This is a genomic window from Rossellomorea aquimaris (assembly GCF_003315075.1).
Classification (GTDB): Bacteria; Bacillota; Bacilli; order Bacillales; family Bacillaceae_B; genus Rossellomorea; species Rossellomorea aquimaris_C.
In genome coordinates this window covers 171,983-229,653 of record NZ_QNRJ01000005.1, presented here as the reverse complement: position 1 = coordinate 229,653, position 57,671 = coordinate 171,983, and the positions used below count along the sequence as shown (strand labels likewise).

Sequence of the window (57,671 nt, the reverse complement as noted above, 5' to 3'; positions counted from 1 at the left end):
AATAAAGCAGGATATTGAAAGGGTCATAAGAAATTCCATTAAGAAGCTGCCGATCTTCAATAAGAAAGACGAAGTGGATATTAAGCTTAATAAAGAAGTTCTCCTCAGCGACGAGTTTAATCAACTATGGAACCAGATAAAATACAAAACGACTTATTCGGTAGATCTGGATTCCGATTTACTCAAGAGCCGCTGTATAGATGCGATACAAAAGCTGGATGCATTTAAAGCCAGGAAAATCAAACGAGAAAATGCCTTATTGAAAGTGGATCAATCAGGGGTGTCTGGTGAAGGGCAGACTATGCGTGTATATGAAGCGCTGGAAGAGAAACGGCGTCTGCCAGACATTCTCCGTTATTTACAGGAACAGACCAACCTTAAAAGACGTACACTTGTTGACATCTTAATTGGCTCCAAACGCTTGAAAGACTTTGAAAAAAATCCACAAGCATTCATGGAAACTGTGATGAAGATCATTAACAGAGAAAAGAAGAAGTTAATTGTTGATGGCATTAAATATGAGCGTATAGGTGACCATGCATTTTATCAACAATCTTTATTCGAGCATCAAGAGCTTGTCGGTTACATGAAGGCTAATGCAGTCGAAGTGTCCAATGATAAGTCAGTCTATAACTATATCCGTTATGATTCCAGTGTAGAGCGGGCATTTGCAGAAAAGCTTAACAATGATGAAGACGTTAAGTTATTTGTTAAGCTCCCATCATCATTTGTAATAGATACACCGCTGGGGAACTACAACCCTGACTGGGCAGTAATGGTTGAAAAAGAGGGCGTAGAAACGCTATTCTTCGTAGTTGAAACAAAGGGGAGTACTGACCAGGAGGATCTTCGTATGAAAGAAGATGGGAAGACCACATGTGGTCGGAAGCACTTTGCTGCATTGGAGAACGGGGTCACATACATGCTCGCTAACAGCTATGAAAAATTCAAAACGGGAATATAGACCTGTATTTTACCCTTGCATTATCAGTGCCTAATGGTTCTACTCAAATTAACAGACGGGATAAACACAATACACTCTGTTTGTAATTTGACTAAAAGGTGCGGATAATATGAAGAGCAATTTATGCCATGGTTTCATGTATGAAACAGAAGAAGAACTCCGAGCGCTAGTGGGTATAGAGGAATACCTGGACATGGAGTTCGATAAAGGGAATGGCGACTGGGAACCAGATTGGGATGATGACAGCGATACTTACGAGTTGCCGTCATCATTAGCAATGGACGTCTTTTGTAAACGGAAAGCCGAAGGGCTCACACAAAGAGAGCTGTCTCGGAAACTAGGAATAGGTTTAGAAACCTTATCAAAAATTGAGAACGGACATGAGAACCTTCGAACAAAAGTAAAAATGAAAATCGACGAATATTTGAATGAAGATTGATGTTTGAAATTAACTACTTCAGAAGAGCAGCCAATGAATAGCAATATTTAGGCTGCTCTTTTATTTATTATGAAGTCAAAGTAACGAAGGGAGAAAAGAATGAGCACTAGAACAAAAGAAGAAGTTGAAAATTACGTGGAGGGACAATGTAAATGCAATGTTATTCATTCTAAGCCAGAACAATCATACAATGATTTAGGCTTTGAAGTCACCGTGTGGAATGTCAAAACAGATGAAGACGGATCTTGGTGGGTGGTTGAAGGCGAAGGTTTACCAATGAATTTATATCCTCAAGACCATGCATATTATTTTTCAACGGATGAAGCTTACTCCTTTCACTTGGGTTTAATGACTAGATTATTAAATGATGACAGAAAAGAGCCATCGAAAAAAATACAAGAAATCGAAAAAGGAATAGAAATATCAATTGCAGTAAGAAGAAAGCTCACACAAGCCGCAGCAGTTTTGAATAATGCCATTGAAACGGAAGAGATACAATCAGTAGGGATGATTTGTAGAGAGGCATTGATCGTGCTTGGTCATAACATATTTTCTGAAGAATTCTTAGAAGACGGAGAAGAAGAACCCAAAAGAAGTGACTTTAAAAACAGGAGTAGGATAGCAATCGGGGGCCTGCTGCCAGATGGGGATAACTCAGAATTGAGAGACCATTTAAGGAAGATTTCTAATGCAGCCTGGGATTTTGCAAACAAAATTACTCATTCAGATACTAGGACCATATATGAAGCGTCTATATGTTTAACTTTGTGTACCGCAGTAGCATCATCTTTTGAAAATCTTTTAGCTAAGAAGGAAGATCCATTTGGAAATCACCGATGTAAGAAGTGTGGGAGTAGAAACTTTGAAATATATAGTCCTGATGGAGAACAAAGAGATAAGGAGGAATTGTTAATTGTTTGTGAGGTTTGTAGGTATGGTCAATTAGTTTCAGTAGACTAGGATGATAAATATTAAAGAGGTGCTTTTATGGTAAGGAAATATCCTGAGCGTATTGCTGCACGAATGACACGAATAATTAATCAAGATGAAGTTCTACTCATTCGTCAAAATACAAAGATTAAGTTCGGTTCGTCTGATGCCATCATAGGTACTGTTTTTATGACTAATCCTGGTTCATTTGATTTTAAGCACACTAAGGGTTGGGCAGATTTCAAAAGTGGAAAAGGTCTCCTGAATGTGTTAGAGACTGAAGATTATGCAGACCTTACAATGCAGAATCTCATTGAAGTTATTCGGGAGGGCTACAAACATGCTAATCTAGGATCTCCAGATGGAATTGTTCAGATCTTTAACATATCAAACGTTGTCCAAAGCAAAGGTGAAGAAGCAGAAGATTACCACAAAAAAGTAAGAGTTATTATAGAGAAAAGTGATGTTCAAAAATTAGCGCTTATACAAGACATTGTGGCAGTAACTGAACAAGAGTTCTTAAAAGCATGTGTGTCGTCTAGGTTTGTTATTATGGGCTTTGTAAATAATGTATTTACTGAAAACGTGTCGAACTTAATAAAATGGTCCCGAGCTTTAGAGGATAGATTAGTAGTGGCTAAAGATGAAAAAAGTCGTTATTCACACCCAAGGCGTTGGAGGACAGAAAAAAACCTAAAAGAACTAGCAATTAATGAAATGTGTAGGGCACTTAACAAAAATTATTAATACCCTTAAGCAATTTTTAAAATATGGAATATCGTTGAAGGGGCAGATATTTTGGAGGTCTGATAAACGTGAATGAAAAAATACTACAAAGGATAAGTAAAATAATTATTGAATATGCAACGAAACAGCAGGTCGTAGAGTACAACAAAATTAGCAATGAACTAGGTGGAATAATCTCTCCAATTCGTTTAAATGAACCATTAGGGGAGATTTCCAAGCGTTGTATACAATATGGTTTTCCCCCTCTTTCAGCAATTGTGGTAAATCAAAATACAAGGCTTCCAGGGGAAGGTTTTTTTACCTGGGTAGCAGCACAAATGGGATTTCCTAACTTACCACATTCTAAATGGGAAGAATTTTATGAAGAACAAGAAGGGAAAGTATTCAACTGTAACGACTGGGATTCCTTTTTAATTAGAGGCTTTTCCGATAACTTTTCCGATAATACAAGCAGTGGATTTGCCAGCCTTCAAAATTCAAATTTAGTTGATCTCCTCAATACTAAAGAATATTTAAAGGGGCAACAAACGAAATATTACATATTGACTGTGAAAGATTTTGTTGAAACACAACAACAGGGTCCCTACCGATATCATGTGCTTGTAACGGAGAATGAAAAGCTTATTAAGCAAAGTATGGTGGAGCACAAAATAAAAAAGCAGCTGTTAACATCCGCTAAACGAAAAGGCATCCAATTACTTCTTGAAATCGATATGCAGATAGAAAATGATAGTGTTACAATGGCGCACTATAAACCAGATAGACAAACTACTGAGCTGTGGGAAAAAGAAAAGAGTACTAACTTAGAATCACTTATTAAGGAAGAACGTTTCCAATTACTAACTAATATTGTCCAAAAAGATATTGAAATCGAGGCCGCACAAGAAGACTATTATTATAGAGATGGAAAAAATATAGAATATTATGGTACTAGATATGAACGTAATCCTATAAATAGAGCTAAAGCTATTGAAATACACGGAATTACTTGTAAAGCCTGTGGATTTGACTTTAAAGAAATTTATGGAGAACGTGGAAGCGGTTTTATAGAAGTTCATCACATTAACCCCCTATTTTCCATGGGGAAAGAAACAGATATTAATCCAGAGACTGATTTGGTTCCTCTCTGTTCAAACTGTCATAGAATGATTCACCGTAAGAAGAATTCTATTCTAACCGTAGAAGAACTAAAAATGTTATTAAAGAAGAAACTAACGTTAGCTTCTAATTAATAGAATAAGAAATACATATGGATTTTAATGGTAGAAGAGTTTAAAATTGTTTTATCAATTAGTTTTTGGGGGAATACTATGATTGATAAAACAGGAAAGTTAATTAAATTCTTTGAATATATGAATCCAAATGTACATATAAGTGTTTACAGAAGCTCTCATGATCCTGGAGTAGGTTCTTTGTTATCTTTTTTTGGAGCAGAGGGCGCAGCATCACTGAACCTTGATACAGGAGCAGTAGATATTTCAATTAACGACGATGTTTTTAGGAAAGCCATGATTTATGAAGAGTTGGGACATGCATTGCAATATCATAGGGATGGACATGTTGATGTGGGGTCTATTGATTACTATAGGCGAGAAATTGAAGTAGCGGAGTGTTTAATCGAAAGGGCATCCAATTATAGAATAAAATTATCAGCAGCTGAATTAAAGCAGACTGAAATTAATTTAAAAGCTTATCAAGAAAAACTTAGAAATCTGGAGGGATAGTAATGGCTAACCGAATAGCAGGTTATGTAGATAATTCAAAGAAACTATCCCCTGGAGAATACATAGTAACAGGTTCTTGGATTCAGTCTAGAGTACTAAGCGGGCAAGAGTATACTATTCACCAGTATAGAAATGAAATGTTAATAAGTTCTTGGAAGATCACATCAGTAATAAATTTTGCAACTACTAATGGATCTAAAGTTGGACTGAAGCTTTCCTCAGTAAGTAAGGAAGCATCTTTGGAAATAGGAGATATAGTGGTTGATGCAGAGCTAAAGGTAGATTTTTTCAACGTGAGAATGTCTGATGAATATGAAGGAAGAAGTCTTGTTGGGCAAATAAGAAATACTGATGTAAGTGCCGTGATATACACTAGTCTAAGTGGTCTAACACTGGCTGCTGTTTCAGAATCTAGTACAAGATTACTGCTAAGTGATATTACAATTAGGAGTAAAGATGGCTTATTTGGAGTCGAAGTTTTTGGTGAGAATATTACAGTAGATGGTGAAAACCCTCTTGAAATAAGGGTTGATACAAATCCAAATGTATTACTAAATGAACTTTTAAACACAATGAATCCATTAAGAGCATTCATTGTTGGTGTTAGCAAGGAGTATAATAGTATTGATAAAAGGAAGAAGCAACTTTTATCTGAACCAACAGTATACTTAAAAGCTGGAAGTATTCGTATAATGCTATCTCCAAATAACGAAGGTCAGCTAAGCTTATTTGATACCCCTCCGAGTCTACCGTATTTATTATTATATAAGGTGCTGGCAACAGCAGAAGCAGGAGATGTTCATTCAGTTGTTCAAATGATGAGTAGTAATTTAATTAATGCACGGAAACATATGTATAACTTGTTATCTATGGTAAGACCTTACTATAAAAAAGGCACTATAGAAATTTCTCTTGCTGGTTATAAAAAGCTTGAATTAAATGAAAGAACTTTCCTGACAATTAAAGAGGCAATAAGACAAATTTCTACAAGAGAAGTTAAAATTGTCGGCAAGATATATGCAATTGATACGATAAGAAGATGGTTTAAAATTATTGATACCGAATCTGATATAGACTGGAAGATAGTATATTCGAAGCAATTTGAAGATCAATTTGATTTAAGTATTATTGAAAATGTCACTATAAGCGTAATTGCATCAACCTATACTATGCCTGATGCTAAAAAGGGCATTGCAGAATATATTAATCATACATTCAAGGGAGCCCAATAGCTCCCTTATTTAATCAATTGTTTACCCTATCCAATGTTACGGTGAACCGTACCATAAGTAAATGAGGTAGTTAGCCAAATGCCTCTCCTAAATGTTGGGGAGGCAAAAAGGGCAAATAGAAAGTAAAAGGAAGGAATGATTGAGGTGCTAAAAATAGATTGACAATTAAGAAAAATATTTTAGACTTAAAGTAGTTCTTCCCTCAAATTTTTCTTATCTACCCCTTGATTCTTTATTTGCTTTTTAATCTCTCTTTTCAGTTGAACCACATTAAACCTCTTTTTCCCTCTAGATTTTACACACATTCATTTTAAAAAACTCTCAGAAAATCCAAATAAAGAAATAATGGAGATGATTCATTCTTGGCATCGATTATGTATGCTATTAAATGCCCCGGTTGTGAACGTTCTGCTTTTGTAGATGATTATTACAAAACTCATGAGAAGTACATCTTTTGTATGGTGTGCGGTTATTATTACACCAAAACAATAGAAAAATATACCGAAAACTCTATTAAGTACAAGGAAGAGGAATGTGAAGGACACGGTATGTTTGTATTGGTAAATAAAGATGGAAGTTGCGAAAAGGTGATGTTGAACGATAGTCTAACAGTTGCGCAGGTGGAAGAGTTAAAGGCATCACTTATGGAGAAGAATGTTAATCAGGAGAAAAGTTACTTAATTTCCTTCGAAAACGGAGTATTTACCATCCTATTTGGCAACCCACCGGAACATTTTCACTTAACATTTGAAGAGTATCGGAGAAAGATGAGTGCCAAGTATGGAGTTCCTGAATATGATTTTATGGTTCCGATTGAGGGGTAGATAAGTATAAGAAATTGAGGAAAGAACAGTTTTCACATTCATTTTGTTTAACGAATCTTTTTTTTTGATAAATAGGTTAAAAATTATTGAGGGGGATTGCTGTGGGATTTAAAGAAGAGTACCAGGCTTTTATGACTGCTCACTCTCAGGAAAGAAAAGGTGAACGGTTGAGGCGTTTACAAGAAGGTCACAATCAGGCTGAAAAGTTGTTTTTGAAGCAAGTTTGGTGGCCTTCGTTTTATCAGTTTCAGTATCTTCATCCAGAGTATGAAATCGATGATTTTAAAGACGGAAAACGGTATTTAGATTTTGCTTATATTCGTCCGGCTATCCGGATTTGTTTTGAGGTCGACGGGTATGGCCCTCACTTAAAGAATATAAGCAGATGGCAATTTTCCGACAGTCTGGAGCGCCAAAACCAGTTGGTGATGGATGGGTGGACTGTCATCCGCTTTTCTTATGATCAAGTGAAAGAAAAACCTCGACGATGTCAGCAAGTTGTTCAACAGGTAATTGGACGGTGGTTAGGTGATGAGCTGGACCAGACCACTCTATCCTATGCCGAGAAAGAAGTGCTTCGGCTAGCAATTCAAAAAGGAAATACGATATCCCCTATAGAAGTTGAGAAGTATATGAAGATAAGTGACAAGACGGTAAAAAAGTTACTTTCTCAATTAGTTGAGAAAAAGATGTTGATTCCCTCATCTGGAATCAAAAGGATCCGTTCCTATCGCTTGGGGGATCAGGTTAAGCACTCAATCTGAAGAATAGACGGAAAAATTCCGCTTAATTAGTAAATCGAATGGAAAATAGCTTAAATAACCGGAAAAATTCCGCCTATTGATTCAAAAAACGTGAAAATGGGGAATTGAATTTTGTATAACCGGAAAAACTCCGCTTAAATACCCTCAAAACGAACTTCAACCTGTATATAACCGGAAAAACTCCGCTTAATTTACATCCGCTTGTTAACTAAATGGTGGGCATGAACCCTTATTTATATAGAAGTGAGAAATAGGTTTTTTAATACTTTGATAAATCCTAGGGAACTTCATTTTGAGGAGCTCTGACCGTCCTCGTGTTCGATTTGGCCAGCCATACCCTCGATATTCTCCATTTTCTAATCGGACCAATTCAAGAAGCAAACGGTTTTGCTTCAAATCAAGGAAAAGATTCGATTTTCTACATTTGGAGACGACCCCGTCACATTACATTGACGACAGTTGAAGGAAAAGAGCAATGGAGTTTTGAACGGCCGCTTCATGTCCATCAGCCACTTGTAGATACAATTGTGGAAGAGCTGACCGGAAGTAGTGTATCGTGTCCCAGTACTGGAGACTCTGGCACACGGACCAACTGGGTGATGGACAGGATTGCAGGGAAGTGTTGCTATAATACGTCGTATGGCATCCCGGCCATTCAAAAAGAGAGAAGAGCATTATGTTAGCTCTTCTCTCTTTTTTCCTACTTTTATTTACTTAGACACAGAAAAGCCTTCCTCTTCTTTCACTCTATCAGCGTACTCATCAAGCAGAGCACGAACTTCATCAGTGGATTCTGATTCCATCAGACGATTTCTCAGCTCACTCGCTCCCCGGAACCCGCGGACGTAAATCTTAAAGAAGCGGCGAAGCGGTTTGAATTGGCGCGGCTCGAGTTCTTCTGAGTATTTATCATGAAGATCTAGCTGCAGTCGCAGGAGATCGAGCAGTTCTTGACTGGTATGCTCTTTCTTCTCCGTTTCGAAAGCGAAAGGATTGTGGAAGATCCCCCTTCCAATCATAATGCCGTCCACGCCGTATTTCTCCGCGAGTTCGAGTCCCTTCTGACGGTCAGGAATGTCTCCGTTGATGGTCAGAAGCGTATGAGGAGCTATTTCGTCACGTAGTTTCATAATCTCAGGAATCAGCTCCCAGTGAGCATCGACATCGCTCATTTCCTTTTTGGTGCGAAGATGGATGGAAAGGTTGACAATGTCCTGTTCCAATAAATGCTTCAGCCAGTCGTGCCACTCCTCCACCTTGGTATAACCTAGACGGGTCTTCACACTGACGGGAAGTCCTCCCGCTTTGGCTGCCTGAATGATTTCCGCCGCGACATCCGGTCGGCGGATCAGGCCGGATCCTTTCCCGTTCGCTGCGACATTGTGCACAGGGCAGCCCATATTGATATCGATTCCGCGAAAGCCCATTTTAGCTACACCTATACTTGTTTCACGGAAGTATTCGGGCTTATCCCCCCAAATGTGAGCGACGATCGGCTGTTCATCTTCCGTGAACGTCAGACGCCCGCGGACGCTGTCTTTTCCTTTCGGATGACAGTAGCTTTCCGTATTCGTAAACTCTGTAAAGAACACGTCTGGACGAGCCGCTTCACTCACGACATGACGAAAAACGACATCGGTCACGGCTTCCATCGGTGCCAGAACAAAAAACGGCCGTGGCAACTCATGCCAAAAATTATTTTTCATAGTATATTTAAACCCTTTCCTTTAGGGAAACCTGTTCCCAAAATTAAAAAGTAAATTGAATTAGTCTTATCCATTCCCAGTTAGGCAGGATTTCAACCAGTATATACTTTAATAGTAATAAACAAAAAGTGCAAGGGGGCGAGTCGCCTTGTTTTCTCTTCAATAAAGGAAAAACGATAAAAGAGAAAGTGCAAATGGTCGGTCTGCAAGTAATCCAACGCTATGAACACAGGGGAATGGGCCTTTTCGCTTGAAAAACCATAATAAAAAAATGAACTTTTCACTCCATAATAGTAAACAAAATCTGTAAAAAATTGCTATAATGATTCTAAAGGTAGCAGGGTGAAACCTGCCTATAGAAAGAAAGTAAAGGGGAGCGGCTAATGTCTGAGTTGAATGAAAACCCGTTAATGAAAAGCGATGAAAAGAAACCAAAGATCAAGGTGGAACGAAAAGAAGGGGAACCGACTGCCGCTTTTAAAGGGGCGAGCTGGGCAGCATTGGTACTAGGTGTTTCTGCTTATCTGATTGGCCTGTTCAATGCAGGAATGGAACTGAATGAGAAAGGCTATTACTTTGCTGTATTGATATTCGGGTTGTATGCAGCTGTGTCCCTGCAAAAAGCGGTAAGGGACAAGGAAGAAGATATCCCCGTTTCGGGCATCTATTACGGACTCAGTTGGTTTGCAGTGATTGTAGCCATTTCCTTGATGGCGATCGGACTTTATAATGCCGGTAGTATTATCTTAAGTGAAAAAGGATTTTATGGTATGTCATTTGTTCTCAGTCTATTTGCTTCAATTACCATTCAGAAAAATATCCGGGATACACAGCAAGCTAGAGAAAGAGATTAATGATGGGGGGCAGTACTGATGACAGTATTGCCCTTTAATGTTGAAGAGGATGCATTTGAGTGGAAGAGATTCCTATGTCCATTTTTTTTGTTTAATAGGTTACCAAGTCTTTGAAAACGGACTTTTCACTTTTTTAAATGCTCTAAATAGTATATAATTATCAGATAACAGTAGATATTTTGATTCTTAAATCAGTATAATAGATAGTGGTATGTTTATAACAGATCAGGTGAGTTCCAGGGTGGCGCCTTGCTTTAAGTGAGACCCGAGCATGAGCGCTTACTCTTTTCTGAAAATATAAAGAGTAAGGAAGGTTTTCATGAGCAGCATACAGAAAAAAACAGACGTTATCTTAATTGGTGCCGGGGTCATGAGCGCGACTTTGGGATCATTACTGAAAGAGTTAGCACCGGATTGGGAAATAAAAGTGTTTGAGAAACTGTCCGACGCAGGAGAAGAAAGTTCGAACGAATGGAATAATGCGGGTACGGGGCATGCGGCATTGTGCGAACTTAATTATACTTCAGAGAAATCTGACGGATCGGTAGATATAAGTAAAGCAATTAAAATCAATGAACAGTTCCAGCTATCAAGACAGTTTTGGTCGTATCTAGTAAAACGTGATTTAATTGGTGATCCGAAAGACTTTATCATGCCTTTACCTCATATGAGTATGGTACAAGGGGAAAAAAATGTAGAGTTTTTGAAAAAACGATTGGAAGCGCTGTCAAATAACCCTTTGTTTCAAGGGATGGAATTTTCCGATGACCCTGAAAAACTGAAGGAGTGGATTCCGCTCATCATGGAAGGCCGTACATCGAATGAACCGATAGCGGCAACCAAAATCGACTCTGGGACGGACGTCAACTTCGGGGCTTTAACACGAATGATGTTTGAACATTTAAAGAGGCAAAATGTCGAGATGAACTACAAACATAGTGTAAAGGATATTAAACGTACCAGCGACGGGTCGTGGGAAGTCAAGGTGCATAATATCGACAGCGGTAAGATCGAACATCACACGGCAAAGTTCGTCTTTATCGGCGGTGGGGGCGGAAGTCTGCCTTTACTGCAAAAAACCGGTATTCCTGAATCAAAACATATTGGAGGATTTCCGGTAAGCGGACTATTTATGGTATGTAACAATCCGGAAGTAGTAGCACAGCATCATGCCAAAGTATATGGTAAAGCCAAGGTGGGGGCTCCTCCAATGTCCGTTCCCCATCTTGATACACGATTTATCGACAACAAAAAATCGTTACTGTTTGGACCGTTTGCCGGATTTTCACCCAAGTTCTTAAAAACGGGTTCGAATTTGGATTTGATCAGTTCCGTCAAGCCGAATAATGTCCTCACGATGCTTGCTGCAGGTGTCAAAGAGATGTCATTGACCAAATACCTGATCCAGCAAGTGTTATTGTCGAACGAAAAGCGCATGGAAGAACTACGGGAGTTTATCCCTAATGCTAAACTCGAGGATTGGGATATCGTAGTGGCCGGCCAACGTGTGCAGGTAATCAAAGATACTGAGGCAGGCGGGAAAGGAACACTTCAATTCGGTACGGAAGTGGTTAGTGCCGCTGATGGTTCGGTAGCTGCATTACTCGGTGCTTCCCCAGGTGCTTCTACTGCCGTTCACGTTATGCTTGAGTTATTTGAAAAATGTTTCCCTCAGCATATGAATGAGTGGGAACCGAAACTTAGAGAAATGATTCCATCTTATGGTTTGTCACTAGTGGAAAACCCGGAGCTGTTTAAAGAGATCCATACTTCAACTGCAAAGACGCTTGGTCTAAACGGGAAAGAGTTAGCTTACAGTTAATGTCCTTCAAATATGGTCGAAATAAACCCAAGCCTATGCTTGGGTTTATTTAATCTATCAGAATTCTATCTTGGCGTATCTACACAAGGTTACTGGAGAGAGAAAGTCCTGTATATGAACAAGGTGCAAAATGTCTAACACCAAACAATGATTCTATAAGGTGTGGTTTGAGCAGGTATACTCATCGTGGCGGGTCCATAGATCACAATCAGATTCCGATTGCCAGGGTATTTTGAAAAGGATTGGCCATTGGTTAATACCATTTGAGTATAGGGGGATAGATTCAATCTTAGCGTGCCATCGCTGCTCTCCAACTGTGAGTTGAAATAGTCTACTTTTACATTTTGAGCTGAACTTTCTTTTACCATGACAAGTGCACGATATTGTGGTGGATAAATAAAGGGAACAGGTGCGTTCCCATCGTAATATCCGGTTATCCTATCCCCGACTGCCACCATTCTATGGTCCACAAAATATGTGGTTGGAGAAACGACGAAATTCACCGAGCCACCTGATCCGTCTTCTACAAATATTAATTTATAACACCCTTCCCCCTCTCCATCTTGTCCTGTCACAAAGTCATTGATCATGGTGATGGTGCCATGAAAAGACATGAAATTTACCATGCGAATCCTCCATTCATATTTGAATTGAATGGTATACAACCCTCAACACAATATAGTTTTATGATAAGTGGATTATCACACATAGTGAAAAATAATTACTTTCTTCTTTTGTAAAGATTTCATGAAGAAAGTCCTGTTATAGAGGATTTTCGGGTGGCATCTAAGAATGTATACCTCTAAACAGGTTTCTTCAAAGGGGTGTCAAACATGAAGTGGAATGCTGCTATGCGAAAGCCTTATCTTATGAGAGTATGGGAAAACTATCCGAAGACTTGGAAATTTATGATTGATGTAGGCATTTTAGTAAAGTACAAAACATTGAATATAAAAAAGTTGCCTAACACGTTAACACTGCCCAGTTCCACGGTTCTTTATATAGATTCTGAAGAAAATCGGGGAAGGGCACTACTGATCAGCAATGGGGTGACCCAAAAAAGGCTCGATCGATTCTGGTCCATGGCTGTGAAGAAAATGAATCCCGACCTGGTCATCGATGTAGGCGTGAATTATGGGGAGTGCATCTTCTCTACTCAATATTCATCCAAGACCAGGATAATAGGGGTGGAGGCGAACAGCCGTTTAATACCTTTTATTGAACAATCTAAAGAAGTCCATCCTAACCGGTCACAAATAGCAATCTACAATGCGATCGCCTCGGATAAAGACAATGAAGAAACGGTTTTCTTTGTTGATAGGCATTGGTCTGGTACCTCTTCTGCCACTTATGAACCTTCTCATAAGTTAATAGATAAGGTACCTGTCCAGTCCATCACCATTGATACCCTATGTCATGATCAAACCTATGAAACAGTCCTTTTTAAGGTGGATGTTGAGGGATATGAAGCATTTGTCTTAAAAGGGATGACTAACCTTTTCAAAACAAGTAAGTCAATCCTTGGCTTCATTGAGTTTAATAGTGAATACCTTGAAAAGCTGGATATCAGTGTAGATGAGTTTCTCCTGTTTCTGCAAACATACTTTACGATCTACGTATATAAGGAAGACCATAGTCTGGTAAAGGCAGCCCATTACAACCATATGGACCTGAAAAATTTGTTTGGAACGGATTATATTCATACTGATTTTTTATTGGTGAGTGATGAATCCTTTATCGAACGAATGATATAAACTATGTGTAAAGCTCCATCTCATCCAAGGGTTGATTTTTTCATTCTCGATAGGGTGGGTGATACCCCTGTACCCAGGTCAGTAAATAGAGATCCGTCTCACCCAGAGACGGATTTCTTATGATACCACTCATAAAACGTACCAGCTTCCTCTTTCGACACCCCAAACAACAAACTCTCATGACTCGGATTTGCCCGATTCGAGAACATGATGGTAGCCACTCCGAATTTTCGATCTAGCCAGGCATGCTTCACAGTCACCTGCTGGATCCGGTTCCGATGGGTGACGAAGGTTTCGTTCAACCAGCCTCCCTTTCGAATTTGGACGGTTTGATTGTGGCGGGTGTAGCTTGTAAACCAGTAATCAAGGGTTCTGAGGAGGATGGATACTCCAAAGACAATGCCTGCGATCCATATCCATTCCATCTTAAAGATCCATAGGCCCACTACAGCAGCAATCGTCAAATAATAAGGTTGTAAAAGCTTCAGCCAAAGGACCTTCAGTGGGAAGCGCTCCATCTCTTCTTTGATCGGGTAGTGGGGAAGGATGGTGTGCAGCATGTCATATGCTTCACGTTTTGGCATAAAGGGATATAAAGAACTTATTTCCTCTTTTTCACTTTCTGAGGAGCCGGCACTGATCAACTTGATCGAAACCAGCCCGATTATCCTTTTCACAATGGATTGTTCCACTCTGACAGATTGTATTTTATCCTTTGAAATCGAGTAGCTGACCTCATTCCCAATCCCTTTTTCAATATAAATCCGTTCCTGGTCATCACTAATGACATAGTTTCCATACTTGATAGACGTCTTGACGTAGCCGATCAAGATAGACAGGATCATGGCTGCGAGAAAAAGGACGATCAGGATCCACACATGATCGAGCAAGTAGTGCCAGGCACTTTCTGCTGATTCTTTGATGGAAAAGAAATCGGCCAGATTGAAATAGATAGCACTCAGTAATGGGAAGATCGCCAGGAAACTGAGAGACGTGAAGGATGCTTTAATCAGGTCTTTCTTGGTTGCTTGGAAGTGTACCGTGCGTTCCGGCTTTATCCCATCTTCTGATTCATCTCTGCTTTGCTTCTGTTCGAGATAAGATAAAATTCGATCTTTCTCTCCTCGTGTGATAACGGGAAATTCAAATTTGGCATTTTCTCCACTCGTCCCTGTCTCCATGGTTAAAGAAGTTAATCCAAACCAGCGATGAATGAAGGTCGTATTGGACCTGTGGCTGTGGATGCGATCCCAGGCGACCGTTTTTTGTTTTTTAACGAACATCCCTTCTCTGAAAAGGATGGTTTTATTACTTAATTCATAGCGGTTGAAAAGCCACTTGGCAAAGATCGACAGGACAGACACCGCTGTTGCAGCCAACAGGGCGTAGCGGCCCCATATCACCCACCCGGCTGTTGAATTCGCCTTCAGGAGGAACAGGAGGATATAGAACCCGAATAGGCCCTTCGCGGTTGATACTAATTCGACGATGATAAAGGTTGGGTGATATCGTTTGGCAAAATGGGTCATGCTCCTAGTTCTCCTTCCTTTGAATCTATATCCCGAATCTTTGCGAAGGTGGCAATATCTGCTTTCAATGTCTTCGCTACATTTGCCGGTATGGCAGGTATTTTGTGACTGGAGGTCGTAGTCCCGATTTCAAGGTCATAAAGGTCATAGCGACGCATGATGGGTCCCTGTTCTGAGCGGACGTATTCAACTTTCTCCATGGGTATCAGGATATGCTGCTGCTGAAACTTCCCGAATTTCAACTGAACGAATTCCTGATCGACCTGATAGCGCCAGGTTCTTTGCAGGTAAATGGGTTCAATGAAGATAGAAATTATGGAAGAGACAATGAAAAGCCCTCCAAGAATGTAAAGGACGATCCCGATCCAGTCGTACCAATCGAATCGGTCACTGCATATCATTAGGGCTTCTATGATGAGCAGTGCTGTTGTATGTCCTATCGTGTTGGATATTCTCCACACTTTAGTGGCTTTTATTGATATGGTTTGTGTTGGTTCAGGTATGTTTATGTACATTTTTTCACCTCTGATTTAAAATACGTGTTTAATATAAGAAAAGTTTCAGAACCTGGAAAATAATAGTTGTGAAATAGGTTTCATTTTACAAAAATTGTGATATTTAATTAATAGTTCGTATTATTCATTGATAAATAATATATCGAATAGGTAAAAAGGATTACTTGCATATACTAAAAATAAACAGATTCTATCATTCTGACAAAATTTCATCCATGTTATAGTTAAAAAGATTGGAAAATTTTATAAATTAGAGTAATCAATTGAGGTGAAGGTCCTTGTCTTTATATTTTTACTTCGGGTTGTTAAGGGAAAAACGTGAGCAACTTCAAAGGCTTCAGGCGTGTCAGAGCAAACTTCAAGGCAACAAACAGGAATTTTCAAGTTATCGGGAATCCATTACAAATCCTGAATTATCTGCATTCACCTGGCAAGGGACGCTTGCAAATAAATTTGATGAAATAAGGTTTGAAGGAATGCTTCATTACTTTACAGATATTGAAAATAACCAGTTTAGTGAAGTGTTCTCTATGCTGAGCAGTAAGATGCAAACTATAAGAAGTGAAATCCAGGCGATTGAACAGACCATTCATAGGTTGGAATCTGAAGCTGAAGCAACAGTTGAATAGAAAGAAAAGTATTTAATATAGTGGGAGGTAGCTTGTATGGGTAATGAAATCAGAGTAGTGCAAGGTGAGATAGACCACCACCTTTCAAAAATTAAGTCCTCTGCAGAATCTCTTCAACCGGATGTACCTAGTCACATTGGACATGAAAATCGCCTGGAAGTGGTAACAAAATTGAACGAGTTGAACCAAAGCATGGAACAGATGGTACAGAGTTATAAAGAATTGCTTATGCGAAATGAAGAATTGACACGACAGGCTGTCCAGGATATGGCGGATGCCGATCAGGAACTGTCTTCACATATCAAAGCCAGGTAAGGAGAGAAGTTGGGATGAAAACACTGGATGTCATGTCTCTAGATTCAGGAATAGAACAAGTGCTTCGAAAGTTAACCCAGCAAAAAGAACAGATGATCGAAATTGAATCAGCCATAAATTCCTTTATTTCTCAAGATGCCTCTTTTAAAGGAAAAGGGGGTCAATCGATACGGTCTTTTTACCAGGATTCACATCAATCCTTTCTGAAGTTCTATCAGCAAATGGTGACAACATATGAATCTACCCTGAAAGCCATAAAAAATGAATTACAGGGGTTGGAGCAGGCCCAGAATGGATATATTCAGGAAAGCTTTTTGCAGAATGACTTGGAAAATGGACTAAATAGGGGAAGGGATGTGGTGATGGACTTAACAAGTGAGTCCAATGAAACGATTCAAAGTGTTCAGGATATCGTCTCCTTACCAAGATTACAAGACGGTTCCTTCCTTCAGCAGGTTCACGTTGCGAGGCAGCAAAAAGATCAAACCGTCGAAAAACTTCACCAGTTTGATCAAAGTCAATCCGCCAACCTGGAGCCAATTCAACAGGATGTCCACACGATGAACCAATACATTCACCAAATTCAAGGTCTCTTCTCCAACGGGAAAATCTCAATCGATACGTATCAGCCCAACAGCTGTTACAACCCTCAATATGATGCTGAGAGCGGGTCGACAAACCCTTATTTCGAGCTGACCAACAATCCCCGATTTGTCGAGAATGGGGTTGAAGCGGCTGATACGGTGAATGGATTGCAACCGGAATGGGATCCCACACCGACATTAGGGATCAATTTTGATCAGTGGCGAGATCAGCCGATTAATGCGGCGACGAATTTGGGTATTGCGACTGCTGCCGGGTATGGGGCTGCGAAAGGTGTGAATCTAGGCAGAAAAGGTTTTGGTGTGACGAAAAGCAGTTATACTACCGCACAGGGTAAGGATAGAGTGAGGGTAAAGGTAGATAAGCCGGAACTATACAAAATTAATAAACGAAACTATTCAGGTACGAATGCGACAAACTATACAAAGCTCTATAAATTAGTGGATCCCATGACCAGTGTAAAAGAGTCATTTAAGTGGGCTGGGAACAAAATAGGTTACATAGGCGTGGGAACAACTGTTGTTGGTGATATCGTCCACGGTGTTCAGCATAAACAGTCTGGGAGTGAGATTGCAGGAAATGTAACAGGAGATGTAGCCATAGCAGGTGCCTCTATTGCAGCATCTGCCATGGCAGGTGCCAAATTTGGAGCTATGGCAGGCGTAGCATTTGGTGGTCCGGTTGGGGTTGCTGTCGGAGCGGTTGTGGGTGCTGGAATAGGAATTCTAGTAACAACAGCTCTTTCAGATGTTAAATTTATGGATGTTGATGGTGATGGCGAGAGTGATTCAATTGGAGATGCAATAAAAAAAGGGACCACAAGTATCATTGATAAAGTTGGATCTTGGTTTTAAACTCAATTAATTCAATATGATTGGTCTTATGTTAAAAAGAGGTGTGTTTATTTGAAGAAAGCTAAAATAGATGAGATTACATTATCTTATTTAAGATTTCAGAATCCAAAAGAAAACAGGGGGAATATAATCGTTTTCTTTCTTATATTTTTGGATATCATTGGTGTCATTTTTTTATTAGGCGAACCAATGATTCCCTTGATCTTTTGGTCAGGAATCATTCCAGTCATCCTAATACACTTATGGGCTATTCCGATTATTATTGCTCCATATAAACTTGAACGGGCATACTATCTTTTTTTCGGAGTGTATGGTGTTATTAATACTTTTGTATACTTTTTAGTCATTCAAAAACTTATTTATAATACTTTTGAAGTTGAAACAATAGTACCTGCATTTATAGGGTTGGTAATCTGTGTTTCTCTACTTATAGTCTTGAATTGGATTAACATACGTTCACTGTATTCCGGTACATACTCACGACTTCAAAAAGGAGAAAAGACATTAAATCTTTCGCCAATAGCTGCTGCCTCAGGTATAGGCTACGTATTAGCCCAATTTATACTATCTTCTTTTTTTGTAGAGTCGGTGAAAACACTTATTATTATAGGGGTTTTTTCGTTACTCTCTATAGCTACAGCTTTCTTTTCAACGAGTATTCACAAATATTTCTTTATTAAAAGAAACATGGAAAAGGTAAAGCAAGTTTATCCTGAATTTGGATTACCTAAAAAGCTAAGAAAAAATACATAGAGGGGATGAAGAATGTGTTCCTAAAAAAGAAAAAAGAAGAAAACCGTTTTTGTATCGCCATTTTCACAGAAAAAGAAATGAGTGATGAAGATTATGACTACCAATCAAACAAAATCTTGGATGCAACAGAAGAAAATGTGGTGGTTGTGACTGAGATTGAACCGCAAAATGAAATGGTCGAGGAGTTAAAGAATGCTTTTCCCGACACTAAAATAGAAGTGCCAAGTTACGGCGTCTACAAGTTTGACTCTGAAAAATTAGATGAAGAAACAAAAAAGATGGAGAAGAGGAACAAGTGGAAAAAGTTCTTTAACAACATCCATCCTGATGAGTACCTTATCGTTGAACATAAAGTTATGTACGATATCAACCAGGTTTTATATTATACGACAGATATTAACAAGGTTATATCATATATTCATGAAAATAAAAAAACAGGTTAAAGGGAACACAAATGAAAAAACAGAGTGAAGTCTCAACCTTTTACCTGCGGAATTTACAATTCCCCATAGAAAACAGAAGAAACGTAATGGGATTTTTAGTAATAAGCATGGACTTCTTAGGTTTATTGCCGCTTATGAGTATTCCCTTTTTTGCCCCGTTATTTTGGGCTGCTCTTATTCCGATAATATGTATCCATATTTGGGCTCTTTTATATATAATTGCCCCTTATAAATTCGAATTACTTATACCTTGGTGTCTTTGGAATTGTAAATACGTTTGTGTATTTTCTGGTGATTCAGAAGTTCTTATATAGGCATGTTGGCGTTGAAGGTAGCAGTTATTTTGTAATAGGGATACTATTAATGGTTTTGCTACTGGTTTCAATACAAATTATTAACGCAAAAATGCTATATTCAGGTACGTATACTAAACTTCAAAATGGAGAATCAAAGTTTAATGTATCTTTAATAATAGCCGCTTCAAGTTTTGGATATATTATTGCGCAATATCTGATGTCGTATCTGGTTACTGATTCTGCCTATATGATTGCTATGATTACAGCTTACTCTGTCGCATCCATCTTACCAGCTTATTTATCGACTTATATTCATCGGTTTATATACATTCAAAACAATTATGAAAAAGTCATAAACAGTTATCCTGATTTCGGAAAACCGAAAACATCGAGGAAATTCGGTTAAGGCATTGGTTTATAAAGGGGGATTACAATTGTCGAATTGGATAGTGACCAGAAAGGACTTATATTTACTGGTAAAGATGTTAGGCGGGAAAGTACTGATAGGAATAACAAACCCATTTCCTCATTATCAAGAAGGTAAACTGGAAAAGGAATGGGAAATTATGTTCAAAAAGCTCAATAAAATGGGGCTTGTGGATTATATCCAAGGAGAATTAAAATTCGAGGGTCAATTTATCGAAGCCATGTGGGTTCTGGCAAAAAGCAATTTGGTTGCAGAAATCGTAACAGATCATCAGGAACAAAGTATTTTTTACTTTAGTGATGACCGGGTCATTGAATGCATGAAAGAAAATGAGATGAGTTATAAGGTGATTAAGCACCCAGCACCTGACCATACAATAAAACAAATCCTTCTTCCCCGAATGCTGATGGGTATCGAAAATCGTTCTGCTCGATTAAATGATCCCCTATATATACTCCCAAGTGATTATCTTCACTACTGTGAACGTCTAACCTTATTCAACCTGAACCAGGTAGCGATTAATAACAATGTGGATTCGGATAGTTTACTACTAAAGCAGTTTAATAGATCATTACAAAGAAAGATTCATACTAATCGATTAATGATGTTCTACAGAGATAAACTGGATTGGAAAATTGAAGGTGTTCATGTTCTATCATCCCCCTCTTATAATTGGACGTTAAGAATGGTGAGTAAAAACGGTATCGAGTGGTTAGAAGCTAAACAAGCAACGGGCGATAAATTAGTAAGAGAGATTGTTGGGGTGTTGGAAAGAGTAAAGGAAAATCATCTAGTGAAATAAAATTTCTCCCTTTTAGCAGGATGGAGCTTTCATTCCCTTGTACATATCAAAATTGAAGTAAAGAATAAATTTCACGAGCATGTCCATAATAACCAAATATCAGGAGGTGTGCACATGCCGAATCAAAATGATAACAAATTAAAAAAAATTCAGTCTGAAAGCTTCAAACAAGGGAAATCCCAGGAAGAATACGCTGCCGAGCTTGAAATGAACAAGATGAAAAGCCAGAAAAGAAAATAACCTTAGGACTACATAAAAGAGCCATCCCGGCATCAAGGGATGGCTCTTTCCATTATAGCGATGCTTTGATCACTTTTTTATAATATAGGACTGATAATACACCAAAGATAGAATACAACACCGTATATAACCCCATTACAATGATCATCGGCGTCCAAACCTCGGCACCGAACAGGAACCATCCGGATTGAACGGCGAAGTAACTGTGCAGCAGACCGATGAGAAGTGGGATGCCGAAGCTGAAAAGCTGCTTGGCTTGAATGCCTCTCAATAAGTCACCCTGAGTGAAGCCCAGTTTTCTTAAAATCGTATAGTTCGGTTTTTCATCTTCACTTTCGTCCATTTGCTTGAAGTACAGGATGCATCCTGATGTGATCAGGAAGGTGAGACCCAGGAACCCGACGATGAACATGATGAGTCCGATATTTTGTTTCTGTTCTGTTTTCATATCGTATTGGGAATCGTTTGCCCATCCTTCATCGAGTTTTAACTCATGAAATAGGTCGTTTGCTTTCAATATGTCCTTTTCTTGTTCAATCGTCACCCCGACGTAGAGAGAGGATTCCTTCTGTATAGCAGGATCTAAATCATTCTTCAGGCGTTTGAATACATTGTCATCCACAATCACTACAGGTGATCCCCCTGCTGTAAAATACCATGATATCGGGTATTCATCCCGCATTCCCAAGTACTTGAGCTTGGTGACCTTCGTTTTTCCTTTCAGCTCCGTCACCCCAGAATCATGTAACGGAATGACCTTTTGAAGTAAGTCGCTATAGCCTGTAAAGACCGTCTCGTCTTCTTTTACATCGACGCCTTCAACGTTTTTCTCGCTGATGACCGAGTTCGGCATGGCATCCATTGAACCGTTCAGTTCGCCAAATTCAGAGTCCGTAATGCCTTTCAGGTTGACTAACACTTCAATGACTTCGATCTCTTCCTTCTTGTATTGAATGCCATTGTCCAGTAGGGCATCTTTAAAGTGTTGGAAATCTTGTGTATTTGTAAATGAAAAATCGGTTGGAACATTATTCTGAGCTGTTTTTTCAGCAGAGTAATAGCCTATATAGCTCAGGGACAATAACGCTATCGCCAGTGCTGATACCGTCGTGATGATCGTCAGCAATAAAGCGTTCGATTTCATCCGGAACATGATGGATGAAAGGGACAGGACTTCGTTGATATTCAGATAGCCATCTTTCTTCTTGCGAATGACATTAAAGATGAAGCTCACGGATCCCTTATAAAACAGGTAGGTACCGAGAATGACCGAGCCAAGGATAAAGAGCACCGCCCCATACAGCTGTGGCATGGTCGTGAAGTCCCCGCCAAACAATTTAGAAGATACGTAATACCCCGAGGCAATCAAGATCATTCCGAAGATCCCGATGATGATCTCAAACCTGGACATTTTTTTCACTTTGGTTTCCGTCGATGAACGTACCCTGAACAGTGATAATATACTTTGCCTTTTAATAAATACGAAGTTCATCAGCATGATCAGCAGGTAAATCGCGCAGAAAATAATGATGGTCTGGATAAGTGCCTGGGTTGAGAAATGGAGTGTGGCGATTGCCTCGACTCCGGTTATTTTGAATAAGATCATGATGATCAATTTTGAGAAGGAGAATCCGATCAAGATGCCGAGTATCAATGAGCCGAAATAAAGGATGAAGTTCTCCACGCTTAAAATACGGAAGATTTTATTTTTCGTCATCCCTATTAATTGAAATAGACCAATCTCTTTACTTCTTCTCTTAATGAAGAGGGTGTTGGCATATAAAAGAAAGATCGAGACGATTGCGACAAGTAATACGGAAGCCGCACGTACGGCTGCGCCGCCTTTGATGGATCCCTTCGCTGCATCCATGGATGGATCATACTGCAGGGTCACAAAGGCGAAATAAAGCGCGACACTGAAGACCAGAGCAAATACATAAAGGTAATAATTCTTGAGGTTCTTCTTTAAATTCCTGAAGATAAGGGTATTAATGTTCATTCTGCACCCCGCCAAGCACTCCCTGGGTTTTCATGATGTCCTTGAAGAAGTGCTGTCTTTCCTGCTCGCCTTTATTTAACTGAGTATAGATCTGCCCGTCCTTAATGAAGATGACCCGGCTGCAGTAGCTCGCTGCAACAGCATCATGTGTGACCATGATGATCGTCGCTTTCAGCTTTTGATTCAGCTCACTCAGCTTATTTAAGAGATCAGATGCCGACTTTGAGTCGAGAGCACCTGTTGGCTCGTCGGCGAAAATGATACTTGGCTCATGGATGAAAGCCCGTGCGGCTGATGTCCGCTGTTTCTGGCCGCCTGAGATTTCGTTCGGATACTTATCTTTCAGTTCAAGAATCCCAAGCTCCGAAGCAAGGTCTTTGAACCTTTGGTCCGCTTCTTTTTTGGGTGTCTTGGTAATGGATAGAGGCAGAAGAATGTTCTCTTTCACCGTCAATGTGTCGAGCAGATTGTAATCCTGAAAGATAAAGCCGAGATGATTCTTTCGAAACTGTGCGAGCTGCTTCTCTTTCATCATCGTCATTTCATTACTCTCGATCTTGATCGAACCCTCACTCACTTTGTCTATGGAGGAAAGGACATTTAAGAGGGTGGTCTTTCCGGAACCCGATGCCCCCATGATACTGACGAATTCTCCCTTTTGGATCGACAGGTCGATTCCCTTTAAGACTTCCTGCTTATTGAATTTATTTCCGTAGCTTTTATGAAGTTTTGTTGCTTCTAATATGGTCATCGTGAAAAACTCCTTTGATTTGATACCCTTATTATAAAAAGCAGGAAGTTTCTTTTCCTTTTATTGTTCGAACAAAACAGAAAAGCATGTGACATTTTTGTCACACGCCGGTAAGTTGGACGAAATCATTCTTCTGGGGGAACGTGAGGGTGACCCGTGTCCCTTCTCCTTGATGGGACTTGACCTCTATGGAAATCAGCAAAGACTCCGACACTTTTTTCGTTAGATACAACCCCATGCCGGTGGAGGAGTGATCATTGTGGTGGATGGTCGAGGTGAAGCCTTTGTCAAAGATCCTCGGCAGGTCCTTGGGATCTATGCCCCTTCCAAAATCCTGGATGGTGAGGACCGCTTTCCCCCCATGCTCTTCACTTTTAATCATTATATCCGATGACGTACTGTATTTTACGGCATTGGTTAATAGCTGCCTAATCATAAAAGCCAGCCATTTTGCATCGCTCAGCACTTCAGTGACGTCCAGTTGAATGTCAAATCCGATACCTTTTTGAATGCACCAGGATTGCAGTGTTTTTATTTCCTGAAAAATAAGGCTCTCGAGATCCGTGTTCTCAATGTATAGATCATTCTCCATGAACGCCATCCGTTTCTGATGAAGCTGTTGATCCAACAGAAGGTGGATCCGTAGCCATTCGTACTTTATTGGAGCCTTTAATGGTTCGTTCTCTAAACGCTCAATCATCAAATGCATGGCAGTCAGTGGGGTTTTCACCTCATGGATCCAGGACAGGAGTTCATCCTTTTCCTGTTCGAGTACCATCCGATTTTCAGATGCTGCCTTCCTCAGAAGGTTTGCTTGCTCTGATAAACTTTCTGAAATGATCTCTTCAAATGGAGTATCGGGAGCATCCACCCCGGTGATGTTGAGATTATGATCCCATTCTTTCAGTCGTTTAAAGAAACGTGTTTCCTTCTGGTATCGAATGAAAACGAAGACGATGAAAAAGAGGAGCGATACAAACACCATATAAAGGATCGGTTGTAAGGGTATGGCCGTATCGATATAGGCGATAAAGATCAATATCAGGTGAGAAACGATAAAGAACAATATCCAGCTTTTTCTTTCCCATAAATAGGTACGGATCATGGCGAATCCTCTTCAATGGCCTGATACCCCTGGCCGACCTTGGTTTCAATGAAGCGGCCCAATTCAATTTCGTAAAGCCGCTTCCTCAGTCGGTTCACATTGACGGTCAACGTGTTATCGCTGATGAAACGTTTATCATCCCACAGGCTGTTTATTAAGTTATCCCTGCTGACGATCTTATTTTTTTGATCAATTAGAAGCTTTAAAATGTACATTTCATTCTTCGTCAATTCAATGGAACCAAGTTCATTGGATACCGTGTTACGCTCGAAATCGACGGTTGCCCCGCACCAGGTCTTGATGCTTACCTGCTCCGTGTTATAGTTATACACCCTCCGAAGTGTGGCCTGTACCTTAGCGATCAGAACATCAAAATGAAAGGGCTTCTGGATGAAGTCATCTGCCCCGAGCTGCATGGACATGACCATATCAGTCGGATGATCACGGGAGGACAGGAACAGGATCGGCACATTGGAGTGTGTGCGGATCATCCGGCACCAGTGGAAGCCATCGAACTTAGGGAGTTGAATATCAATGATCACAAGGTCCGGTTTCACCTCTGAAAACTCCTGCATCACGTGATTGAAATCAGTGATTCCATATACATCATAGGACCACTGGGAAAGCCGCTCCTTGATTTCATTAAATAGGGTTGTATCATCTTCGATTAGTAATAATTTCAATTTAGTCACCACACAATTTTGCTGTTTACATAAATTGTATAGGAAATTGAATTGGTTTGCCATATGACTGAAGAAGGGAACCGTTTTAATTAGAAATATTTAGATTATTTTAACAAAATATGGGTATTTAACTTCTAAAAGCAATTTACCAAATTGCATAGGAAAGGAATTAAACCATGAAGAAACTTCTAGGGTTTTCAGAGATAACAGCGGTTTTGTTAAGTGGATGTGGCGAAGTGCAGATTTCAATTAATAAGGACCAGGAAGTGGAGTCCAGAGAGACCGGCAGCAATAAGAAAGATAATGAGAAAGTGGAACTGATGAATGATGGGGTGGAAAGTGAAGAGGTGACGGATGCCGATAAGCAAAAGGCAATCCTTCAATTCATCAACGAGGATATTTATAAGGTGGCAGAATATGAAGTCGTCGCCTTCCAGTCACTGGCTTCGGTTTCTGGCGTCAACTTTACGGATGATCCAACCGTCTACAAGGAGCTGACCCGAAACACCATTCCAGCCTACGAGAAAGCACTGAAAGAAGCGAAGGACATTGAGGCGGAGATTCCTGAGCTTGAGGTAATGACGGACCGGATCGTGACAGCGACTCAGACCTTTTATGATGCACTCATTCTCGAAAAAAAGGCGATTGAAGATCAGGATGAAGACTTGATTAATCAATCCAACGCCAAAATTGAGGAGTACTACAAACTGGTGGAGGTCTACAATTCGGACATGAAAGTTCTTGCAGAAAAGTATGGTGTGACGTATGACCTGAATGAACCGAAACAAAATGTACAAGAATTATAAGAAACAATAAATTCTTTTACTACGTTTACTACATAAAGGAACTGACTCCTGAATAATTGGAGTCAGTTCCTTTATGTTTATAAATCCACCTTATTATAAAATTAATGAATAAGTAATTTTTAAAAAAACGGTTTATAAAAGTAAAAATAAGGATATATAGTAAGTACTTGTAACTAAATTAAATGATTTTCCAATCTGTATGCACCTTTTGCGTCTTTACAGGAGTCTATAGTATCTGTTTTCATACTTTTTACCTAATAAATAACTATGAATTTTATATCAAATGACCTGAAAACAATTATTCCTGTAGTTACAAAGTTTCCTTTTTCCTGTAAAAATTGTGTTTATATGTATGTTTATAATAGTATGATATTGGAAGTGTGGAAACAATTGTAATAAAAAGGATTTTGATGAAAGAAAACGGGTTACATAGTTTAGTAGGTTTCATGTTTCATATTTGGGTACTCTGATTTGATATAGATGATTACCACCAACAATTTCATTTAAGGGAGAGGAATTACATGTCAGGAATTATTCGTGTTACCCCAGCTGAATTGATTAGTATGTCTAACCGTTACACAAGTGAAAGCAGCCAGGTTGGAGAACAAATCTCACGACTCGATAATATGATTTCAGAATTGGAAGGTATGTGGGAAGGTGAATCAAGCCGCGCGTTTGGAGAGCAATATCAAACTTTACGCCCTTCATTCCTGCAAATGCAGCAACTGCTTGAAGACATCTCAATGCAATTGACTAGCACTGCTAAGTCTCTTGAAGATGCAGATGCCCAAATTGCCAATCAAATTCGTGGATAAGTTTATCCCCATCCATTTTAAACAAGAAGGAGCGCTTATCATTATGTGGCGCTCCTTCCTTATGAGGTGAACGCGGACAATGTATATTGAAATCACCATTGATTTAGAACGATATAATGAGAAGTGCTTTGATCTCAGGCTATCAAATTATCATACTGTAAAAAAAATGATTGATCTTGTGTGGCAGTCTCAGAAGCTTACAGCTGAGCCTAGAGAAGGCTATTGGATTCGGATTGTGAATAAAAGAGAAGTGATTCCTGGTAACACACGGTTGATTGATGCAGGAATTCATTCTGGAGATCGAATTGAAATTTTATAAAGGAGACCAATAGAATGTCACAAAAAAGTGGATCATACCTACAAGAAAAGCTGGAAGCCGTTGTACATAGAAAAGATAAAAAGATGACTTTGATCTTTCAAAAAGAAAAGATCAAGTTGGACGACATAGCGGAAATTCACTTTCTGAAGAACATTAATCCGGCCATACAAAAAGAAATCACGATGGAGAATGATGAATTATACATCGTGAATACCATACCTGACTCCTTCTCTTTTTATCCCCAATTAAAGGCGAATGAGAAGGAACGGTTGATGTCTGCCTATCAACTGGTACAAAACGTACGAAATCACACCTTGTCACGCCTGCATCCCATTATTTGCCCAGACAATATTGTGTTTGATCAAGGACTGACCCCACACCTTATCCATTATGGTGTAAAGGAGAGTCTGCCCCCATACGAAAAAGATGCGGATTTGTTGTTAAAGGAGACAAAAGCCGCCGTCGCAGCTCTTGTAGATCGGCAACATACATTCGATGATTACATGAAGTTCAGTGAGACGTTGAAATTATCGCCACTGACTAAAGATATCTTAGAAGCCGAAAGCATTGACGGTGTCGGAGAAGTGTTAAACCGCTTTATTAAAGAAGCCAAAAAGTCTGATTCACTTCTTATGACTGTTAGTAAGAAAAAGTGGAAACTAAACCGGTATGTACTGCTGGGAGTGTCATTACTCTTGATACCAGCACTTATTTATTCTATTTATTCTCTTTTCTTTATGTTTCCAAAACAGGAAAGGGTGGTAGCGGCCCAAGAGAGTTTCCTCCTTAATAAGTATAGTGATGTGGTAACAGAACTTCAGCCTTATGAGATCGATGAAATCCCGAAGGTCACTCAATATCAACTCGCACTCTCCTATATTATTAACGAATCATTAACTGAAGACCAAAAAGAGAATGTACGTAACACCGTCTCTCTACAATCGGACCCTCTTTATTATGAGTACTGGATTAATATTGGACGAGGAAAGGCTAAGGAAGCATTGGAAACAGCAAGGTTCTTAGAGGACCGGGATTTAATTCTGTTTGGACTTCTTAAGTACCGTGAGCAAGTCAAGGCAGACGGAGATCTTGATAGCGAGGAAAGACAGCAGGAATTAGATGAGATTGAAAGTGAAATAGCTGAATACGAAGAAGAAATGAAAGCTCTGGAAGAAGAGCAACAATCACAGCCAGCGGAAACAACGGAAGAACCGCAACAGACTGAAGAGAAAAAGACACCTGAACAAAAACCGGCGTCTACTGATGGAGAGAATTCCACGCCTCCAGCTGAAGCTGATGATAAGAAAGAATCCTGACTAACAAACTAACTGGGGGGGTGAGCATATGTATGCCCTGTGGATTTTTCACGATCACTACTATCAGTCGATTATGATTGAGAATGAAAAGAAAAAAATCACTTTAGGTCCACGATTGGAAGATACGATCACAATTTTGTCGTTGCCTCCGTCTGCTAAGTCCATTCAAGTAGAGCATTCCGGCGATGCTTTCAGACTATATCAAGACGGGGAAGAAGTAAGGACTCTTGAACCTGGCCGCAAAGAATCCTTGCTTGAAGGTGATAAGGAATTACAGATGATAGTCACGCCTTTTCCAATAAAGACTCAAATTTATTATGTCGGTCATAAAGTAGAAATCAGTATATCCAATGAACGATCCGATGCAACCATTTATTTTACGAAGAAGGATTCCATTCAAACGTGCCATTGGTATAAAAATGGCGATGATGAATGGGTAATGGATGCTGATGAAGCGTCTTCGCTTTATCTAAACGGACACCTGGTTACTGGGAAACAAAAGCTTAAGGTTGGAGACATTTTATTTTCTTCTTTCTTAACTATTACCCTATTAGAAGATGATTTAATCGAGATACATAGTATCGATGACTATCAAACTGAATTATTGGAATCTATACGTCCAACATCAGAAATGAAGAAGAAGTACCCTAATTATCGACGAACGCCACGAATGATTTATGACCTACCTGATGAAAAGGTTCAATTGTCATTTCCGAGTCAGGAATCGAGCGATACAAATCGCAGTTTATGGTTGATCATTCTTCCCCCATTGATGATGTTAATCGTCATGGCCATTGTAGCGCTCGTGATTCCACGTGGAATTTTCATTATTATCTCAATGGTGATGTTTACCACCACTTTAGTGACATCCACCGTTCAATTTTTTAAAGATAAGAGCAATAGAAAGAAATCCAAGGAACGAAGGAAGCGTATCTATACTCATTATTTAGAGAGCAAGAGAAAAGAACTTCAGGAGCTTGCTGAAAAGCAGTCAGATGTTCTGCAATTTCACTTTCCTGCTTATGAAAGAATGAAGTATCTTACAGAGCAGCTTTCCGATCGTCTTTGGGAAAGGACTCTTGAAAGTCCGGACTTCCTTCAGTTTAGATTAGGAAGTGGGAAAGTACCTGCAAGCTACAGTATTTCAGTGAATTCCTCCGATATGTCAAACCGTGAAATGGATGAATTATTAGAGGAGTCCCAGAAGTTAGAAGTGGTCTATCGTGAGATTGATCAATTACCTGTAACGGCTGACCTTCATAAAGGGGCCATTGGTTTGATCGGTAAGGAATCCGTCTATAAAAATGAGATTCACCAGCTAATCGGGCAATTGGCTTTCTTTCATAGTTACCATGATGTGAGATTCGTCTATATTTTCCATGAGGAAGAGTATAAAGACTGGGAGTGGATGAAGTGGTTGCCACACTTTCAATTACCTCAGTCATTTGCTAAAGGATTTATTTATAACGAGAAAACCAGGGATCAAATCCTTTCTTCCATTTACGAGGTCCTTAGGGAAAGAGATATTGAAGAGGATTCGGATAAGGTTCGTTTTTCACCGCATTACGTGTTTATCATTACAAATCACCAGTTAATTTCTGACCATGTGATTCTGCAGTACCTTGAAGGTGAGTATTCTCACTTGGGAATGTCCGTTATTTTTGCTGCAGAAGCGAAAGAGAGCTTGTCTGATAATATCCACACCCTCGTACGTTATATCAATGACAAGCAAGGGGACATACTGATTCAGAATAAAAAGGCGGTTAAGATTCCATTCGAAATGGATGAATATAAGCATGAAGGCAATGAGCAGTATGCAAGAACCTTGAAGACGCTAAATCATCAAATCGGCATGACAAACTCCATCCCTTCAAGTGTTTCCTTTCTGGACATGCTCCGGGTGAGGGATGTTGATCAGCTTCCTATTCAAGAGAACTGGCTATCCAGGGAATCTGCTAAATCGTTAGCTGTTCCCGTTGGATTGAAAGGAAAGGAAGATATTGTAGAGCTGAATTTGCATGAAAAGGCTCATGGACCCCATGGACTACTTGCCGGAACAACCGGTTCAGGGAAGAGTGAATTTCTACAAACGTACATTCTTTCTTTAGCGGTTCATTTCCACCCTCACGAAGTAGCCTTTTTATTAATTGACTACAAGGGTGGAGGAATGGCTCAGCCATTTAAGAGTATCCCACATTTATTAGGAACGATAACGAATATTGAAGGAAGTAAGAACTTCAGTACGAGAGCCCTGGCTTCCATTAAGAGTGAGTTGAAGCGCAGACAGCGATTATTCGATCGTTACGAAGTGAATCATATCAACGACTACACCCGCCTTTACAAGCAAGGCAAAACGGAGGAGCCTCTTCCTCATTTATTCTTAATATCAGATGAATTTGCTGAACTTAAGAGTGAAGAGCCTGAATTCATTAAAGAACTTGTAAGTGCAGCCCGTATCGGTCGTAGCCTGGGAGTTCATCTTATCCTGGCAACACAAAAGCCTGGAGGCGTCATTGATAATCAGATTTGGAGTAATGCCCGTTTCCGTGTGGCTCTGAAAGTTCAGAATACGGAGGACAGTCGTGAAATTCTTAAAAATGGGGATGCAGCCTCGTTGACTGTAACAGGAAGAGGATATTTACAGGTGGGAAATAATGAGGTGTATGACCTGTTTCAATCAGCCTGGAGTGGAGCTCCTTATCAGGAGGACTCCTTTGAATCAGAAGATGAAGTGGCGATTGTCACGGATTTAGGGTTGATTCCTTTATCGGAAGTATCGACAAATCCAAGCAATCAGAAGGAGTTGATCAGTGAAATTGACGCGGTGGTCGATCGAATTGAATCATTACAGGAACAAATGAATGTGAAGAAGCTTTCCAGTCCATGGCTCCCTCCACTGTCTAATCGTTTGTACCGTACATCATTTGCCCAGAGAGAGGAGAATAAGATCTTACTTTCTATGATAGATGAACCTGAGAAACAGAGTCAGACCCCGTACCATTATGAGGTGATTGAGGACGGGAATGTCGGCGTCTTTGGTTCTTCAGGATATGGGAAGACCCAGACACTTATTACCTTATTGATGGGGATGGCCAGTCAGTTCACACCCGAGGAAGTTCATTACTATCTACTCGACTTTGGAAACGGTGGCTTACTGCCTTTAAAACAGCTGCCACATACTGCAGACTACTTCCTCATCGATGAAGAACGAAAGATCGAGAAATTCATTGGTATTTTGGATGATGAATTAGCTCGCAGAAAACAGCTTTTCCAAAAGAAAGAAGTAAGCTCAATAAAGATGTATAACATGATCAGTGATGAAAAGCTTCCTCTCGTATTTGTAACCATCGACAATTTTGATCTGGTTAAAGAAGAGATGCAAGAACTTGAAACGCAAATTAATCAATTTGCAAGGGATGGACAGTCATTGGGAGTGTACATGTACTTTACAGCAACCCGCGTTAATTCTGTCCGACAATCTTTAATGAATAACCTTAAAACAAAAATCGTCCACTATTTGATGGATAGCTCAGAGGCATACACGATGCTGGGACGATTGCCTTTTACCCCGGAAGCCATTCCAGGTAGAGCGATTGTTAAGAAAGATACTGCTTTCTTTTCTCAAGTATTCCTTCCAACAGAAGGCAAGGACGATTATGAGCAGATGAACCTTTTAAAAGAAGAAATTCTGTTATTAAAAGAAAAGTATAAGGGATCAATGTCACCGGACCCGGTGCCTATGCTTCCGACAGAGTTGACGATGGTCAACTTTACCCAGTATACAGATTCAGGCAGGAAAGACGGACTGCTACCGGTCGGCTTAGACGAAGAATTGGTTAAGCCGGTGTATGTAAACTTCAAGAAGACGAAGCATTTCCTGGTATTGGGACAAGCTCAAAAAGGAAAAACGAACGTCCTGAAGGTTTTAGCCAATACAGCGTTATTGCAGGATAGTGAACATATAGCGATATTCGATTCCATTGACAGGGGATTATCGAATTTGATGAAGGAAGAAAAAGTGGTCTACATGGAGAACAAAGACCATATCGCAATGTGGCTTAACCGGGTGGAAGAAGTGTTTAGTATTAGAGAAGAGCAATATAATCTATCTATTCAAAAGGGGAGTCCCCTTCCATCATTCTCTCCTGTTATGCTAATGGTCGATGGTTATGCAAGGTTTCTACAAAATCTGGATCCAATGCTTCAAGACAGAATCGTTAAATGCATGAAAAATTATAGCCATTTAGGCTTCTGTGTGATTGTTTCCGGAAACAATAGTGAATTAACTAAGGGTTATGATGTTTTAACAGTTGAACTGAAGCAGATTCGACAAGCTCTTGTGTTAATGAAGAAATCTGAACAAACCTTGTTCACGCTCAGCTATGATCGAAGAGAGCCAGAAATCCAACCAGGGTTTGGTTATTATGTAGAAAACGGTAAAGAAACAAAAATTCAAATACCACTTATGGTAACGGAAAGGAAAGTACACGCATGACAGAGAAAGTAAGTCTATTTAAACTTATATTAGCGGTCATGATGATTCTTGCCACTCCTCTTCTATTCTTCCGTTCAGTTGGTGAAAATCCTCTGAAAGTGAAAGAAAACGCTACTCAGGCCATTGCCATTGTAAATGAAGACGCAGGAACAGAAGTGGATGGAGAGCCTCTGGCATTTGGGGGCGACGTGACGTCGATACTTGAAGATCAATCGACATTTGAATGGACGGTTGTAGGCAGAAGTGCAGGAGAAAACGGTCTTCAGAGTTCTAAATATGATGCCGTTGTCTATATTCCTTCCGACTTCTCCGATAAAGTCATGACGTATGATGAAGAAAGACCGGAAAAAACAAATTTAAATTATAAGGTACAAACGCAACTAAATGCTGTAAACAAGGAAAAGGTCCTTTTGGAAATTGAAAAGGCCACAAAAAGGGTCAATCATAAGATGTCCTCTCTTTATTGGAATTACGTATCAGCAGACATGGAAAATATCCGTGCTGAATTTGATGAAATTTTGCAAAAAGAGCAGGCTTTCCAGGAAACGATGTTATCATTCTACAAACCTAGCTCAAAAGATCTGGCCGGCCAAATTCAACAACAGACGTCTATGCTATCTAATCTGCAAAACTCGATTCAGCAGGCATATAGCCGGACTCCGCAGCAGCAAAACACGCTGGAATCCTTTGAACAAAGCCTTTCCAGTTTTGTTGAATATGTGAATCAATATAGAGAATATCAGGATAATCAAAAGCAATTACTCGCCGATATTCAAGCTCAATCCGTACAGATGATCAATGAATCAACTAAAAATCAGCAGCCGCGCTATTTAAAGTCCAAATCACTATTCTCGGAACAAAGTGATGCCTTAACGACAGGTTTGACTCAGTTGAATAGCAATATGGATACGAATCAAGAGGTATTTGCTGACTTACAGCAGCGAAGGTTTGAAGAAGTGGGGAGACAAGTAGAAGACTTCTATTCCTTTCAGGAAAGAGTGTTGAATTTCTATCAGCAATTACAGGACACTACGACGTTAAATAACCTGCAAGGAAGTATTTTTGAACTCAACAACAAGCTGGCTGAAGGGGATGGTGAGATCTTTAATCCACCTGCTCCTCCTGAGATCCCTGAGCCTCCTAAAGACGGAGACGAACCTGGGCCTCAACAGGTCGTCATTTCCTCCCAGGAAGGTGAGCACGAGCCGGGGGAACCAAGCGATCCTCCTCCTGCACCACCGAATTTAGACTCGGAAATAAATGAACTGACAGCCATTTCGACAGAAATCGATGCGTTGAAGGAAACACTGACCAATTTAACAGAACCAACACCTGAAGCTATAACGGCAGCTGTCAACAATATTCAAACAATAAATGATCGCATCCTGCAGGTTCGAACTCAGCTGCAAGGAAAAAATAATAGCACAGAAAACCCTCTTCAGGCTGAAGTGGATAGACTGTTGGGAGAAGTTTCAAGACTTCTTGAAGATAATCAGACATTAATTGATAAAATCGATGAATTGACCAAACAGGTTGAAACTCTTACCACCGAAAATCAAGAACTGAGAGATCAGATAACGACATTGACTGAGACGAATGAAGCTCTGATAAATCAATTGGAGATGTTTTCTGACAATGTTTCCAATATCGTCGCCGAGATCGAGGATAAAGAAAGCTCCATCCTGAACTCAGCCGCTTTATCTGAAAATAGGAGAAACACCCTATATGGCTATTTTTCTCGCGGGATTAATAACTATAAACTTATGGATCTACTACAATATTACTCTTACTTAGATCGGTATGAAGCGACTCTTAATGGTATGTTAACGGAGAATGGAGTGAAAGCGACCGTTCTTCAGGATGAAGGTCTGAAAAATGAGGTAAATGAGATTTTGAAAGTGAGTCAGACTGAACAAGCGGAGTGGGAACAATTAAATACAGGGATGCCGAATACTGAGGATGCCCTAAACACACTTCAAGACTCCTTCACCGTCTTTGCGGCAGAATACAATCAAACCCTTGATGACCAGCAATCACAGCTTACAGAGAGCCTGAGTGCGATTAATCAAGAAGCGACAAACGTATTAAATCGAATACAACAGCCGGAGCAAGCGGCTCCAACGCCTGTCTCAGGGACAGCCGGACCGGATTTAGTAGGGAACCACAAGCAAATCGGAAGTGAAATCAAGTCTATCCATTCCTTCCTGGATACTGTGAGTGAAAGCCAAAATACAATCGTATCCTATACCAATGAGCTTCAATCGAATGTATCGAATGTTCAAAGTGATGCAGATACACTGAATAATAAGTGGGCAACGAATGTAGCTTCCACTCAATTAATTCGTGATGATGTGTTTAGCGTACTGGGGAATGCGTTTGTTGACGGGCAATCCAATGGATATGTGTATGATTTCTTGACGAATCCTCTTAAGGTAAACGGAGATGTTCCTGAAGAAAAGAAAGCAAGTGCCCTGCCACCAGTGGTGATTCTGTTTATTATCTTGTTATCCAGCCTACTAATTGGATACACAAGTTATTACTTCCAAAACGCTCCACTTTGGATACAAGGGGTGATATTCCTACTATTAAATCTCATTGTAGGATTTGTTATTAGCCTTTATGGATTGGATATTTATCCGCTAGTTGAATCCCGTTCAGTTGAATGGACCATCTTTACCATTCTCCTTTTATTAGCTGGTTCAGGACTCATTCGAGTTGCTTTTGTCACACATCGATTGTTAGGATGGTTTGTTTCAGTGGGAATCATTGCCCTGTTTGTAACACCATTACTGGCATTAACAACGCCTAATTTTAATTTCAAGGATCCAATGTCCACCGTTTATATGTCGATTCAATATGGATCAGACTCATTATTCAATCAAGCGGTTATGGTATTAGGGTTAGTCGTTATTGCATTAACAGTTGCACAGGTTTTATTGGATAAACGCTCTAATCGAATCAAAGATGAGGGAACGGAAGCGTATGAGGGGTAAAGTACTGGTTCAGCTGGCCCTGTTTGTCAGCATGATCATGTTGTTTTCCCCAACTATTCTGGCCACTAGCGACATCAATGAATTAAACCCGAACGACTATCAGGAAAATAAATTCAAAAAGAATAGTGACCTCATCCATGACCAATCATCAACAAATCAAAAGGTCCAAATTCCTGAAGAACAGAAAAACCTGACATTTGAAGGGAATTCAAGTAACGGGTTAAGCGAATTGAAAGAAAAGATATTTCAAAGTGAAGAAAAAGATACAAATACGATAAAAGCAAAAGCTGAAAACCTGAAACTGTTTAGTCAATCCGAATCAGCAAGGTTAGGGAGTCTTGAAGAAGGAAGTTCATCTTCTTCTTCCCTATCTCTTTTGATTGCTGTATTTGTAGGGATTTGTATATTACTTCTCATTGTTGTTATTGTCATTTGGAATAGAACGACTCAAGGTAAGCAAAGCTTAGGTAAATAACAAGAAGGGGGTCTTTCTGAATTTAGGGACCCTCTCTCTTCTACTATCTGTTTACGTAATGTGAACCTTTATGGGGTATATATAAATAGGGTGATTGCCAAAACATATAACTTCGAAGACGCTCAGGAGGCTTTTCAGCACGTCGAAACAGGCAGGATCAAGTGTATGTGGCTGAACAGGTAAAGAAGCCCAAATAAAGCAATCTAACGAAATTGAGAGCTAACTAAGGTAAAATCATCTGTTTTGATCCATGGTTGGCTAGGAAAATCCTTAAAGAATATTGAATTCGTTAAATATCATAGAACCTCCATTAAATACAGGAATTTCTTTTCATAGGAGCAGTCTCATATTAATGGGCTGCTCTTTTCTTATGGAAATTTGTTATTGAATTTTTTATGTCCCTTTAGGATTCGTATTAAAACATCTAATAGATTACTAGAGTAGTGGGTTGATAGTTACAAACCCCCTACTAAAATATGGTTGTAAACAAAGATGTATACATGTACACAAATAAGTACACAATTGTAGACAAAAATGTATACAAGTATACAAACACGTACACATCTTGATATATAGGGATGTATACATTTAACGTATACAACGATACAAAAATGTATACATCCCCTCCCTTTCTCGTCATCTATATTCGATAGAAAAGTAGGATTGACCGCGGACGAGAAATTGTATACTCTGAGAGTAAGAGTTGAAATTTTTTGACAAATTCTTACTCATGAATGAAAGGATGATTTTAATGACGAATTCACGAATTGCAGCCATTGACGTTGGTAATGATTCTCTTAAAGGTATTTTTGGAAAGATGGACGGTGAGGTGAATATTCCGAACGTCATCGCAAGGGATATTGAAGATCGTCCTATTATCGGAATCGAGGAGCTGGATACACAGGACCCACTAGACGGCATACATATCCGTGTCCACTCCCCTACTCTTAAAGATAATAATGCTATTTATCGTGTAGGTAATCTGGCAACGAAGAGCAATAACTCTACTGAACTGGATCCAGGCAGCAGTAAATCAGAAGAAGATCAAACACTGGTCATGCTGTTTGCTTCCATTGCACTTGATGCAGCACGCAATGATTCCAACTTTAAAAAGAATAATAATGTCATAGAAGCAAATTACACATTGGGTACAGGTCTTCCACTTCGCGAAGTAAAGGAAGGAAAAGATGTCGGGTACCGTTCCAGACTGTTAGGTTCCGTCCACCAGGTTGAGTTCCTGGTAACTCCCCGCTATCAAGGCATCAAAGTGAATATTAAATTTGATGAAGTAAAGGTCTATCCTGAAGGATTTGCGGCATTCATCAACCTTGTTATGGATAATAACTTGAATATCATTAATAAAGACCTGATTGATAAACGTATCTTAATTCAAGATATCGGTGGGTTATCAACGGATATCGCTGTGATTAAAGATCGAAAAGTAGATGACGATAAAGCTCAAGGATTCAACCTGGGTGTGTCTGAGTCCCTTGAATGGATCCGTGAAGAAATCCGCTCAAGACACGGAATTGAGCTCGACAGTCGCCGTGATGTGGTGGAAATCATCACGAAGAAAAATGATCGTAATCATATTATGGTTAAAGGAAGCCGTACAAGCGTACACGACATCGTTGACCGTATTATGCTTGAACTTGCTAAGAAGCAATACCGTCACCTTCGCAATATGTGGCAAAAGAACTCTCAAACGGAAATCTGCTACTTCATTGGTGGAGGATCAAGTGTCCTGAAAGAGTATATCAAGACGCTTAATAACAATCTTGATGGGTATAATATCGACTTCTTTGAAGATGAGAAGGAAAGCATTTGGATGATGGCCAATGCTTATTACAAGCTGATTGCTGACTTCTCAAGAAAAACCCAAAAACAACAAACCCAGAAAGAAGAACAAAAATTAGCGAAAACCAAATAGGGTGATGGTATGAATGGAAAAGGGATGTCGAGGGGACAACCGATTACGTTTCGAATTCCTTCTGATACACCTGATCATGTATTAAAGCATTTACAAAAGCTAAAGGAAACGGAAAAACGAAATTTCTCCAGTAAAATTGCAGAGCTTGTATTAAATGGAGTAAATGATACGATTTCCAAACAGAGAGAAGCCATTACGATCCCCCTTCCGAAGGGATTGGATAAATCCCAGCGTGACTGGTTGAAGCATGAACACTCAGAAGCGCTTTTGGGCAGTATCGTGTACCAACTGCTTTCAAACCCGGTTCGTACAGCCTCTCTCCTGGCTTCCTTAAGCAGCAATTCGTTGGATATTGATGAAGCGCTCTATCTTCAGGAAGAATCTGCAGCAAGCCACGATTCATCAAGAGAGTGGTCCCTTGATCAAGTGATGGATGATGCACCCGAAGAAGATGATGTAATCGATGAGCGTTCATACTCTACTGACGAAGAATTGGACAACTTTGACTGGGACAGTGCCATGAAGCCCCAGGAAACTGAAGAAGAACCTAAAGAAGAAACGATGGAAGATCTCTTAGGCGATTTTCTTTCCCAAATGAATAAATAGGAAAAGAACCAGAAGCAAAGCTGAAAGGCATAATGCTTCTGGTTCTTTTTTTTCATGCGAATCATTTACTCCCTTCCCCCGTAAAAATCACATTCTTCCTTTAATTTCAACCCGATTTCTCCTTCGGAAACTGTAATCAATTTGTCTTATTTGAATTATTTTTTCTCCCAAAAACCTGACAAGTCTTATAACTGTAAGAGAGAAATGTTACAAGGTGAAAAAAACGCATTAAAACATGTATAAAAAATGGCAGTTTATTTCAAATGATTCCCATGACCTAGTTTACGGTAGGTACAAATCGAGGTAAACACCGATTAAACCGAATATAAAACTTGCACCTAGTCATTGGCTACACCAATTAAGAGGAGAGATTCGATGAGTATTCAAAAAAGTAACGATAGCTCAAGTCTCGCAGAAGTAATTGATAGAATCCTGGATAAAGGAATAGTCATTGATGCATTTGCCAGAGTTTCCTTGGTGGGAATAGAAATTCTTACAATAGAAGCGCGAGTCGTCATTGCAAGTGTAGATACTTGGTTACGATATGCAGAGGCAGTTGGGCTCTTAAGAGACGAAGTTCAAGAAGAAGGTTTAGCGAAGCAGGAAAATGAAAGAGGAACAGCGTTTAGTGTTTAAACAAGTAAATAAAATATAGTTTTACTATTTTAGTAGAAAAGAGGATGAATATGGCGGAGACAAAAAGCAGTCAACAAGTAGAAGAACCGAAAAGCACTGAAGAAAACGAAGAGCAAACAGCTGGAAATAGACAATCCATGAATTATGCGATTATCGGTGGAGTAGTCGGAGCCGGAATCGGGTTACTTTCAAATCCAGGTACAGGTAAGAAAGTAGTGGACAGTTTCGGGAAATCTGAAGTGATGAAAGCAGCAAGTAAAGAACTGCGAAGATCAGCACAGGAATTCCTGACAGAGCAAGCCATTATTACCTTAAGACAATCGGCTACCGGATATATGAGCAGGCTTGAAGGCGGCTTGCTTGCACCAAAGAAGAAAAAAGAAGAGGCACCGGAAAATACTGATGCTAAGGCAGGTAGCGACGAGAATTCTTCCAATCAGTCAGAAGAATTAGAAGAAATCAAAGAAGAAAACAAGAATTTGAATGAACGTTTAGAACGAATCGAAGAGATGCTTAACAGCCTGGTGGAATCCAAGAAATAATGATTCAGCCTCTCACATCCCTAAAGGGGGCATTACATGAGTAAGCCGGTGAAAAAAGCAGTTGGCAAGTTGGCTAAAAAAGCATACGATCACGCTCCGGAGCCCGTGAAAGACAAAGTGAAAGATACGATGAAAGAGAAAGCGAAAGAAACATTTGTGAACAGTGTTGAAGACGGTATTCAATCAAAAGCAGGCGAAGCATCTGAGAAATTAGAGAAGGCAAAAGAGAAAAATGCAGCTAATGTTCATACCAAAGCTGAAGAAGCAAAGGAAAAAGTACAGGATGTCCTGCTTTCCGTACGGGAAAAGTTAGGAAATGCCAAAGAAGCAGGCGAAGAATTTCAAGAGAAAATCTCTTCATCAAATGATAAACAATCAAAAATGAATGGTGTAGGAAATATTAAAGGAGCAAGTGATATCAAAAGCTCCTTTAATATCAAGAGTTCTACTGAAATTAAAAGTTCGGAAAACATTAAGTCTTCAAAAGACATTAAGACCATCTGTTCTTAAACACCGGAAGGAGAATAACAATTGGCTATTCAAAAAAGTAATAATAGTTCAAGTTTAGCAGAAGTAATTGACCGTATTCTTGACAAAGGGATTGTCATTGATGCATTTGCAAGAGTATCTGTCGTTGGAATTGAAATTTTAACGGTTGAAGCAAGGGTCGTCATTGCCAGCGTAGACACATGGTTGCGTTATGCAGAAGCAGTGGGCCTACTACGAGATGATATCGAAGAAAACGGTCTTGCTACTCAGCAGAATGAAAGAAGCTCCCAGTTCAGCATTTAATTGGAGTGACAGCAAAAGAATGAAAGTGGTTTGAAGGGGGCCAATATTGGCACCCTCCCCCTTCATCTACAGTAGGAGGCGACTATGGTAATCAAAGATATCATGAATAATGTGACGGACTTCTTCAATGAACATGTAGCTCCAGTTCACAAAATTACGTCAGTGGAACTGACAGAAGATGAAGGCTGGAAGCTTCAAGTCGAGGTAATTGAAGAAAAAGAATATATGAAGAAATATGCTAAAGACGAAATGCTTGGAACGTATGATGTTCTTCTTAATAAAGAAAAGGAAGTCACATCATTTAAACGACGGGATATCCGTTACAGAAGTGCCATCGGACAGGAAATGTAGTGGATGAGCGATTAGGAGGGAATTGTACGTGACGGTCTTAACAAAACGGATCAAAAAGGATAGCAGGGCATTAATACAAGACGATGAAACGAAAGAATTGCTTTCGCGCTCATTGCAATACCTTAAAGCTGGATATCCTGTACATTTTACAGGTCCTTCCGGAGCCGGCAAAACGTCTCTTGCCCTCGCACTGGCGAAGAAGAGAAAAAGACCGGTGATGCTCATGCACGGAAATCATGAACTGAATAATAAAGACTTAATCGGTGATTTCACAGGTTATACGAGTAAAAAAGTGGTCGATCAATATGTTCGATCTGTTTACAAAAAGGATGAAAGTGTCACCGAGACATGGAGAGATGGACGTTTACTGGAAGCAGTAAAGAATGGCTATACCCTTGTATACGATGAATTTACAAGATCACAGCCGACAACGAATAATATCTTCCTATCCATTTTAGAAGAAGGGATCATCCCTTTATATGGATCGAAGCTAACGGAACCTTTTATTCGCGTACACCCGGAATTTGCCATCATATTTACTAGTAATCCTGCAGAATATGCAGGGGTTTATCAAACACAGGACGCTCTCCTTGATCGGCTAATTACCATTAGCGTAGATTACAAGGGAGCAGAACAAGAGGCTATGATTGTATCGGAAAAAGCAAACTTGATTATGAGTGAAGCAAGAGCGATTACAACACTTGTCTCTACATTACGTGATCAATGTACCAACGAAATGAACGGACCGAGCTTGCGTGCTTCCTTGATGATCGCGAGGCTCGCCATTGAATCAGACATCCCCATAGACGGTAAGGATCCAGATTTTCAACGTCTATGTATTGATATAGTAGCACACAGCGTAAGTCGATGTATCGACGGAGAAAACCCACAAGAAAGAGCAGAACAATTCATTATAGATGCATGCAAAGGTATGAAGATATCTGAGGAATAAAGGAGAGTTTTCATGATGAGTAAGGAAGAAATGGGAATTTATATATTTTGTGCCATTCAAACAGAGGAAGACGATCAATTTGGTTCCATTGAAATTGAAGGCGAGGAACGCGAGACGTTCACGATCAGATATAAAGACGCTGCTATGGTAGCAGCAGAAGTACCGATGAAAATCTATCATCCTAAGAAGCAGAATTTACTCATGCACCAGGGTGCCGTATCACGGGTGATGGATCAAAAGGATACGGTCATCCCGATCAGCTTCGGAAATGTCTTTAAATCAAGGGACGATGTAGCAGCCCTCCTGGAAAACCTTTACCCCCAATTCGAAACCCTTTTCCCGGCCATCAAGGGGAAAATCGAGCTAGGCTTAAAGGTTATCGGTAAAAAGGAATGGCTGGAAGAAATGGTCAAAGAAAACCCGCAGGTAGAAAAAATGGCATCAGCCGTTAAAGGGAAATCTGAATCTGCCGCGTATTATGACCGCATTCAGCTTGGAGGAATGGCTCAGAAGCTATTTGCTTCCCTGCAAAACGAGGTTAAGCAGGAAGTCTATGCTCCCCTTGAGGAAACAGCAGTGTCAGCAAAAGCAAATGACCCTTCAAGTGAGAAAATGCTTCTCAACGCATCATTCTTAATTGATCGGGACCAGGAAGAACTGTTCGATCAAAAGGTCAATGAAGCCCATGAAAAATGGAAGGATAAGGTCGAATTTAACTACAGCGGTCCTTGGCCGGCTTACAATTTTGTCAACATACGCTTGAAGGTTGAGGAAGGCTGATGATTCATAAATTGGTGAGCGCACCAATTAATTTAGTCATTAAAGTCGGCGAAAAGATCAAAGAAGAAGCAGATAAAGAATTATACGACCTTCCTACCATTCAACAAAAATTGATTCAGCTTCAAATGATGTATGAATTAGGTGAAATTCCTGAGGAAGCATTCCAGGAAAAAGAAGATGAGCTCTTAACAAGGTATGAAATTGCGAAACAGATGGAAATGGAGCAATGGGAAGAATTAACGAAAAAGAAACAAGGGTGATCAGATGAGCGATTTAATTTATTTATACGGCTTAATCCCAACAAAGGAAGCAAATAAAGAATCCCTTCCTTCCATGAAAGGGTTTGATGGAGAAGGAGAACTGTATACGGTTGAAATCGGTGACGTGACCGCAATTGTTTGTGATTTGCCAACTGATGAATACTCAGAAGAGACCATTAAGGAAAAAGTCGATAACGACATGGACTGGCTTCAGGAAAAAGCGTTCCATCATCACGAAACGGTATTGATGGTTTCAAAGTTGTATACCATTATCCCCCTGAAGTTCTGTACATTGTACAAGAACGAGGATAGCCTCAGGTCCACGATTGAAGGCAATCGGAATAAACTGGAATCGACATTTGAACAGCTGAATGGCAACGAAGAGTGGAACGTCAAGATCTACTGTGACGATAAGCTGCTGAAGGAGCAAGTAAGTGAAAGCAACCCATCCATCGAATCCAAAAGGAAAGAAATCAGCGAATTACCAAAGGGCAGGCAGTTTTTTGAAAAGAAAAAAATCGATCAGCTGATTGATCGGGAACTTGAAAACGAAAAGAACAGACTGTGTGAGGAAGTTCATGAAAAGCTGAAAGAACATGCCCTTCAAGGAAATATCAAAAAAAATTGGAGTAAGGATGTCACAGGCCGACAAGAACATATGGCTTGGAATAGTGTATTCCTCCTACCCGTCTCCAATGTTGATGAATTTGTAGAGGAAATTAAGCAATACGAAGAAGAACTGGGGCACGCTGGTTGGAAAATTGAAGCATCCGGCCCTTGGCCACCTTATCATTTTTCAAGTTTTTCTTAATCACAAAATAAGGAATGAGAAATATGACAGTCAGAGAATCGATTGAGAACAAAGACATAGCCCTTATAGATATTTTAGATGTCATTCTCGACAAAGGTGTGGCGATAAAGGGAGATTTGATTATATCCATTGCAGGTGTCGATCTAGTGTATCTGGATTTGCGAGTGCTGATTTCATCAGTAGAGACATTGGTTCAACATAAGCAGGGAACGCGTAAAACAGTAACATCCGATCAATTCGATCAAGAAAGGGAGGGATTGATTCATGCAACAGGCCAGCGGGACAAATGGGCGAATTAATTTCGACCCTGAAAAAGCAGAACAAGGATTGGCACAGCTTGTATTGACCGTTGTAGAACTATTGAGGCAAATCGTCGAGAGACACGCAATGCGACGTGTAGAAGGCGGTACGTTAACGGATGAACAAGTTGAGAATCTAGGCATTGCCCTAATGAACTTAGAAGAAAAAATGGAAGAACTGAAAGAGGTATTTGGTCTTGACGCAGAAGACTTGAATATAGATCTTGGCCCTTTAGGGAGCTTAATGTAATGCCGATTAGGGAGGTTACATGATGGGAATGGAGCATCCGGTACAGTCCAACACAATAGTGGATGTATTAGAAAAGATTTTAGATAAAGGAGTTGTCGTAGCAGGGGATATTACGGTGGGAATCGCCGATGTCGAGCTGCTCACGATTAAGATCCGTTTAATCGTTGCTTCCGTAGATAAAGCAAAAGAAATAGGCATGGACTGGTGGGAAAATGACCCATATTTAAGTTCCAAAGCCGCAGATAACAACACGAAAGCACTTGAAGAGGAAAATAAGAAATTACAGGAACGACTGGAATCACTTGAAAAGAAACTGGATACGAACCGTCTTAATACGGCGGAAACAAACTAAATGGAGGTTTTACCAATGGCAGAAAAAAATAATACGCAGAACACGACAGTTGAGAATCAAGGACAGGAAAAGAATTCAACGAATGAGAACAAGGCAAGAAGAAGCGGCCCTATCAGAAGAACCGTAGCAGGAAGTCTTTTGGGAGCAACCGTAGGATATCTGGCAACACCTGAGAATGGGAAGAAACTGTTAGATCGTATTGATCAAGAGAAAATCAAAAGTAAAAGCCTGGACTTCGGGAAAGCGGCAAAAGAGAGATCCAGAAAAGCGGCTGTGTCACTAAAATCATCAACAGCCAACCTGTTTAAACGTGATAAAGATGAGGAAGCATCTGAAGACACGGAAACGGCCGTAAATTCAACAGAAACGAACAGCTCGGAGGAAGAGTCGAACCAGGACTATGATGCCCTTAAACAGGAAAATGAAGAACTTCAGACCCGTTTGCAGCAATTAGAAGAGAAAATGAATCAAATTGCCGCGACTCGTGAAGATGAAAGTGATGAAGACGAGGACGAGGATGAAGAAGAAACCTCTTCTAGAAAGAAAGCTTCTAAAAAGTCTAAAGAAGAAGCGACAGATGGAGAGAGTGATGAAGAAGAAGACGAAGACACGAATGAAGATGAAAACGAAGAAGACGAAGATGATAGCGATGAGGAGGAAGAAGCCTCAAGCAAGAAGAAATCAAACGGTAAGTCAGGTTCAAAAGGTAAGAAGCGTTCTACCCGCAAATCTGCTGCTAAAAATAAAAAAGCTGCAAAAAAAGATGATGATAAAGATGAAGACCAAGAAGAAGACACAACACTCTCTACCGAAGATGATACAGTAGCTTAACAAAAAGGAGATGTGAAAATGAGTTTAGAATCAGGTACAGGGAAGGATAGCATCTTAGAATTTTTTGTACAAGCATCAAACAAGCATGACTTTTCATTAGACATCACGTTAAACGTCAATGGAGCCGTCATAACAGGTACACTCGTTTCCGCAAAGGAATACTTCGACTCATTAAGTGAAACCTTTGAGGATGGCAGTGAGGTGGCTCAGAAGCTGAGTGAGGAGCTTGCAAAGGCCGGGGAGTCCGTTGATGAAAACCAAAGCGCTGAAGCCCATTTTATTCATTTGAAGAACACAAAGGTATACTGTGGCGACAGCAAGCCTACCCCTTCAAAAGGGAAAATTATGTGGCGTGGGAAAATAAGTGAGGTCGACGGATTCTTCTTAGGAAAGATTGCAGAATCGAAGAGTAGTAAATAAGCAAAAGCGACTGAATTCTTTGTTCAGTCGCTTTTAGGTGTTAAAGGAGAATAGAGGAAGTATTATTTCCCGGGCAGGAATCAGCTTCATGGTGAAAAGATCCCTTTTCCAATAATAGATGGAAAAGGGATCTTTATTTTACTATTTCTTTTCAACATTCATGATCTCAGTACTGTTCGCCGGAATGGTGATTTGTACTTCTAAATATTGCTTGCCATCTGAAGCGTAGTTTTGTGTGATGCTTCCTTTAGATACAGTATAATTTCCCCCTGCCATATATAAGGGAATGGTGACCTTTAAAGGCTTGTTTAAACGATTGGTTATATCTACCCGTTGAGAAGCGGCACTTCCATCGTTCGCTGTCTGATAAGCAGCGTCAAAGGACATGGTGCCTCCTTCCGTATCTCCGTTTTGGTAAACAGGGATGGAATGAACGGGTTCTTCGTAATTGTAGGATGAGATCTGCCCATTTTGAACGGAGAAGTTCCTGAATCCTACCCAAGGCTTACCGGATAACTCAATGGCCGTCGTGGTTGCATATAAGATGCCATCTTTCTTTGTGACATCATCGATATGATTCGAGTGGATTCAGTTGACCGAACATTAAATCTCCTGTCACGACCACGAAATCCGGATTCTTTAAATTGACTTCTTTAATGGCTTTCTGCAAATATAACCATCTCTTTTTTGGATCCGGATTCCACATCCCGGTTTCTTTTGCCCGGCCGGGAGTGAAGGAAGCTGGATCATCCGGATTACCAAGATTACGGGGAGACCCTATGTAAAGGTAATGTGGATTCTTGATTACAAGATGTTAATGCTAATATTTACCTCTCGGGAAGGAATCGAACCATATTAAAAAAGGATGCCCCAATATGTGGGACACCCTCTTCTCTATTGTTAAACAAGTATAATCCATAATAGTAAAGTGAATACCAGAGCCGTTAAACCTTGAACCAGCGTGGCGGCGGTTTGAGCTTTGTAAGCATCTGTGACTTTCATCCCGCTGAATTGGGTCACGACCCAGAAATAGCTGTCATTGACATGACTGACCGTCATAGCTCCTGCACCAATGGCCATGACCACTAAAGCAAGAGGCACGGCTCCATCAATCCCCAGTTGTGGCAGCAGTGGAGCAATCAGGGAGGAAGTGATGACAAGAGCAGCGGTAGATGATCCCTGAGCCGATTTTAATAATGCTGCAACAACAAATGGAATGAGCAGGATGAGTGCACCGGAAAGTAATCCGCCATCGGCAATTCCTTGAATCAATTCTGCAACGGGGGTTGCCTTGATAACGGAACCGAAAGCTCCTCCTGCACCTGTGATTAATAGAATATTAGTGGCATCTTTCATACCCTGGGTAACCCAACCATTAAGGGTTTCTTCATCCCATTTGGGCAGAAGTGCAAACGCAGCCAGGACACCAATCAGTAAGGCGACAACGGGTGAACCGATGAATAAGAGAACATCCGCTGCTCCGCCTTTCCACTGAAAGAAGCTGACGACTGAACCTGCACCAATCAATAGGATGGGAAGTACAATCGGAGCAAAGGATTTGAACGTTGAAGGAAGTTCCCCAAAGGATTTGACAATCTCATCATAGTCCAAATCCAATTCTTCTTCCCCCTCGATTTCAATTTTACTTGCAACTTTAATAGCCCACAGATACCCTGCTAGAATTGTAGGGATGGCTACAATCATCCCTATTAAAATGATGGTTCCTAAGTAGTCACTGGCACCGATGTTTCCAGCTGCGGCGATGGGACCTGGAGTGGGGGGCACCAGTGTATGAGTGGCATATAGACCTGTGGCCAGCGCAACAGACATGGACGCCAGGGCTACTTTCGCCCGCTTTGCCAAAGCTTTTTTTAAGCTGGAAAGAATGACATATCCGGAGTCGCAGAAGACAGGGATACTCACGATGGCACCGATAAGGGACATAGCCAGTTGAGGTCTCTTTTCTCCCACTAAACGCAGAACCACTTCTGCCATCCTAAGAGCTGCACCTGATTTTTCTAAGATCGTCCCGATAATGGTACCTGCGACAATCACGATACCAATATACCCCATTAACCCTCCGAATCCACCGTTGACCGCTTCTACAACTGTATTCAGTGGTAAGCCTGCAAATATACCAACCAAGAACGCGGCAAATAATAATGATAGAAAAGGCTGAAGCTTCAATTTTGCCGTTGTGAAAATGATAAATCCTACCCCTAATACAATGACCGTAAATAACCAAATTGCTGACATGAGATTTCCCCCTTTATCTTTCTCCCTTTGTACGGTGTAAAATTCGTGCGATGTTCCTTGTTTCATGGTAAAGCAATTCTTCAGCCCGGCTGAAGCTCTCTTGCAGAGCCATTGGACCGATGGCAATGGAATGACAGCTGGTAAAGTCTTCGTATAAAGTTTGATACCCTTCTCCTAAGCTCCCTGCGATAAGGGATACTGGGGTTTGATGCTGTTTTGCAATGGATGCAATATAGGAAGGGAGTTTACCAAACAGTGTTTGATAATCACTCTGTCCTTCACCGGTAAGAATCCAATCAGCCTTCAGAATGGCAGTTGAAAGGTTGGACGCTTCAGCCACTAGCTTGGCTCCGGATTCGATTTTTCCTTTTAAATGGAGGAAGGCAAAGCCAAGTCCTCCGGCAGCACCGGCCCCGTTTGTATTTTGAAAATCGATTCCTTTCTCTCTTTTAAACAACTGACTGTAGTGAAGTAGTTGTTGATCAAGCTCATTCACCTGATCTTTAGTGGCTCCTTTTTGCGGACCAAATACAGAAGAGGCCCCTGTTTCTCCGCATAAAGGATTTTCGACGTCCGAAGCAATGTGAAAAGTACATTCATCTACAAGGGGATGAAGCGTACTCCAGTCCATCTTGACAATGGAACCGAGATCCTTTCCAAATGGCCTGACGGAGTCACCCTCTTCATTATGAAAAGTAACGCCCAGTGCTTGAAGCATCCCGAACCCGCCATCATTCGTCGAGCTGCCTCCCAGTGCTATGATGAAGCTTCGAAACCCGTCCTCTATGGCTGATAGGATGACTTCACCAATGCCAAAGGAAGTGGTATGATACGGATTGCGTTTTTCAATAGGCACCATAGGTAAACCGGCGATGGAAGCTATTTCAATGACTGCTGTTTTCTTATCACCTAAGACACCATATTCAGTAGAGATTTTTTTTCCTAAAGGCCCAGTGGCTGTTGTATGGACTTTCATCCCTTCAGTGGCGTAGAGCAGGGTCTCGAGAGTCCCTTCGCCACCATCGGCCATGGGGATGACGTTCGTTTTAAAGCTTAAAGATTCATCAAGAAAGGCTTTTTCCATAATGGTTCCTACCTCGAGTGAGCTTAAACTGCCTTTAAATGAATCGGGTGCAATAAGAATATTCATAGCGGCTCCTTTTTTCAGAAAATATAATCTATTCTTTCATTTAACCAATTTAAGTAAGCGGTTACAATGTGGATTCATCTAAACAATTCTTCATAAAATGAAAAAAGATTGTGCATATGCACAATCATATTTTACAACTCTTTATTCATCTCCTGGATAATTAGGATAAACCGAAGTAATATGGCGTGATCAAATTGCCGTGGGTTTAGACCTGTCAGTTCCTCGACACTTTCAAGCCTGTACAGAAGGGTGTTTCGGTGAATATGTAATGAGTTCGCCGTTTCTTTCATGTTTAATTGGCAATCGAACAATCGTTGAAGCGTGTGTCGCAAGGTGGAGCTCAATTGAAGGATTCGGTCATTATAACGGTTCATGAATTCCTTACGTATCTCAATGGGGATTTGCTTGATAAAATCCATGATCCCCCAGTCCTGTATATGGATATAGTTGGTGAACTGCGGGAAGGTTTCCTGTAATTCCAGGGAGTTGTGTGCTTCCATATAAGATTTTCTGTATCCGCTTACTCCAGAATAAGCATTGCCGACAGCCGTTTTCACACTGACATACTTTTCCTGTAAATGGTGTTGCAAACGCTTTGCCAGAATAATCGCTTCTTCCTCAGTGGGGCAAATACTTGAAGGGATTCCTATGACGCAGTGGGAGTCGGTAATGAAGGATTGAAAGTGCACCTTTGGCAATTGAAGCTTCATTCTCCTTAATAGCTCTTCTTTGACTACTGGTAAAGGAAGGTTGGTTGTAGTGTGAGTGAATAAGTCGTTAAACTGAACCAACAAAATTTGAACGTTTTGGCTCGTTTCAAGGTGTAAGTAGTGATGAGCAAATGCTTCATTTTTTCTTTCATCAAAATAATGAGGATGTACCAAATCTAATAACCAATTATCCATCAATGTTTTTTGATGCTGCAATTGATTGTGGAAATGAACCTGTTGAAGCATGACTTCAACGGTGATTTTCACGATTTTCACAAACTGATCTAATTCATGTGGAGAACCTGTAACCCCAACGACGCCGATCATTTCTCCCAGGAACTCAATAGGGAGGTTGATGCCTTCTTTCGAACCATGATACTTTTCAAGATCGTGCTCAGAAATGATTAAGGGTCTTTTTTGTTTGAGAACATACATTGCTCCTTCATGAACTTGATTCATACGTGAAGAATCAGTGCTGGCAACAATGACACCAGATTCGTTCATGATATTAATATTAGTACTAACGATGGTTTTTAATTTTGAGATGATTGGATAAGCTAATTCTTCTGTTATATGCATGTAAAACACCTCGTCATTCGTCTTGACTATATTCTAGCATATGTTTTCTTTCTGCATATTCGGGTATAGATTACTATACAAAGGAGGTTACCTGCATGAAACGTTTAATTGGAAGACTGATCAAATGGGGACCTATTATTTACCCGTTTTATAAGAAATATCGGAATAAAAGAAGACATAAGAAATCTATGACGTATTAAGAGGGCAGCCACCATTGGCTGTTTTTTTTATATTTTTCAGGGCAAACAAATAAAAAACCCCTGGAATCCAGGGGTTTCAGTGTTATTAATGAGTAGTCTTTCTCATTCCTCTTAACAGTAAGCTTAACAGGAATACAAAGATGATAGCTCCGAGTAAGGCTGGAATGATAGCGATTCCTGCAAGTGATGGCCCGAAGCTTCCTAGAAGTTCTCCGCCGATCCATGCACCGATGATACCTGCTATGATGTTTCCGATGATTCCACCAGGAACGTTTTTACCTAATATAAGACCAGCTAACCAACCGATGATCCCACCTACGATTAAATACAAAATAATACCCATTTTTCTAACCTCCATGTCATGTTTTTTGTGATGTGTTGTTACTGATTTAATTCCCTTTTATTTAGGAATTAAAACCTAATAGGTCGTCACTTGGAAGATTTTTTGCAGGATATACATGACATATTTAAAGGCAGGCAATTTATCCTGATATTTCTCATATTTAACGGTGTAGGTGCCACCTTCGTTGTTCCAGATACGATTGAAATATTGGTCAATATCTGACATGGTTTTGCTATCAGTTGGGGCCACGATCTTTATGTTTTCTTCTAAGTTATAATCATCTAAGTTTCTCGAAGTGTAATTACTGGATCCTCCGATGACGGTGCTCTCTTTTTTCCCTTTTATATAAATGAACTTGGTATGGTATTGTTCCTTGTTGGTGTTGTACCAGCGAATCGTAATATGGTCATTGTCCAGGTTGTGCAGCTCCGATGCGATTGGCAGGTTGGGTAACCCAATCTTTTCTTGACCGAAGGCATTTTGATTGGGGTCGAGTACCAAACGTACCTCTACTTCACGATCAGCAGCATCCCCTATGGCATCGATAATGTCCCGGTCTGCGAGATAGAACATCCCGATCCAGACTTCATCCCCTTTTTTGGCTTTATTCATAGCGTTTACGACACTTGTTTGAACTTTCTTTTCAGTAAGGATCTGTGCTTTCACGGAAGCTTCAGCAGGGGAAAGCTTTTTAATAGACTGATTTAAGTCTTCCCCGGTAGGAAATGCCTCTACATTCCCCCCGGAAAATGCAGCCACTGCCTTTTCAGCTTTCACCATTTCCTTAAGAATTTCCCCTTTGACTTTGAACCCTATATTTGAGTGGAAACCGCTGGCGTCATGGGGGTTGGCGGAAAGAATAAGTCCCGCGTCCTCTGTAATCACGACTTTACGGTGATTCGCTTTAATATTCAACAGTTTCAAGTAAGATCTCATGGTTACCTTAGGTGCAGAAGGGGCCATGGGGTTTGGAAGCCAACCATAGCCATCCTGACCGAACCACCCTAGAGCGGTCCTCCACACACCTGAGTATAAGAGATTGGGATCTCTGAGGCGGTTTAAATCGGTATAAATAACCTCAGCCCCAAGGTCTTCTAAAGGTTCCAATTGTTTAGCCGTATGGGACCCATACGTGGTGTTGACAACATCACTGATGAAGACCACCTTAAGATCAGGTTTCTTTTTCATCTGTTTTTGAATCGTTTTCGATAATTTTTCACTGATGCGGGGGTAATCGCGATCACCCTTTGTATATCCATTTACTAAAAATAAGTCCAAAATAAGAAAATCTTCTGCTTCTTCGATGGTTTGATATACTTCATCAAAGATTGAATGATCATAGAGTTCTTTTCCATCCTTCTGGTACGTAAGGTCGTATAAGAACTCCACATCCTTTTCAGGTATGGTATAAGTATTACCGGCATAGGATACTCCCGGAGGTAAAGGCTTTACCCGGTGATAAAACATGACGACTGTAAGGATCAATATAATGACGCCCCCGATCCACCAGCTTTTCTTCTTATACCACTTTTTCTTTGTTTTCAAATGAATTCCCCTGTTCTACTGTTTTTTTCTTACTATACCCTTAATGGTAGAAGAGGAATCCACACAGGATAAGAACTTCACTAATTTATAGAAAAATCCGGTCCAGGGAGATATTCAGCCTGGACCGGATTTTAATGATGGTTGATTCTTTGGCGGTATAAATACAATAGAGAAAGGGATAAGGTCATTAACCCGATCAGAACAAGGAATGTATTCTGAAAGGAATTTACCGGGAATTCTACTCCGCCCATCTCGACAATGATTCCTCCCAGAACAGAACCAGACGCACTGCCAACAAAATGGGTAAGCTGTTTCATGCCGATTCCTGAAGCAATCAGCTCCTTACTCATGACCCGGGAAACTTCATTGGTCGAGCTTGAGGAAAGACTTGAAAAGCCAAAGCTTGTAAACATATAAGCCAGCATAATCATGTATTCACTGTGGGGTGATAAGAAATAAAAGATGACGGTTGAAATGATCAGAAGGATATGTGCAAGGAACATCACCCTCATATTTCCATACCGATCAATCAGTCTTCCCACATAAATAGCTGCCACCGCCGACAGCATCGCACCCGGAAAGATAATGAATCCGACGGCTGTCGGGTTTTTACCAAAAACATGCTGAAGCATAAGGGGCATGACGATTAAAATCGCAAAGTGAGTGGCGAAACCCAGGAAACTCATATATAAGATCTGGCGGTATCCTTTGTCCCGTATCAAACTTGGTTGAATAAAGGGCAGTTCGATTTTATGGATCCGAATCCACAGTCCTCCAAAGAACACGACGGCACCTGCGAAATAATACCAGTGGAAAGTTGAAATGAACAGCAGAAAGAACGTAATTCCTACTCCGGTCAAAAGGCCTCCCCATACATCAAAATACCCTTTCCTGGTCGTCTCATCCGGCAGGAAGCGGTATAGTACAGGTATCATTCCAAGGACACATAATGTGATTAAAAATAAATAGTTCCAACTTAAATAATCGGTAATCACTCCTCCTACGACGGGCCCTAATCCAAAGCCCAGGGAAGAAGCCGAGGCAATCATCGCTAATGCCCGACCGCGTCTTGCCATCGGGACAAAACGTCCGGCAAACACCATGGATAACCCGGGAATGGCTGCGGCACCTGCCGCTTGGAATAAACGGGAGAGCAATAGCCAGGTAAAGGTATGAGCGAAGAAGCCCATGAACGATGCCAGCCCGAAAATGGAGATGCCCAGAATAAGCAGCCTCCTGATCGGTATATAGTCTGCCAGGCGCGTATATGTAATGGTGCAAATGGCGAGTACGATGGAATAACCCGATACAATCCAGGCTCCTTCAGAAGGGGCTAAAGAGAAATCCTTCAAGACATTGGGGAGAGCTACATTAAACATGGTGGTATTCATGACAACCAGCCAGACGGTTAAGCTCAAGAATAAGATTGTTTTAGTATAAGAAGGTGATGCCTGTGCATGTGGTTCTGCAGTCATAAATGACCACCTCCATTAGATGTTTAGATACTCGAAGTAATATAACACAAAAAACCTGGTTGTGAAATGAATTCGCTTTGAGGTGAAAAAGTTTAATTTATATGAAACAGTCTATTATATAAGGAGAGAATATAGGAGGAGATATGTATGTCAAATCTCAATATAAAGGCATTTGTGTTCGATGCGTATGGAACACTTTTCGACGTTCATTCCGTCATTGAAAAGTGTAATGAAGTCTTTCCTGATAAAGGGGAGGAAATCAGCCAGGTATGGCGTCAAAAGCAATTGGAGTATAGTTTTTTACGTCAATTAATGGGAACGTATACGACCTTTTTCAAGATAACGAAGGATGCGCTCCACTATGCCTGTAAGCAAGTAGGGGTTGACCTTACTGGCGAAAAAGAGCAGGAACTGCTGGATGCTTATTTAGAATTAAATCACTATGAAGAAACAGGGAGTGTATTGGAAGAACTGAAACCCTATCAAAAAGCGATTTTTTCCAACGGTTCCCTTGATATGCTTTCACCTCTGGTGGAGCAATCTCCCTTTGGACATTTACTGGATGAGGTTTTGACAGTTGATGAAGTGAAGCAGTTTAAGCCGACACCGATGTCTTACCAGCTTGTTCTTGAAAAGCTCGGGGTCAGGAGAGAAGAAGTACTGTTTATGTCTTCGAACCCATGGGACATTGCAGGGGCGACGAACTTTGGATTCTATACGGCATGGATCAATCGTCAGGAAAAAGTGATGGATGAATTAGGGGTAAGACCTCATTTTGAATACAAGGATTTAAAGGGGATCCTGGAGCATATGAGTTAATGAAAAGGGACTGTTCTTCTTACGAATAGCGTATCGTAGGAAGCACAGTCCCTTTATATTTGGCTGTATCCGTGCAAATGCAGGGACTTCATGATCCTCCCTTAGAACATGCTTCACTACTTCTTTTCCTGTTCCACTTGCAGCTCCAAATACAATCAATTTCAAGAATCTTCCCCTCCCTTTATCATACTATTCATTGTATAGTACAGGTAGATCAATAGACTAGAATGTATAGGTAATAGATAACTAGTTTAAGATTCTTGTAGGGAAATCGACTATGTTTATCGAAATTTACTGCATGAAGGAGGATGAACATGACTGAAAAGTTGATTCCTGTATCTGGCGTAGAAGTAGACTCTAAAACGAAATGCAAGCATTACCGAAGCCAAAAAGATATCATCGCAATTAAATTTAAGTGCTGTAATACCTATTATCCTTGTTATAAATGTCATGACGATATCGCAGATCATGACCCTATTATATGGTCAAAGAACGAGTGGAATACGAAAGCCGTTCTCTGTGGAGAATGTAAAAATGAGTTAACCATCTTACAATATATGAATTGCCAATCCGTTTGTCCTCATTGTCGGTCCTCCTTTAACCCGGGGTGTCAGAATCATTATCATCTTTACTTTGAAGGATGAATGCTGGTGGAAAAAGTCGATGTGTGTTTCACGTGAAACGAAAGAGGTGAAAGGATGGAACTGGCGACGTTTGCCGGAGGCTGTTTTTGGTGTATGGTCGAGCCTTTTGATGAGCAGGAAGGAATTAAACGCATTGTATCCGGCTATACAGGAGGTACATCCGCAAATCCGACATATAAAGAAGTGACATCAGGGAAAACAGGACACTATGAAGTGGTACAGATCACGTTTGATCCTCTACAGTACCCTTATGAAAAACTGCTGGATCTATACTGGAAGCAAATTGATCCGACTGATTCAGGGGGACAGTTTAAAGATCGGGGTGACTCCTATCGTACAGCCATTTTTTATCATAACGATAATCAAAAAAAGCTTGCTGAGGATTCAAAACGAAAATTGGAGAAGAGTGGTATGTTCACAAAGCCAGTTGTGACGAAGATTCTCCCTGCAAGCGAGTTTTATCCTGCTGAAGAATATCATCAGGATTTCTATAAGGAAAATGCCTTCCGGTATGCTTTATATAAGCGTGGATCCGGGCGGGAAGATTTTTTGAAAAAGTATTGGCCAAAAGACCGATCCCATTTAAAGGAACAGCTAACCGAAATGCAATACTTCGTTACCCAGGAAAATGGAACAGAGCCACCTTACGAAAATGAGTATTGGGATAACACAGAAGAAGGATTATACGTTGATATCGTTTCGGGTGAACCTTTATTCACGTCAAAAGATCAGTATGATAGTGGGTGCGGCTGGCCAAGCTTTACAAAGCCCGTCATGGATGCAAGCGTCAAAGAACAATATGACGTATCGCATCGTTCGACCCGGGTGGAAATAAGAAGCAGGGAAGCGGATTCTCATCTGGGGCATGTGTTTACAGATGGACCTGGTCCTAAGGGTCTTCGTTATTGCATCAATTCTGCATCTCTACGGTTTATTCCTAAAGGGGAATTAGAAGAAGAAGGCTATGGGGATTTTTTAATTTTGTTTAAAGGCAGATAAAAAGACATGGCAGCAAGAGCCACCATGTCTTTTTATCTTTCTATTTTCTCTTCAACCTTTTCCCAAAGATTCTCGATTCCCTGTACCCGCTTAATGGATGTGATGGTTCCCTGATGCAAGCCTTCATGCCAGTTAGTGAAGGAAAGAACTTCCCCTAAAGTGGTAAACGTAGTATGTTCACCAAGGACAAACGGCTTCTCTCCTTTTTCATTCAAG

Annotated in this window: 63 protein-coding genes (2 of these 63 running past the window's edge); 46 read left to right on the top strand and 17 right to left on the bottom strand. The window is 40.4% G+C overall.

Going from position 1 to position 57,671, the window contains the following annotated elements; all coding sequences use genetic code 11:
• The 10 genes from DET59_RS09140 to DET59_RS09095 form a co-directional block, all read left to right on the top strand.
• Positions 1 to 964, top strand: partial view of a type III restriction-modification system endonuclease gene (locus DET59_RS09140; RefSeq protein ID WP_113969374.1) — the end only. It extends 2,024 nt beyond the left edge of the window; only the last 964 of its 2,988 coding nucleotides appear in the window; its start codon lies off the left edge, out of view; the stop codon is at positions 962 to 964.
• A gap of 109 nt (positions 965 to 1,073) precedes the next feature.
• Positions 1,074 to 1,403 carry a helix-turn-helix domain-containing protein gene (locus tag DET59_RS09135; RefSeq protein ID WP_113969373.1) on the top strand — a complete coding sequence of 110 codons (330 nt, stop codon included), beginning with the start codon at positions 1,074 to 1,076 and terminating at the stop codon, positions 1,401 to 1,403.
• Between the two features lie 99 nt (positions 1,404 to 1,502).
• A complete protein-coding gene (locus DET59_RS09130; protein ID WP_220154060.1) occupies positions 1,503 to 2,363 on the top strand; it encodes a hypothetical protein in 861 nt (286 codons plus the stop codon).
• A gap of 27 nt (positions 2,364 to 2,390) precedes the next feature.
• Positions 2,391 to 3,080 carry a hypothetical protein gene (locus DET59_RS09125; protein ID WP_113969372.1) on the top strand — a complete coding sequence of 230 codons (690 nt, stop codon included), beginning with the start codon at positions 2,391 to 2,393 and terminating at the stop codon, positions 3,078 to 3,080.
• 68 nt (positions 3,081 to 3,148) lie between these two features.
• A complete protein-coding gene (locus tag DET59_RS22030) occupies positions 3,149 to 4,312 on the top strand; it encodes an HNH endonuclease (RefSeq protein ID WP_258549628.1) in 1,164 nt (387 codons plus the stop codon).
• A 78-nt stretch (positions 4,313 to 4,390) separates the two neighbouring features.
• Positions 4,391 to 4,804 (top strand): hypothetical protein, encoded by a 414-nt coding sequence (locus DET59_RS09115; protein ID WP_113969371.1) that lies wholly within the window; start codon positions 4,391 to 4,393, stop codon positions 4,802 to 4,804.
• Positions 4,805 to 4,806: 2 nt separating this feature from the next.
• Complete coding sequence (locus DET59_RS09110) at positions 4,807 to 6,036, top strand: hypothetical protein (protein ID WP_113969370.1); 1,230 nt, start codon at positions 4,807 to 4,809, stop codon at positions 6,034 to 6,036.
• Positions 6,037 to 6,398: 362 nt separating this feature from the next.
• Positions 6,399 to 6,860, top strand: a complete 462-nt coding sequence (locus DET59_RS09105) for a hypothetical protein (protein ID WP_113969369.1) — start codon at positions 6,399 to 6,401, stop codon at positions 6,858 to 6,860.
• 101 nt (positions 6,861 to 6,961) lie between these two features.
• On the top strand, positions 6,962 to 7,624 hold the full coding sequence (locus DET59_RS09100) for a DNA-binding response regulator (RefSeq protein WP_113969368.1): 663 nt from the start codon (positions 6,962 to 6,964) through the stop codon (positions 7,622 to 7,624).
• A gap of 314 nt (positions 7,625 to 7,938) precedes the next feature.
• Positions 7,939 to 8,307, top strand: coding sequence for a hypothetical protein (locus DET59_RS09095; RefSeq protein WP_113969367.1), 369 nt, complete (start codon positions 7,939 to 7,941; stop codon positions 8,305 to 8,307).
• Between the two features lie 27 nt (positions 8,308 to 8,334).
• On the opposite strand, the gene DET59_RS09090 is transcribed toward DET59_RS09095, so the two are convergent.
• A complete protein-coding gene (locus DET59_RS09090) occupies positions 8,335 to 9,330 on the bottom strand; it encodes a tRNA dihydrouridine synthase (protein ID WP_113969366.1) in 996 nt (331 codons plus the stop codon).
• A gap of 383 nt (positions 9,331 to 9,713) precedes the next feature.
• Between DET59_RS09090 and yiaA the strand changes: the two genes are divergently transcribed.
• Both yiaA and DET59_RS09080 read left to right on the top strand, forming a co-directional pair.
• Positions 9,714 to 10,184: an inner membrane protein YiaA gene (yiaA, locus tag DET59_RS09085; protein ID WP_113969365.1), complete on the top strand. Its 471-nt coding sequence runs from the start codon at positions 9,714 to 9,716 to the stop codon at positions 10,182 to 10,184.
• 319 nt (positions 10,185 to 10,503) lie between these two features.
• On the top strand, positions 10,504 to 12,006 hold the full coding sequence (locus DET59_RS09080) for a malate:quinone oxidoreductase (protein WP_113969364.1): 1,503 nt from the start codon (positions 10,504 to 10,506) through the stop codon (positions 12,004 to 12,006).
• Between the two features lie 134 nt (positions 12,007 to 12,140).
• On the opposite strand, the gene DET59_RS09075 is transcribed toward DET59_RS09080, so the two are convergent.
• Positions 12,141 to 12,632, bottom strand: coding sequence for a hypothetical protein (locus DET59_RS09075; RefSeq protein ID WP_113969363.1), 492 nt, complete (start codon positions 12,630 to 12,632; stop codon positions 12,141 to 12,143).
• Between the two features lie 207 nt (positions 12,633 to 12,839).
• Here DET59_RS09075 and DET59_RS09070 point away from each other — a divergent pair, with 207 nt between their 5' ends.
• Entirely contained in the window at positions 12,840 to 13,760 is a 921-nt protein-coding gene (locus DET59_RS09070) for an FkbM family methyltransferase (RefSeq protein WP_113969362.1), read from the top strand.
• A gap of 98 nt (positions 13,761 to 13,858) precedes the next feature.
• On the opposite strand, the gene DET59_RS09065 is transcribed toward DET59_RS09070, so the two are convergent.
• Entirely contained in the window at positions 13,859 to 15,289 is a 1,431-nt protein-coding gene (locus DET59_RS09065; protein WP_113969361.1) for a PH domain-containing protein, read from the bottom strand.
• Entirely contained in the window at positions 15,286 to 15,804 is a 519-nt protein-coding gene (locus DET59_RS09060) for a PH domain-containing protein (RefSeq protein ID WP_113969360.1), read from the bottom strand. Before DET59_RS09060 ends, DET59_RS09065 begins: the two co-directional genes overlap by 4 nt.
• Positions 15,805 to 16,082: 278 nt before the next feature.
• On the opposite strand from DET59_RS09060, the gene DET59_RS09055 reads away from it, so the two are divergent.
• The 7 genes from DET59_RS09055 (at position 16,083) to DET59_RS22025 (ending at position 21,166) form a co-directional block, all read left to right on the top strand.
• Positions 16,083 to 16,433 carry a YwqH-like family protein gene (locus tag DET59_RS09055; protein ID WP_113969359.1) on the top strand — a complete coding sequence of 117 codons (351 nt, stop codon included), beginning with the start codon at positions 16,083 to 16,085 and terminating at the stop codon, positions 16,431 to 16,433.
• Positions 16,434 to 16,469: 36 nt separating this feature from the next.
• The gene (locus DET59_RS09050; protein WP_113969358.1) at positions 16,470 to 16,748 is read left to right on the top strand and encodes a YwqI/YxiC family protein; all 279 of its coding nucleotides are present in this window, start codon (positions 16,470 to 16,472) and stop codon (positions 16,746 to 16,748) included.
• A gap of 14 nt (positions 16,749 to 16,762) precedes the next feature.
• Entirely contained in the window at positions 16,763 to 18,205 is a 1,443-nt protein-coding gene (locus DET59_RS09045; protein WP_113969357.1) for a ribonuclease YeeF family protein, read from the top strand.
• 51 nt (positions 18,206 to 18,256) lie between these two features.
• Positions 18,257 to 18,958: a hypothetical protein gene (locus tag DET59_RS09040; RefSeq protein WP_113969356.1), complete on the top strand. Its 702-nt coding sequence runs from the start codon at positions 18,257 to 18,259 to the stop codon at positions 18,956 to 18,958.
• Between the two features lie 14 nt (positions 18,959 to 18,972).
• Positions 18,973 to 19,401 carry a hypothetical protein gene (locus DET59_RS09035; protein ID WP_181778100.1) on the top strand — a complete coding sequence of 143 codons (429 nt, stop codon included), beginning with the start codon at positions 18,973 to 18,975 and terminating at the stop codon, positions 19,399 to 19,401.
• Between the two features lie 730 nt (positions 19,402 to 20,131).
• Positions 20,132 to 20,926 (top strand): hypothetical protein, encoded by a 795-nt coding sequence (locus DET59_RS09020; protein WP_113969352.1) that lies wholly within the window; start codon positions 20,132 to 20,134, stop codon positions 20,924 to 20,926.
• A 114-nt stretch (positions 20,927 to 21,040) separates the two neighbouring features.
• A complete protein-coding gene (locus DET59_RS22025) occupies positions 21,041 to 21,166 on the top strand; it encodes a hypothetical protein (protein ID WP_258549627.1) in 126 nt (41 codons plus the stop codon).
• Positions 21,167 to 21,218: 52 nt separating this feature from the next.
• On the opposite strand, the gene DET59_RS09015 is transcribed toward DET59_RS22025, so the two are convergent.
• The 4 genes from DET59_RS09015 to DET59_RS09000 all read right to left on the bottom strand — a co-directional run bounded on the left by DET59_RS09015 (position 21,219) and on the right by DET59_RS09000 (position 25,704).
• Complete coding sequence (locus tag DET59_RS09015; protein WP_113969351.1) at positions 21,219 to 23,165, bottom strand: FtsX-like permease family protein; 1,947 nt, start codon at positions 23,163 to 23,165, stop codon at positions 21,219 to 21,221.
• Positions 23,155 to 23,916, bottom strand: coding sequence for an ABC transporter ATP-binding protein (locus DET59_RS09010; protein WP_113969350.1), 762 nt, complete (start codon positions 23,914 to 23,916; stop codon positions 23,155 to 23,157). The genes DET59_RS09015 and DET59_RS09010 overlap by 11 nt, the downstream gene beginning before the upstream one ends.
• 100 nt (positions 23,917 to 24,016) lie before the next feature.
• On the bottom strand, positions 24,017 to 25,021 hold the full coding sequence (locus tag DET59_RS09005; RefSeq protein ID WP_113969349.1) for a sensor histidine kinase: 1,005 nt from the start codon (positions 25,019 to 25,021) through the stop codon (positions 24,017 to 24,019).
• Positions 25,018 to 25,704 (bottom strand): response regulator transcription factor, encoded by a 687-nt coding sequence (locus DET59_RS09000; RefSeq protein WP_258549626.1) that lies wholly within the window; start codon positions 25,702 to 25,704, stop codon positions 25,018 to 25,020. Before DET59_RS09000 ends, DET59_RS09005 begins: the two co-directional genes overlap by 4 nt.
• A gap of 176 nt (positions 25,705 to 25,880) precedes the next feature.
• Between DET59_RS09000 and DET59_RS08995 the strand changes: the two genes are divergently transcribed.
• From DET59_RS08995 to gvpU, 23 genes are all read left to right on the top strand, one after another.
• Complete coding sequence (locus tag DET59_RS08995; protein WP_113969347.1) at positions 25,881 to 26,510, top strand: hypothetical protein; 630 nt, start codon at positions 25,881 to 25,883, stop codon at positions 26,508 to 26,510.
• 521 nt (positions 26,511 to 27,031) lie between these two features.
• On the top strand, positions 27,032 to 27,325 hold the full coding sequence (locus DET59_RS08990; RefSeq protein ID WP_034764875.1) for a WXG100 family type VII secretion target: 294 nt from the start codon (positions 27,032 to 27,034) through the stop codon (positions 27,323 to 27,325).
• Between the two features lie 79 nt (positions 27,326 to 27,404).
• Positions 27,405 to 27,644, top strand: a complete 240-nt coding sequence (gene yukD / locus DET59_RS08985) for an ESX secretion system protein YukD (protein ID WP_113969346.1) — start codon at positions 27,405 to 27,407, stop codon at positions 27,642 to 27,644.
• 14 nt (positions 27,645 to 27,658) lie between these two features.
• Positions 27,659 to 28,960: a type VII secretion protein EssB gene (essB, locus tag DET59_RS08980; protein ID WP_113969345.1), complete on the top strand. Its 1,302-nt coding sequence runs from the start codon at positions 27,659 to 27,661 to the stop codon at positions 28,958 to 28,960.
• 28 nt (positions 28,961 to 28,988) lie between these two features.
• Positions 28,989 to 33,455, top strand: coding sequence for a type VII secretion protein EssC (gene essC, locus DET59_RS08975; protein ID WP_113969344.1), 4,467 nt, complete (start codon positions 28,989 to 28,991; stop codon positions 33,453 to 33,455).
• The gene (esaA, locus tag DET59_RS08970) at positions 33,452 to 36,448 is read left to right on the top strand and encodes a type VII secretion protein EsaA (RefSeq protein WP_113969343.1); all 2,997 of its coding nucleotides are present in this window, start codon (positions 33,452 to 33,454) and stop codon (positions 36,446 to 36,448) included. Before essC ends, esaA begins: the two co-directional genes overlap by 4 nt.
• Positions 36,438 to 36,923 carry a type VII secretion protein EssA gene (gene essA, locus DET59_RS08965; RefSeq protein ID WP_181778099.1) on the top strand — a complete coding sequence of 162 codons (486 nt, stop codon included), beginning with the start codon at positions 36,438 to 36,440 and terminating at the stop codon, positions 36,921 to 36,923. Before esaA ends, essA begins: the two co-directional genes overlap by 11 nt.
• 751 nt (positions 36,924 to 37,674) lie before the next feature.
• Positions 37,675 to 38,853 carry a ParM/StbA family protein gene (locus DET59_RS08960; protein ID WP_113969341.1) on the top strand — a complete coding sequence of 393 codons (1,179 nt, stop codon included), beginning with the start codon at positions 37,675 to 37,677 and terminating at the stop codon, positions 38,851 to 38,853.
• A gap of 9 nt (positions 38,854 to 38,862) precedes the next feature.
• Positions 38,863 to 39,459 (top strand): uL1 family ribosomal protein, encoded by a 597-nt coding sequence (locus tag DET59_RS08955; protein ID WP_113969340.1) that lies wholly within the window; start codon positions 38,863 to 38,865, stop codon positions 39,457 to 39,459.
• Positions 39,460 to 39,834: 375 nt separating this feature from the next.
• Positions 39,835 to 40,095 carry a gas vesicle structural protein GvpA gene (gene gvpA / locus DET59_RS08950; RefSeq protein WP_113969339.1) on the top strand — a complete coding sequence of 87 codons (261 nt, stop codon included), beginning with the start codon at positions 39,835 to 39,837 and terminating at the stop codon, positions 40,093 to 40,095.
• 50 nt (positions 40,096 to 40,145) lie between these two features.
• Positions 40,146 to 40,637, top strand: a complete 492-nt coding sequence (gvpT, locus tag DET59_RS08945) for a GvpT/GvpP family gas vesicle accessory protein (protein ID WP_113969338.1) — start codon at positions 40,146 to 40,148, stop codon at positions 40,635 to 40,637.
• Between the two features lie 36 nt (positions 40,638 to 40,673).
• Complete coding sequence (gene gvpQ / locus DET59_RS08940) at positions 40,674 to 41,147, top strand: gas vesicle protein GvpQ (protein ID WP_113969337.1); 474 nt, start codon at positions 40,674 to 40,676, stop codon at positions 41,145 to 41,147.
• A 21-nt stretch (positions 41,148 to 41,168) separates the two neighbouring features.
• Positions 41,169 to 41,429, top strand: coding sequence for a gas vesicle protein GvpJ (gene gvpJ, locus DET59_RS08935; protein ID WP_113969336.1), 261 nt, complete (start codon positions 41,169 to 41,171; stop codon positions 41,427 to 41,429).
• Between the two features lie 84 nt (positions 41,430 to 41,513).
• Positions 41,514 to 41,780 (top strand): gas vesicle protein GvpO, encoded by a 267-nt coding sequence (gene gvpO, locus DET59_RS08930; protein ID WP_113969335.1) that lies wholly within the window; start codon positions 41,514 to 41,516, stop codon positions 41,778 to 41,780.
• A 28-nt stretch (positions 41,781 to 41,808) separates the two neighbouring features.
• The gene (gene gvpN, locus DET59_RS08925) at positions 41,809 to 42,732 is read left to right on the top strand and encodes a gas vesicle protein GvpN (RefSeq protein WP_113969334.1); all 924 of its coding nucleotides are present in this window, start codon (positions 41,809 to 41,811) and stop codon (positions 42,730 to 42,732) included.
• Positions 42,733 to 42,747: 15 nt separating this feature from the next.
• On the top strand, positions 42,748 to 43,512 hold the full coding sequence (locus DET59_RS08920; protein WP_397540930.1) for a GvpL/GvpF family gas vesicle protein: 765 nt from the start codon (positions 42,748 to 42,750) through the stop codon (positions 43,510 to 43,512).
• Positions 43,512 to 43,772: a gas vesicle protein GvpG gene (locus DET59_RS08915; RefSeq protein ID WP_113969332.1), complete on the top strand. Its 261-nt coding sequence runs from the start codon at positions 43,512 to 43,514 to the stop codon at positions 43,770 to 43,772. Before DET59_RS08920 ends, DET59_RS08915 begins: the two co-directional genes overlap by 1 nt.
• A gap of 4 nt (positions 43,773 to 43,776) precedes the next feature.
• Entirely contained in the window at positions 43,777 to 44,583 is an 807-nt protein-coding gene (locus DET59_RS08910; protein WP_113969331.1) for a GvpL/GvpF family gas vesicle protein, read from the top strand.
• Between the two features lie 23 nt (positions 44,584 to 44,606).
• A complete protein-coding gene (locus tag DET59_RS08905; RefSeq protein ID WP_034764922.1) occupies positions 44,607 to 44,882 on the top strand; it encodes a gas vesicle protein in 276 nt (91 codons plus the stop codon).
• On the top strand, positions 44,848 to 45,132 hold the full coding sequence (locus DET59_RS08900) for a gas vesicle protein K (RefSeq protein WP_034764925.1): 285 nt from the start codon (positions 44,848 to 44,850) through the stop codon (positions 45,130 to 45,132). The genes DET59_RS08905 and DET59_RS08900 overlap by 35 nt, the downstream gene beginning before the upstream one ends.
• Before the next feature lie 22 nt (positions 45,133 to 45,154).
• Entirely contained in the window at positions 45,155 to 45,484 is a 330-nt protein-coding gene (locus DET59_RS08895; protein WP_113969330.1) for a gas vesicle protein, read from the top strand.
• A gap of 15 nt (positions 45,485 to 45,499) precedes the next feature.
• The gene (locus tag DET59_RS21630; RefSeq protein ID WP_258549625.1) at positions 45,500 to 46,315 is read left to right on the top strand and encodes a YtxH domain-containing protein; all 816 of its coding nucleotides are present in this window, start codon (positions 45,500 to 45,502) and stop codon (positions 46,313 to 46,315) included.
• 18 nt (positions 46,316 to 46,333) lie between these two features.
• On the top strand, positions 46,334 to 46,735 hold the full coding sequence (gvpU, locus tag DET59_RS08885; protein ID WP_113969329.1) for a gas vesicle accessory protein GvpU: 402 nt from the start codon (positions 46,334 to 46,336) through the stop codon (positions 46,733 to 46,735).
• A 141-nt stretch (positions 46,736 to 46,876) separates the two neighbouring features.
• Here gvpU and DET59_RS08880 read toward each other — a convergent pair whose 3' ends face one another.
• From DET59_RS08880 to DET59_RS08850, 7 genes are all read right to left on the bottom strand, one after another.
• Complete coding sequence (locus tag DET59_RS08880) at positions 46,877 to 47,122, bottom strand: hypothetical protein (RefSeq protein ID WP_113969328.1); 246 nt, start codon at positions 47,120 to 47,122, stop codon at positions 46,877 to 46,879.
• Between the two features lie 513 nt (positions 47,123 to 47,635).
• A complete protein-coding gene (locus tag DET59_RS08875) occupies positions 47,636 to 48,991 on the bottom strand; it encodes a GntP family permease (protein WP_113969327.1) in 1,356 nt (451 codons plus the stop codon).
• A gap of 13 nt (positions 48,992 to 49,004) precedes the next feature.
• Positions 49,005 to 50,141, bottom strand: coding sequence for a glycerate kinase (locus DET59_RS08870; RefSeq protein ID WP_113969326.1), 1,137 nt, complete (start codon positions 50,139 to 50,141; stop codon positions 49,005 to 49,007).
• Positions 50,142 to 50,272: 131 nt separating this feature from the next.
• The gene (locus tag DET59_RS08865) at positions 50,273 to 51,430 is read right to left on the bottom strand and encodes a CdaR family transcriptional regulator (RefSeq protein ID WP_113969325.1); all 1,158 of its coding nucleotides are present in this window, start codon (positions 51,428 to 51,430) and stop codon (positions 50,273 to 50,275) included.
• A 285-nt stretch (positions 51,431 to 51,715) separates the two neighbouring features.
• On the bottom strand, positions 51,716 to 51,973 hold the full coding sequence (locus DET59_RS08860; protein ID WP_113969324.1) for a GlsB/YeaQ/YmgE family stress response membrane protein: 258 nt from the start codon (positions 51,971 to 51,973) through the stop codon (positions 51,716 to 51,718).
• Between the two features lie 75 nt (positions 51,974 to 52,048).
• Positions 52,049 to 53,518, bottom strand: a complete 1,470-nt coding sequence (locus DET59_RS08855) for a phospholipase D family protein (RefSeq protein WP_258549624.1) — start codon at positions 53,516 to 53,518, stop codon at positions 52,049 to 52,051.
• Between the two features lie 131 nt (positions 53,519 to 53,649).
• Entirely contained in the window at positions 53,650 to 54,993 is a 1,344-nt protein-coding gene (locus tag DET59_RS08850) for an MFS transporter (protein WP_113969323.1), read from the bottom strand.
• A 147-nt stretch (positions 54,994 to 55,140) separates the two neighbouring features.
• Between DET59_RS08850 and DET59_RS08845 the strand changes: the two genes are divergently transcribed.
• Positions 55,141 to 55,812 (top strand): haloacid dehalogenase type II, encoded by a 672-nt coding sequence (locus DET59_RS08845; RefSeq protein ID WP_113969322.1) that lies wholly within the window; start codon positions 55,141 to 55,143, stop codon positions 55,810 to 55,812.
• Here DET59_RS08845 and DET59_RS08840 read toward each other — a convergent pair.
• On the bottom strand, positions 55,783 to 55,977 hold the full coding sequence (locus DET59_RS08840; RefSeq protein WP_113969321.1) for a hypothetical protein: 195 nt from the start codon (positions 55,975 to 55,977) through the stop codon (positions 55,783 to 55,785). The two genes, DET59_RS08845 and DET59_RS08840, sit on opposite strands and share 30 nt — an antisense overlap.
• A gap of 149 nt (positions 55,978 to 56,126) precedes the next feature.
• Between DET59_RS08840 and DET59_RS08835 the strand changes: the two genes are divergently transcribed.
• Complete coding sequence (locus tag DET59_RS08835; protein WP_258549623.1) at positions 56,127 to 56,456, top strand: CHY zinc finger protein; 330 nt, start codon at positions 56,127 to 56,129, stop codon at positions 56,454 to 56,456.
• A 54-nt stretch (positions 56,457 to 56,510) separates the two neighbouring features.
• Positions 56,511 to 57,455, top strand: coding sequence for a peptide-methionine (R)-S-oxide reductase MsrB (gene msrB / locus DET59_RS08830; protein WP_113969319.1), 945 nt, complete (start codon positions 56,511 to 56,513; stop codon positions 57,453 to 57,455).
• A gap of 32 nt (positions 57,456 to 57,487) precedes the next feature.
• On the opposite strand, the gene DET59_RS08825 is transcribed toward msrB, so the two are convergent.
• Positions 57,488 to 57,671: the 3' portion of a DinB family protein gene (locus DET59_RS08825; protein WP_113969318.1), read on the bottom strand. 338 nt of this gene lie beyond the right edge of the window; the window shows 184 of its 522 coding nt (coding positions 339-522); the start codon falls outside the window, past its right edge — the gene reads right to left on this strand; its stop codon occupies positions 57,488 to 57,490.

Bases quoted from the DNA above. Each gene is read 5' to 3' on its own strand.
- DET59_RS08870 (WP_113969326.1), bottom strand. From the start codon at position 50,141: ATGAATATTCTTATTGCACCCGATTCATTTAAAGGCAGTTTAAGCTCA.
- DET59_RS09080 (WP_113969364.1), top strand. From the start codon at position 10,504: ATGAGCAGCATACAGAAAAAAACAGACGTTATCTTAATTGGTGCCGGG.
- gvpO (WP_113969335.1), top strand. From the start codon at position 41,514: ATGGTAATCAAAGATATCATGAATAATGTGACGGACTTCTTCAATGAA.
- essA (WP_181778099.1), top strand. From the start codon at position 36,438: ATGAGGGGTAAAGTACTGGTTCAGCTGGCCCTGTTTGTCAGCATGATC.
- DET59_RS09045 (WP_113969357.1), top strand. From the start codon at position 16,763: ATGAAAACACTGGATGTCATGTCTCTAGATTCAGGAATAGAACAAGTG.
- DET59_RS09010 (WP_113969350.1), bottom strand. From the start codon at position 23,916: ATGACCATATTAGAAGCAACAAAACTTCATAAAAGCTACGGAAATAAA.
- DET59_RS08860 (WP_113969324.1), bottom strand. From the start codon at position 51,973: ATGGGTATTATTTTGTATTTAATCGTAGGTGGGATCATCGGTTGGTTA.
- DET59_RS08990 (WP_034764875.1), top strand. From the start codon at position 27,032: ATGTCAGGAATTATTCGTGTTACCCCAGCTGAATTGATTAGTATGTCT.
- gvpQ (WP_113969337.1), top strand. From the start codon at position 40,674: ATGAGTAAGCCGGTGAAAAAAGCAGTTGGCAAGTTGGCTAAAAAAGCA.
- DET59_RS08850 (WP_113969323.1), bottom strand. From the start codon at position 54,993: ATGACTGCAGAACCACATGCACAGGCATCACCTTCTTATACTAAAACA.
- DET59_RS09015 (WP_113969351.1), bottom strand. From the start codon at position 23,165: ATGAACATTAATACCCTTATCTTCAGGAATTTAAAGAAGAACCTCAAG.
- msrB (WP_113969319.1), top strand. From the start codon at position 56,511: ATGGAACTGGCGACGTTTGCCGGAGGCTGTTTTTGGTGTATGGTCGAG.
- DET59_RS09070 (WP_113969362.1), top strand. From the start codon at position 12,840: ATGAAGTGGAATGCTGCTATGCGAAAGCCTTATCTTATGAGAGTATGG.
- DET59_RS08880 (WP_113969328.1), bottom strand. From the start codon at position 47,122: ATGTCCTTTGACGCTGCTTATCAGACAGCGAACGATGGAAGTGCCGCT.
- DET59_RS09050 (WP_113969358.1), top strand. From the start codon at position 16,470: ATGGGTAATGAAATCAGAGTAGTGCAAGGTGAGATAGACCACCACCTT.
- esaA (WP_113969343.1), top strand. From the start codon at position 33,452: ATGACAGAGAAAGTAAGTCTATTTAAACTTATATTAGCGGTCATGATG.
- DET59_RS08905 (WP_034764922.1), top strand. From the start codon at position 44,607: ATGACAGTCAGAGAATCGATTGAGAACAAAGACATAGCCCTTATAGAT.
- DET59_RS09115 (WP_113969371.1), top strand. From the start codon at position 4,391: ATGATTGATAAAACAGGAAAGTTAATTAAATTCTTTGAATATATGAAT.
- gvpT (WP_113969338.1), top strand. From the start codon at position 40,146: ATGGCGGAGACAAAAAGCAGTCAACAAGTAGAAGAACCGAAAAGCACT.
- DET59_RS08920 (WP_397540930.1), top strand. From the start codon at position 42,748: ATGAGTAAGGAAGAAATGGGAATTTATATATTTTGTGCCATTCAAACA.
- gvpA (WP_113969339.1), top strand. From the start codon at position 39,835: ATGAGTATTCAAAAAAGTAACGATAGCTCAAGTCTCGCAGAAGTAATT.
- gvpU (WP_113969329.1), top strand. From the start codon at position 46,334: ATGAGTTTAGAATCAGGTACAGGGAAGGATAGCATCTTAGAATTTTTT.
- DET59_RS09130 (WP_220154060.1), top strand. From the start codon at position 1,503: ATGAGCACTAGAACAAAAGAAGAAGTTGAAAATTACGTGGAGGGACAA.
- DET59_RS22025 (WP_258549627.1), top strand. From the start codon at position 21,041: ATGCCGAATCAAAATGATAACAAATTAAAAAAAATTCAGTCTGAAAGC.
- DET59_RS08995 (WP_113969347.1), top strand. From the start codon at position 25,881: ATGAAGAAACTTCTAGGGTTTTCAGAGATAACAGCGGTTTTGTTAAGT.
- DET59_RS09005 (WP_113969349.1), bottom strand. From the start codon at position 25,021: ATGATCCGTACCTATTTATGGGAAAGAAAAAGCTGGATATTGTTCTTT.
- DET59_RS08900 (WP_034764925.1), top strand. From the start codon at position 44,848: ATGCAACAGGCCAGCGGGACAAATGGGCGAATTAATTTCGACCCTGAA.
- yiaA (WP_113969365.1), top strand. From the start codon at position 9,714: ATGTCTGAGTTGAATGAAAACCCGTTAATGAAAAGCGATGAAAAGAAA.
- DET59_RS08955 (WP_113969340.1), top strand. From the start codon at position 38,863: ATGAATGGAAAAGGGATGTCGAGGGGACAACCGATTACGTTTCGAATT.
- DET59_RS08910 (WP_113969331.1), top strand. From the start codon at position 43,777: ATGAGCGATTTAATTTATTTATACGGCTTAATCCCAACAAAGGAAGCA.
- DET59_RS08915 (WP_113969332.1), top strand. From the start codon at position 43,512: ATGATTCATAAATTGGTGAGCGCACCAATTAATTTAGTCATTAAAGTC.
- DET59_RS09110 (WP_113969370.1), top strand. From the start codon at position 4,807: ATGGCTAACCGAATAGCAGGTTATGTAGATAATTCAAAGAAACTATCC.
- DET59_RS09060 (WP_113969360.1), bottom strand. From the start codon at position 15,804: ATGTACATAAACATACCTGAACCAACACAAACCATATCAATAAAAGCC.
- DET59_RS08845 (WP_113969322.1), top strand. From the start codon at position 55,141: ATGTCAAATCTCAATATAAAGGCATTTGTGTTCGATGCGTATGGAACA.
- DET59_RS09125 (WP_113969372.1), top strand. From the start codon at position 2,391: ATGGTAAGGAAATATCCTGAGCGTATTGCTGCACGAATGACACGAATA.
- DET59_RS08865 (WP_113969325.1), bottom strand. From the start codon at position 51,430: ATGCATATAACAGAAGAATTAGCTTATCCAATCATCTCAAAATTAAAA.
- DET59_RS09065 (WP_113969361.1), bottom strand. From the start codon at position 15,289: ATGACCCATTTTGCCAAACGATATCACCCAACCTTTATCATCGTCGAA.
- essC (WP_113969344.1), top strand. From the start codon at position 28,989: ATGTATGCCCTGTGGATTTTTCACGATCACTACTATCAGTCGATTATG.
- DET59_RS09090 (WP_113969366.1), bottom strand. From the start codon at position 9,330: ATGAAAAATAATTTTTGGCATGAGTTGCCACGGCCGTTTTTTGTTCTG.
- DET59_RS08875 (WP_113969327.1), bottom strand. From the start codon at position 48,991: ATGTCAGCAATTTGGTTATTTACGGTCATTGTATTAGGGGTAGGATTT.
- DET59_RS08960 (WP_113969341.1), top strand. From the start codon at position 37,675: ATGACGAATTCACGAATTGCAGCCATTGACGTTGGTAATGATTCTCTT.
- DET59_RS08895 (WP_113969330.1), top strand. From the start codon at position 45,155: ATGGGAATGGAGCATCCGGTACAGTCCAACACAATAGTGGATGTATTA.
- DET59_RS09135 (WP_113969373.1), top strand. From the start codon at position 1,074: ATGAAGAGCAATTTATGCCATGGTTTCATGTATGAAACAGAAGAAGAA.
- DET59_RS21630 (WP_258549625.1), top strand. From the start codon at position 45,500: ATGGCAGAAAAAAATAATACGCAGAACACGACAGTTGAGAATCAAGGA.
- essB (WP_113969345.1), top strand. From the start codon at position 27,659: ATGTCACAAAAAAGTGGATCATACCTACAAGAAAAGCTGGAAGCCGTT.
- DET59_RS08835 (WP_258549623.1), top strand. From the start codon at position 56,127: ATGACTGAAAAGTTGATTCCTGTATCTGGCGTAGAAGTAGACTCTAAA.
- yukD (WP_113969346.1), top strand. From the start codon at position 27,405: ATGTATATTGAAATCACCATTGATTTAGAACGATATAATGAGAAGTGC.
- DET59_RS09075 (WP_113969363.1), bottom strand. From the start codon at position 12,632: ATGGTAAATTTCATGTCTTTTCATGGCACCATCACCATGATCAATGAC.